The following is a 57671-nucleotide window of genomic DNA, read 5'->3' as shown; positions in this document are numbered from 1 at the left end:
GAGCAGCGCCCAGGAAATCACCTGCCAGCCACCGAGCCGGCGCGACAAGGTCGCGCCCTCAGCATAGCCGAGCCCACAGAGCAGGACGGCCGCGACCATCAGCAGGTCACCCGCCAGCGAGCCGCTTTCGCCATTGACGAGCGCGAAGCCCGCGACGGTCGCGCTGCCGATCCCCGAGAACAGCCAGAACATCGGCTTCGGCCGTTCGCCGCCGCGCAGTACGCCGAACAGCGCCGTCGCGAGCGGCAACAAGCCGATGAAGACGATCGAGCGTGCCGAGGGAATATGCTGCAGGGCGAGCGCCGTGAGCAGCGGAAAGCCGAGCACCACCCCGAGCGCGACGATCGCGAGCGGGCGGATATCGGCCTTCCCGGGCCATTGCTGGCGTAGCAGTACGAGGCAGGCCGCGCCCAGGAGAGCCGCGATGGCAGCGCGGGCGCCGGTCAGGAACAGCGGCGAGAATCCGGCCACCGCCACGCGTGTCGCCGGCAGCGAGCCGCTGAAGATCAGCACGCCGACGAGCCCGCTGCCCCAGCCCTTGCCACCCAGGTTGCCGAACATGCGATTCATCCTGCTGCTTCGCCGGAAGCCGTGCTCTAGGTGCGGGAAAGCGACGAAGCCAGCGACAGACCGATACATTCATGGCAAACTGTGTGGCTATGGATCGCCATACAATCGTCAAAAGCAAATCCGCCGCGACCCGAACGGAGGCGGTGATGGCAGCGATTCGTGGTCGCCTGGCGGCGCGGACGCTGGCCCCGGGCGACCGCTTGCCCTCGATCCGCGGCTTTGCCGCGACGATGAAGGTTTCGCCCTCCACCGTGGTCGAAGCCTATGACCGTCTGGCAGCCGAAGGCCTGATCCGCGCGCGGCAAGGCTCCGGCTTCTATGTGACCGGCGGGGGCCTGCCGCCCCTGGCGCTGACGCAAGCTGCATCGCCGCAGGAGCTTGTGGTCGATCCGTTCTGGGTCTCGCGCCAGTCGCTCGATGCCGGGCCCGGCACGCTGAAACCGGGCTGCGGCTGGCTCCCACCCGGCTGGATGCCGGACGAAGCCTTGCGCCGCGGCTTCCGGGCGCTGGCCCGCGCCGATGGGGCCATCCTTACCGATTATGGCGGCACGCGCGGTGCCTCTGTCCTGCGCCGTCTCCTGCTCGGGCGCTTGGCCGAGGCCGGGCTTGCGGTTACGCCGGAACAGCTCATGCTAACGGGCTCGGGCACGCAGGCGCTCGACCTGATCTGTCGGTTCCTGCTGCGGCCGGGCGATGCCGTGCTCGTCGACGACCCCTGTTATTTCAATTTTCAGGCGCTTTTGCGGGCGCATCAGGTGCGCGTCCTGAGTGTGCCCTATACGCCGTCCGGTCCGGATACGGCGTTGTTCGAGACGGTCGTCGCGGCCGAGCGCCCGCGCCTCTACCTGACCAATTCGGGGCTGCATAATCCGACCGGTGCTGGCCTGTCGCCACAGGCTGCCTATCGTGTGCTCAGCGCTGCTGCCGCCAATGACGTAATCATCGTCGAGGATGACATCTTCGCCGATTTCGAGCCCGAGCCATCCTCGCGGCTGGCGGCGCTCGATGGACTGGAGCGTGTCATCCGGATCGGCAGCTTCTCCAAGACGCTGTCGGCCGCCGTCCGCTGCGGCTATATCGCGGCGCGGGCGGACTGGGTCGAGGGGCTCGTCGACCTGCAGGTCGCGACCAGCTTCGGCGGACCCGGTCCGGTCTCGACGGAACTGCTGGCCGGGGTTCTCGCCGGCGGCGGCTACCGCAAGCACATGGAAGACCTGCGCCGTCGCCTGGCCCAAGCGCGGCGGGAGGTCGCCGACCGGCTGGAAGCGCTGGAAATTCGTCCCTGGCTGATGCCGCGCGGCGGCTTCTACCTCTGGTGCCACCTTCCGGCGGGCGTCGATTCCGCCGAGCTTGCCCGCCTGGCCGTGATGCAGGGCGTGGTGCTGGCACCGGGGAATGTCTTCAGCGTGGCCCAGACTGCCGGCAGTTTCATGCGCTTCAATGTCGCCCAGTCGCGCGATCCGCGGGTCATCGAAGTGCTCAGGCAGGCGATGCCGGCCATCCAGCAGGTGGCGCCGAGCGCCGGCGGCGTTTGAAAAGGGGGTGCCTTCCCTGCCGGCGCGAAATTGCGCCGCACTCGTCAGCCCGGTGCGCCCCTGTTATAGACCGCCGCAAGGACCGGCCCGGCCGGACAGGACCGAGAGCTTTGAAATCATGCATCTGAGGATCGGCACACGCCGCAGCCCGCTGGCGATGGCCCAGACCAACCACGTCATGGGCATGATCCGGGAGAAGTTCCCGGAGGTGGAGTTCACTCTCTGCCAGATCGCCACCATCGCCGATCGCGATCGCGTCTCCGAGTTCCACCAGTTTGGCATGGTCGGCGTCTTCGCCGTCGAGCATGAGCAGCAACTGGTGAAGCGAGAGGTCGATTTCGTCGTCCATTCGCTGAAGGATCTGCCGACCACCTTGCATGAGGGCCTCGTCCTCGCTTCGGTGCCGCCGCGCGAGGACCCGCGCGATGCGCTCTGCGGCGCGACCATGGCCTCGCTGCGCCAGGGCGCGCGCGTCGGTACGGGCTCGCTCCGGCGCCGCGCCCAGATTCTGAACCTGCGGCCGGATGTGACCGTTGTTCCGATCCGAGGCAATGTCGGCCCGCGCCTCGCCAAGATCGACGGTGAGGATGCGCTCGATGCGGTCATCCTCGCTCAGGCCGGCCTGCGCCGGTTGGGGCTTCACGAAGCCTCGTCGGAGGCGCTCGCCCCGTCCCTGTTCCCCTATGCCGTCGGGCAGGGTGCGCTTGGACTGGAGGCCCGTGCCGAGGATACGGCGGTGCTCGAGGTGCTGAAGGCGATCGAATGCCCGCAGGCCCGTGCCGAGGCCGAGGCCGAACGCGAGATGATGCATGCGCTGGGGGCAGGGTGCAGCCTGCCCGTTGGCGCCTGTGCGCTTTGGCAGGACGGCCGCCTGACGCTGCATGCGCAGGTCACTTCGATCGAGGGCACCGAACGCGTCATAGCCGATCAGAGCGCACCGCCGGAACAGGCGCGCGAGCTGGGCCTCTCGGTGGCGCAGATCCTGAAGGACCGGGGTGGCGTCGCAATCCTCGAGAAGAGCTATCGCGGCCACTATCCGAGCTTCAAGTCGCTGTAGACCTCGGCTTGGTAGCGGCACGATAACGATCCGGCCGGCTGCCGCATGCAGGCGCATGGCGCGACCTGACGGTGCCTGGGGCCGGAGGCGACGCTGTCGTGCCGAAAGACACGAGGCGCCATCTTCAAGGCTTCGATAGTCGACAGGTCGACGGAGTGCCTCGGATGGCGCCGGTCACCGCGCGTCCTCCCGGTGACCTTTCCGCCTCCTGACAGGAAGGAGCGGATGCGGTGAATCGTGAGTTCGTCAGACGAAATTCACCACAGTCGCGTCGCGGCGGAAGCGCGTTTGGCGTGCGGGGAAGCCGGCGTTGCGTGGCTCGCGGAGACTTGTTGTGGAAGGGGCATCGCCCAGTTGCTTCCACTTAGTCGAGCATATTCACCACATTTCGACAAGCGTGCAGGTTTCTGTGGAGGCATGCGCGAAAATCAGTGGTCAGGGCGCGGGTTCTTCAATCACATTGTCAAAAAAATTAAACGATATCGAGGGAGATGACGGTGCCGCGCGTTTTGATCGCCGAGTTCATGCACGAGACGAACACCTTCAGTGTTCAGCTCACGGACGAGGCCACCTTCCAGGCCCGTCGCGTCTACCGCGACAACGAAATTCCAGGCGCCTTCCGCGGCACGCGCACCTCGATGGGGGCGGCCTTCGAGGCGGCCGACAAGTTCGGCTGGAGCCTTGCCCATCCGTTGGTGGCCGGTGCCAACCCGTCCGGTCGCGTCACCGATGCCGCCTTCGACCTCTTTGCCGGCCAGATCGTTGATGCCGCCTCCGGGGCCGATGGCGTGCTGTTGCACCTCCATGGTGCCATGGCGACGGAAAGCTCGGACGACGGCGAGGGCGAATTGCTCGCTCGATTGCGCAAGCGCATTGGGCCGGATGTGCCCGTGGTCGTCGTGCTCGACCTGCATGCGACCGTGACGCAGCTCATGGCGGACAATGCCAATGCGCTGATCTCGTACCGCACCTATCCGCATATCGATCAGTACGAGCGGACCTGGCAGGCGGCCGAACTGCTGCAGCGCGCGATGAAAAGCGAGATCAGACCCAAGGTTGCGCTCGCCCGACGTCCGATCCTCTACGCGCTCGACGGCGGCCGCACCACCTCGCCTCCCTTCCTCGAACTGCTGCGCCGTGGCGACGCACTCGAAGCCTCCGGCGACGCGCTCGTCGTCAGCGTTCAGGCCGGCTTCTCTTCGGCCGACGTGCACGATATCGGCCCCTCGATCGCGGTCACGGCCGATGATCGCAACAAGGCTCAAGGCATCGCCGAGGAACTGATGGACTATGCCTGGGCGCAGCGCCGCTTTTCCTCGATCCATTTCACGCCGCTGGCCGAGGCCATGGCCCGTGCCAAGGCCGGCGAAGCCGACACGGGCAAGCCCGGCTACAAGCCGGTCGTTATCTCTGATTATTCCGACAATCCCGGTTCCGGCGCCTATGGCGACGCCACCAACCTGTTGCGCGCCGTGCTCGATGCCGGGCTGAAGAATGTCGGCTTCCATGCGATCTGCGACCCCGAAGCGGTGCTCGTCGCGCAGGCGATCGGCGTCGGCAAGCGCGGCCGCATCAGGCTCGGCGGCAAGGTCGATCCGACGATGGGCGGCGGGCCACTTGATCTCGACGCGCATGTTGTCGCCGTCACCGACGGACATTTCCTCTGCCATGGCCCGATGGCCGGCGGCGTCTGGCGCAATTACGGGCTCTCGGCCCTGCTACGGGTGGACGATGTCGAGATCATTGTCATCACCCATAACGGCCAGGCGACCGACCTCGCGCAATTCACCTCGCTCGGCATCGATCCGACCCGGAAGTCGACGGTGATCGTCAAGTCGATGCAGCATTTCCGGGCCGCCTTCCAGCCGATCGCGCGCGAGGTGCTCGAGGTCGATACCGGCGCGCTTTCGACCCGCAATTTCAAGGAGCGGCCCTACAAGAAGGTCCGCCGTCCGATCTTCCCGCTGGACGATATCTGACCGCGGCTCGCAGGAGCCGGCGATGACAAGCGCATAGGAGAATACCATGGCGATTCAGGCCGATATCGTATTGCGCAACGGGCCGATCTGGTGCGGGCGCGAGGAAGGCGTCGTCGAGGCACTGGCGATCTTCCGTGACAAGGTATTGGCGGCCGGCAGCGATGCCGAGATCAAGCCGCTGATCGGGCCGAAGACCCGCGTCATCGATCTGAAGGGCCGGCTCGCCACGCCGGGCCTCAACGACTCGCATCTGCATCTCGTCTCGCTCGGCATGACCATGGGCTGGGTCGACTCCAAGCCCGAGGCCGCGCCGACGCTGGAAGCTCTGCTCGGTGCGATCTCGGCGCGCGCCGCACAATCGAAGCCGGGCGAATGGATCCTCTCGCGCGGCTACGATCAGACCAAGCTCGATACCGGCCGCCATCCCTATCGCGAGGAACTCGACCGCGCGGCCCCGAACAACCCGGTGATGCTGGTGCGCGCCTGCGGTCATATCGCGATCTGCAACTCCGAGGCTCTGCGCCTCGGCGGTATCGACGAACAATCGCCGACGCCGCAAGGCGGTCTGATCGAGCAGCAGAACGGCCGCCTGACCGGCCTGCTGGCCGAGAACGCCCGCGCCCCGGTCCAGGCGGCGATTCCGGCCGCGACCGAGGAGGACATTATCGCCGGCATCGAGCGCGGCGGCCGCTACCTGCTCTCGCTCGGCATCACCAGTTGCATGGATGCCGCTGTCGGCCAGAAGGGCGGCTTCCGCGAGATCGCCGCCTATCATCGCGCCAAGCGCGACGGCCGTCTGCCGGTTCGCACCTGGCTGACGCTGCTCGGCGACGATGGCCGCTCGATCGTACCGGAGTGCTACGCAGCCGGCCTGATCTCCGGCACCGGCGACGAGATGCTGATGGTCGGCGCGGTCAAGCTCTTCCTCGACGGCTCGGCCGGCGGCCGCACCGCCTGGATGACCGAGCCCTATCTCGGCGAGGACAAGACCACCGGCGTCTGGATGTGGGAGGATGCCGAGCTTGAGCGCATGGTGCTCGACGCTCACAAGAAGGGCTATCAACTCGCCTGTCACGCCATCGGCGATGCCGCGATCGAGCAGCTCATCACCGCCTATGAGAAGGCGCTCGCCGCCTATCCCGATGCGGACCGGCGCCATCGCATTGAGCATTGCGGTTTCTCGACCCCGGTCCAGCACGAGCGCATGGTCAAGGCCGGCATCTATCCCTGCCCGCAGCAGGTCTTCATCCATGATTTCGGCGATGCCTATGTAAAGGTTCTGGGACCCGAGCGGGCGCTGCCGAGCTATCCGCTCCGCACCTGGTTCGATCTTGGCCTGAAGCCGGCGACGGGCAGCGACGCGCCGGTCTGCGATCCCAACCCCTTCCCGAACTTCCACACCATGCTGACGCGTGAAACCTGGAAGGGCACGGTGATGGACGCCGCCCAGTGCGTCACCATCGAGGAGGCGTTGCAGGCCTATACCGAATTCGGCGCCTTCTCGCAGAAGCAGGAGAAGGTGAAGGGCCGGCTCGCGCCGGGCTTTCTGGCGGACGTCGCGGTGTTCTCGCGCGACCTGCTGAGCGCCGCGCCGGCCGATATCCTCAAGGACACACGCTGCGATCTGACCATCCTCGGCGGCAATGTCGTTTACGAACGAGGTGCCTGAGGTGGAGCATTTTTGCGCGAAAAATGCGGTCTCGTCTGAATAAAATGCGAAAAATAGCGCATAAAAGGCTCGTAACAGCGTGAATTGCCGAGCGGTTCGGCGAATTTGACCACGCAGGGGAAGACAAGCGCGGCAAAGCCGTTATGGTTCGACTGGAAAGCAAAAAACTCCGGATCAGCCGGATTAGATGGGAAACGGGAGGATTGATCGTGTTGTTGAAGAAACTTGCCTTCGCTACCGCGCTGACGCTGGCCGCCTTCACGGTATCTGCACAGGCTCAGGAACCGCGCCGCGGCGGGACGATCCGCTTCACGGCGCCCTATGGCGCCTCCTTCGTCAGCAATGACAGCCATGTCTCGAACCAGATCCAGGACGAGATCTACGGCTATGCGCTGCACAGCATGCTGTTCCGCTGGGATTCGAAGGCCGGCAAGCCCGAGCCCGAACTCGTCAAGACCATGACCAGCTCGGCGGACGGACTGACGCACACGCTGAAGCTGCGTGATGACGCGCTCTTCCACAATGGCCGCAAGATGACGGCGGACGATGTGATCTGGTCGTTCCATCGTCTGGTCGACGGTTCCAAGAACTATCCGGGTGCGAGCCGCGTCGTGCGCATCAAGGGCGCTGAGGCCGTTCGCAAAGGCGAGGCAAAGGAGATCTCCGGTCTCAAGAAGATCGATGATTTCACCATCGAGATGACGATGACCGATCCGGCCGATCCCAGCTTCCTGTTCTTCGGCGCCACCACGGCGATCATGCCGGCCAAGGAAGCGCAGCAGCCTGACTTCTTCAACAAGCCGATCGGCCTCGGTCCGTTCAAGTTCGTCGAGCATGTTCCCGGCTCGCGCATGGTCTTCGAGCGCTGGGAGAAATACTACAAGCCCGGCAAGCCCTATGCCGACAAGCTGGTGATCTCGCCGATGGGCGAGGCGGCCGCGCGTGACGTCGCCTTCCGCAACAAGGAAATCGACGTCTCGATCCTGGGGTCGACCCAATATGTCGCCTATCAGGCCGATCCGAACCTGAAAAAGGGCATCCTGGAGGTTGCGGAGGTCTTCACCCGCAACATGGGCATGAACCCGGCCTACAAGCCCTTCTCCGACAAGCGCGTGCGCCAGGCGATCAACTATGCGATCGACAGCGACCTGATCATCAAGCGCCTTGTTCGCGACAAGGCCTATCGCGCGGTGAGCTGGCTGCCGAGCTCGGTCCCGGCTTTCGACAAGAGTGCCAAGCCTTATGCCTTTGACCCGGAGAAGGCCAAGAAGCTCCTGGCCGAAGCCGGCTATCCGGATGGCTTCGAGTTCGAATGGACGGCGACGCCGAACGAGAGCTGGGGTATTCCGATCGTCGAAGCGACGATCCCGATGCTCGCCAAGGTCGGCATCAAGGTGAAGGTCAAGCCGGTCGAGACTTCGGCGCTCGGCGGTATCATCGCGAAGGGCGACTTCCAGGCCTATATCTGGTCGAACACGTCGGGACCCGATCCGTTGACGGCGTTGAAGTGCTTCCACTCGGCAACGCCGCGCTCGTCTTGCAACTACACCACCTTCAAGAGCGCCGCTTTTGACAAGTTGTTCGAAGAGGCTGCGGCGGAGAGGGATACCGGCAAGAAGATCGAGCTCATGAAGAAGGCCAACGCTCTGCTGCAGGAAGAGGCCCCCGTCTGGTTCTTCAACTACAACAAGGCGGTGATGGCTTATCAGCCCTGGTTGCACGGCCTCCAGGCGAACGCGACGGAGCTCGCGCTCCAGCGCTATGAGGATCTCTGGGTCGACGCCTCTTCGCCCGCGGCGAAGTAAGCGCGCTTCCGCAGAAGCTCCCGCCAGCTCGACGATATCCGTCATCCCGGACCGGTGCGGCCATGCCGCCTGTCCGGGGTGACGAAGATTTTCGAGCCTCGACCTGAGTCCGCCCCGCGGCGGCGATCAGGAGTTGACCATGCTGCCCTATGTCGTCCGCCGCCTGCTGCAGGCCATCCCGATCCTGCTTGCGGTAGCCGGACTCATCTTCGTGATGTTCAGCGTCATTCCCGGCGATTTCGCCTCGACCCAGATGGCCGACGGCCGCTCGGTCGTCGATGCCGAGCAGGTCGCGCGCATGAACAAGCAGTTCGGCCTTGACGATCCCGTCCATGTGCGCTTCGCGAATTACGCGATGAAGCTCGCGACGTTTGATCTGGGCACCTCGTTCCGTACCCGCCAGCCGGTGATCAATTCGCTGCTCGAACGGATCTGGCCCAGTCTGCAATTGGCCATTGCCGCGATGGCCTTCGCCATCGCCCTCGGTATCCCGCTCGGCTTCCTGGCGGCGTTGAAGCCGGGCGGCTGGCTCGACATGCAGTCGATGTTCGTTGCCGTGTCCGGCCTGTCGCTGCCGCAGTTCTGGCTCGGCTTGATGCTGATGTATGCCTTCGCGCTGGTGCTTGGATGGTTCCCGAGCTTCGGCTATGGCGACGGCAATCCGCGCTATATTGTGCTGCCGGCTGTCGCGCTCGGCGTGGCGCCGCTCGCATTGCTCGCCCGCACGACGCGTGCCGCCGTGCTCGAGGTCATGAATGCCGACTTCGTTCGAACCGCGCGCGCCAAGGGCAATAGCGAGACCCGGGTGATGCGCTGGCACGTGGCGCGCAACGCCATGGTCATCGTGCTGACGACGCTCGGGCTGCAGTTCGGCTCGATCATGGGCGGCGCGGTCGTGATCGAGAAGCTCTTCGCCTGGCCGGGCATCGGCTCGCTCCTGGTCGACAGCGTGTCGCTGCGCGACATTCCCGTCGTTCAGGCCTGCATCCTGCTGCTCGTTCTTTTCTTCCTCGTCGTGAACATCATCGTGGACGTGCTCTGCGCTCTGATCGATCCGCGCATCAAATACACCTAGGGGCGGGGCATGAAATTCCGGGCTAATCTGTGGATCGGCGGCGCGCTCTTTGCCGCCGTCGTGATCGGCGGGACGCTGGCGCCCTGGCTGGCGCATACCGACCCCGTCATGGATGCCAACCTGATGAACGCCGAGGTTCCGCCCGGCAGCGAATTCTGGTTCGGCACGGATGCGCAGGGCCGCGACATCTACAGCCGCGTGCTCTACGGCGCGCGCATCTCGCTGACGGTCGGCATCGTTTCGCAGATGATCAACACGGTGATCGGCGTGGCGCTGGGCATGTCGGCGGGCTATTTCGGCGGTTGGTGGGACGATTTCGTCAACGGCCTGACCAATCTCATGCTGTCGATCCCCTCGCTGATCTTTGCGCTCGCCATCATGGCCATCCTCCAGCCGGGTCTCACCAGCCTGCTGATCGCGCTCGGCCTGACCAACTGGTCCTATACCTGCCGGCTGTCGCGTGCTGCGACGCTGTCGATCAAGCAGCAGGGCTATGTCGAGGCGGCGCGCTCCTTCGGTTCGAGCAACCTGCGCATCATGCTGCTGCAGATTCTGCCGAACATCGCTGGCCCCATCATCGTCATCGGCACGCTCGGCATGGGCGGCGCCGTGCTGGCAGAGGCGGCGCTCTCCTTCCTGGGGCTGGGCATCCGTCCGCCCTTCCCGAGCTGGGGCTCGATGCTCTCCGATGCGCGCGACCAGATCACCACCGCGCCCTGGATCTCGGTCTTTCCAGGCTTGGCCATCTTCATGACGGTGCTCGGCCTCAATCTCCTGGGCGATGGCCTGCGCGACATCCTCGACCCGCATTCGCAGCTTCGTAAAGCCTGACAGTAGAGCCTATGACCACGCCAGACCCGATCGATCCACCGCTCGAGACCATCCGCTTCCACGGACTGAAGGCGGGGCCGAAGCTCCTCGTTTTCGGGGCCGTCCACGGCAACGAGACCTGCGGGCCGAATGCGATCGCCCGTGTGATCGAGGACTGCCGCGCCGGCCGTGTCTCGATCCAGCGAGGCGAGGTCACCTTCCTGCCTGTCGCCAATCCCAAGGCCTACCGGCAGAACACCCGCGAGGGCGACCGCAACCTCAACCGCGACCTGCGCGAGCGGCCGCAGCCTGTCGACAACGAGGACCGGATCGGTAATCGCCTCTCCGCCATCCTGCGTCAGCACGACATGCTGCTCGACGTCCATTCCTTCTTCACCGGGGAGGGCGTGCCCTTCGTCTTCTTCGGTCCGGACGACAACCGCGGCTCGCTCGAACCGTTCCGCCATGGCGCGGCGGAAGCGGCCTTCGCCGCCTGCCTTGGCGTCGACCTGATGATCCATGGCTGGCTCGACATCTATGTCCGGCTGATTGCGGCACGCGAGCGGCTGAACCTGCCGCGGCTCGCCGTCACCGAAGGGTTCGGCACGACGGAATTCATGCGCTTCGCCGGTGGCTATGGCGTGACGCTCGAATGCGGTCGCCACGAGGACCCGGCTTCCGTCGATGTCGGCTACAGGGCGATCCGCAACGCGCTTGCGCATATCGGCCTGACCGAGGAGGCGGCGCCGGCACCGGTCGCCCGGACCGTCGTCCATATGGACGATCTCGTCATCTGCGAGGCCGAGGGTGACCACGTCGAAGGGAGCTGGAAAACCGGTGACCGCGTCGCCAGGGGCACGCCGATCGCCCGCCGCGCCGACGGCACCGTCGTGACGATGCCGCGCGACGGTTTCATCATCTTCCCAAACCCCAAGGCTAAGCCCGGCGAGGGAATCTGCTATCTCGGGACGGAGAGCTCTCGCCGGATCTGAGAGCGTTGGCGAGCGAAGTGGATACCGGCTCGCCTGAAGAAAATGCGATTGCGAGGCCCTGAAGCCGGCTACTGCACGATGCCGCGCTTGCTCCCGAAGCCGGGAATGTTGCAGCCGCAGTTCGAACCATAGGGTAGCGGCGGCGTCGGGCAATCGCCCCGCCCGGTGACGCAGATATCGCCGTAGCGCGGCTGCCGGTAATACGGGCGCTCATAGCCGTAGTCGCGGCGGTAATGCCGCCTCGGTGGCGGGCGATCGTCGTCATCGTCGTCGTCATAAGCCTGCGGATTGTTGTAAGGTCCGCCGTAATATTGAGCATGGACCGGAAGGGCGCCGAGCAGGACGGTGCAGGCCAGAACAGAGATCGTGAGCTGGCGACGCAGCATGTTCGTTCCTTTCAATATCCGCGCGGGCGGGCGGGCCGGCACGGCGTTCGTTCTCTCTAGCCGGCCCATCATGAACGGCTGCTGAGGCAACCTCGGGGCGCGGGAAAGGAACTCCGGCGGGCGTTGGATCGGCGAAGGGCGGTATCGCCGATGGCAGCAAATGGCGTGGCACGGCAAACGCCGATCCGACCGTTAAAATGCCGGGCATCGGGCTGACGGGTTCTTAGAGCCTCCTGCTTAGAGCCATGTGCCATGCATCTGCTGATGAGGCCCCGCAAACGCGCCGCGCAGTTGCCCGCGGACATCGAGATCGAGATCATCTCGCGTCTCTTCGCGGCCCTGCCTCAAATCCTCTGCATCGCAGCAGGACTGATCGTCGGTTCCGCCATCATGGCGGTCCAGACGGGGCAGGCAATCTTCTGGTGGCTGACGGGAGCAGGCGTCGTGACGACACTGCTGCGTGTCGCCAATATCGTCGGCTTCAACCGCCGCGACCCCGCGCGCGGGCTGACCTTGGCGGAGGCGCGGCGCTGGGAGGCCGGCTACGCCTACACGGCCTTCGCCTTCACGCTTGTCATCGCTGCGCTGACGCTGGCCGCGGCTGCCACCGATTATGCGGGCGGCTTCGTGCTCAGCCTCGGGCTCACCATGGCGCTGACGGCGGGGTCCTATCTGCGCACCCTGCGCTTCTGGATCTGTGCGGCGCTCTCGACCATCGCGATCGGAACGCTGGTCGTCGCCTTCCTGGTCTCGGGCGATCCGCTCTATCAGGCGCTCAGCGTGCTGCTCCTCGTCTATCTCTATTCGATCTATGAAAGCTCTGATCACATCATCGGCCAGTTCGAGGAACTGCTGATGGTGCGGCGCGAGCTCGATTTCGCCGCGAGCCATGATCCGTTGACCGGGCTCGCGAATCGCCGCGGGCTCGACAGCGTGCTGCGCGAAGCTGGCGAGAGCGGTGAGGCGCTCGGCCTCCTGTTGCTCGATCTCGACGGTTTCAAGCTGATCAACGATCGCCATGGCCACCTGGCCGGTGACGAACTGCTCAAGCAGGTCGCGATGCGCTTGAAGAGCGTTGTCCGGCCCGGCGATAGCGTAGCGCGGCTGGGGGGAGACGAATTTGCACTGGTCGTGCGCGGCATCGAGGATGCGGCTGCGCTCTCCGAAGTCGCCAACCGGGCGGTGTCCGTGGTCAAGGCTCCGTTCCTGCTGATGGGACAGCTCGTTTCCGTCGGTGCCAGCGTCGGGATTTCCGTCAAGTCGGAGCGGGAAAACGCGCATTGGACGGCGGAGGTCCTGACGCGAGCCGCAGACGAGGCGCTTTATGGGGCCAAGCGCGCCGGCAAGGGCCGCAGCATGGTTGCCCACTGGGATGATGTCGCCTGACATTGCTTCGCGGGGACGATAGCTTGATCTCGGTCGGCCATTCACCTACCGTCCGGAAGGTAGATGAATGTCGGTGATGCGGTCAGAACGGGAGAAGACGATGTCGGCCGTCGAAAAACCTGGAGCGGACGGCGTCCGCCGCTCGCCTTACTTCAGCGAGGAGCATGAGGCGCTGCGCGACCAGATCCGCCGCTTTGTCGAGACCGAGATCAAGCCGCATGCCCTGCAATGGGAGGAGGACGGCTTCGTCCCGCGCGCGGTGCTGCGCAGGATGGGCGAACTCGGCTTCTTCGGCATCCGCTACCCGGCCGAGTATGGCGGCTCCGAGATGGACACGATGGCGACGGTCGTTCTGGCCGAGGAACTGGGCCGCTCCACCTTCTCGGGCGTCGCAATAACGGCCTTGGTCCATACCGATATGGCTTCCGTCCATATCGCCAATGCCGGCAGCCAGGCGCAGAAGGATAAATATCTGCCCGCGATCATCGCCGGCGAGAAGATCGTCGCGGTCGCCGTCACCGAGCCCGATGCCGGCTCGGACGTGAAGGGCATCCGCACCACGGCGCGGCGCGAGGGCGACCATTACATCCTCAACGGCGCCAAGATGTTCATCACCAACGGCGTCCATGCCGATCTCTACTGCGTCGCGGCCAAGACGGACCCGCAAGCGCGGCCCTCCCAATCGGTCTCGATCTTCGTTGTCGAGAAGGGCACACCGGGCTTCTCGGTCTCGCGTGCCCTCGACAAGCACGGCTGGCGCTCCTCGGATACCGCTGAGCTTTCCTTCGTCGATTGCAGGGTGCCGGCCGAAAACCTGCTTGGGCAGGAGGGCCGCGGCTTCTACGCGATCATGAGCAATTTCCAGAACGAGCGTACCGTGATCGGCGCCATGGCGATGGGTGAGGCACAGGCCGCGATCGACTTGACGCTGGACTATGTCCGGACGCGCAAGGCCTTCGGCGCGCCGCTCTGGGAGAAGCAGGCCATCCGCCAGCGCCTTGCCGAGCTCGCGGGCAAGGTCGAGGCCGGCCGCCAGCTCGTCTACCACGCCGCCTGGCTCGATGCGCAGGGCTTCGACGCCACCCGCGAGGTCTCGATGGCCAAGGCCTATTGCGGCGAGCTGGTCAACGAAGTCATGTACGACTGCCTGCAGTTCCATGGCGGCATGGGTTACATGCGCGAAAGCGCGATCGAGCGCATGACCCGCGACGCCCGTGTTCAGTCGATCGGCGGCGGTGCGACCGAAGTCATGCTCGAGGAAGTGGCGAAGCGGCTGTGAGAGACAGGCGCCTGTCATCCCGTGCGCGCTGTTGTGCAGACACGGAACCGTCCTCCGGAAAAGGCGCCCTCTCGTCGCGCGGTCCCGTTTCTGCGCAGCGGCACTACGCGCTGCAGCGCGCAAGGGAAGGCACCTTGTGAGTCAAGCCTCAACCACCCGGCCAGCAACCGAAGGCGGCTCGCGCCGCCTGATCCTCGACCATGCCGCACGGCTGCTGCGCGGCGGCGGCTATCACCAGACCACCTTGCGCGAAATCGCCGAGGCCGTCGGCATTCGCAAGGCGAGCCTCTATTACCATTTCGGCTCGAAGGAAGAGATCGTCGAGGCTGTCGTCAATGATGGCGTGCGCTTCGTCCATGAGGCAGTCGTCGCGGCGCTCGCCGCGGAGGAGGGCGCCTCGCCACGCGACCGGCTGGAAGCAGCGATCCGCGCGCATCTCTCCGCCTTGCACGGCCATGGCGACTACACATCCGCCAGCATCAAGGTTTTCACCTTCGGCGCGGCACCCGTGCCGGAAAGCGTACGCGCGGCGCGCCGGGCCTATGAGGATGTCTGGCGCGGGCTAATCGCCGAGTGGCAGGGGACGGGCGGCATCCCCGCCGGCAACTCACCGGACGTGCTGCGCCTCTTCCTGCTCGGAGCGCTCAACGGCTCGACTGACTGGTATCGGCCGGAACGCTATGCGATCGATGCTCTGGCGCGCGAATTCGTGGCGCTGCTCTCGCCACCTTGAGCCTTTTGCCCCGCCTTCCACGCAGAGGCAGGCGGCATCGCCATGGCTGACCGGCGCGTTGGCGGTTGCTAGCATCCCCCATGCGGGGCCGCGGGTCGCCTCGCGATCTGACGAGGATCCTTCACCTGATGCGCGCCTTCTATCACCCCGATCAAGCCCTTCACGATCCCCAGCAATATATGCGCTTCGGCAAGGTCGTTGCCCCTAAGGACCTGCCGGAACGGACCGAACGTCTGCTTGGCGCGCTGAAGAAGCACGGCATCGCGCCAGAGGAGCCGGCGGCGCATGGCACCGATCCGATCCTCGCGATCCATGATGCCGGCTTCGTCAAATTTCTCGAGACCGCCTGGGCGCGCTGGCAGGACCTGCCGGCCGAGCGCGGGCCGGAAGTCTGGCCGAGCACCTTTCCCTATTGGAGCGGCCGCCCGGACGAGGATGTCCGCTCGCCCTGCCGCCCGACCGGCTTCATCGGCCAGCTCGGCTGGTATCTCGGCGATCTCTCGGTGCCGATCGGTGAGCATTGCTGGCATTCGACGCTGCGCTCGTCCGAGACGGCCGTCTCCGCCGCCGACGCCGTGCTGGCCGGCGAGCGCGCCGTCTATTCGCTCTGCCGCCCGTCCGGCCACCACGCCCGTGCCGACCGCGCGACTGGCTTCTGCTATCTCAACAACACGGCGATCGCCGCGCAGCGCCTGCGCTCTAAATTCGGCAAGGTCGCGATCCTCGACGTCGACGCGCATCACGGCGACGGCACGCAGCAGATCTTCTATCGCCGCAACGACGTGCTGACGATCTCGGTCCATGCCGACCCGTCGAATTACTACCCGTTCTTCACTGGCTATGCCGACGAGCGCGGCAACGGTCCGGGCGAGGGCTTCAACCTCAACCTGCCGCTGGCGCATGGTGCGGGCGGTGCCGCGATGGAGTCCGCGGTCGCCGAGGCCGGCAAGGCGATCCGCGATTTCGGCGCCGAGGTTGTGGTGATCGCGCTCGGCTACGACGCCCACAAGGACGACCCGATTGGCGTGCTGAAGCTGGAGGCCAGCGATTTCGGTACGATCGGCCGGCTGGTGAAGGGTTTCGGCCTGCCGACCTTGGTGGTGCAGGAGGGCGGCTACGCCGTCGAGGCGATAGGGGACTGCCTTGACGCGTTCCTCGGAGAGTTCAAGTAGCGTCCGTCTTTGTGATCGCAGGTCTCCCCCGCGCCGCAGCACCGGCGTGCCGCGGCGCGGGGGAGATGACGCCCTTCAGCGCCGCTTGATGCCGCTCAGATCGCAGCCTCGATCAGGAAGGGACCCTTCCTGGCCAGGGCAGCCTTGAACAGGCTCGTGAACTCCTCGGCCGTGGTGGCGCGCGCGGCTTCGACGCCCATGCCCTTGGCCATCATCACCCAGTCCAGCGCCGGCTCGTCGATATTGAGCATCAGCGTGGCGTTGCGGCCGAAATCGTTGACGCCGACGGCGCGCATCTCGCCATGCAGGATCTGATAGGTCCGGTTGGCGAAGACGACCGTGACGATGTCGAGATTTTCGCGCGCCTGCGTCCACAGGCCCTGGACCGTGTACATGCCCGAGCCGTCTGCCTGCATGCCGATGACCTTGCGGTCGGGGCAGGCGACGGCCGCGCCGATGGTGAGCGGGATGCCCTCGCCGATTGCGCCGCCCGTGAGCTGGATATAATCGTGCTGCGGCGCGCTGTGGCAATCATAGTAGAAGTTGCGGCCGGAAGAGACCGACTCGTCACAGATGATGCAGTTCTCGGGCAGCAGGGCCGAGACGATGGCGCAGGCCTTGTCGGCATCGAGCTTGCCCGTCGGCAGGCCGGCCTGCTCCTTGCGCGGCGGGGCGATGTAGAGCGGGGCGGTCTTGGTGGCGCCCATCTCCTCGGCGAGCGCGTTGATCGCAGCCGGCAGGTCATCGCCGGGGATCGCAAGCTTGGCGACCTCGCAGCCGTCATGGATCAGGCGTCCAGGCTTGCCGGGATAGGCGAAGAAGCCGACCGGGACCTGCGCGCCGACGAGCACGAGATAGTCGATATCCTTGAGCTGCTCGAGCGCCTTGTCGATCGGATAGAACACTTTCGGAATGGCGACGCGGCCGGCGCCGCGCTGAATGCGCCCGTTCGACATCTGGCTGAAGATCTGGGCGCCGGTCACCGCGCAGATGCGGGCGGCCATCTCCATCGGCTTCTCGCGCAGCGCGAGCCCGGTCAGCAAGATCGCGCCGCGCTTGCCATGCTTGCGCAGGCCGGCCGCGACTTCGCGGATCGTCGCCGCATCGACATTCTTCAGCGCCGGCAGTTCGGTCGGCTTCAGCGTGGCGGGCTCGACGCTGCCCCAGGCGCAATCGGCCGGCAGGATCACGGTGGTGACGCCGGGCAGGGTGAGCGAGGCGACATAGGCTTCCCCGATCGCCGGCCCGACATCCTCCGCCGTCGCGATGCGGCGGACGAAATGCGACATCGGCTCGGCCAGACTCTCGATATCGCTGGTCAGGGGCGCGTCATGCTGGAGGTGGTAGGTCGCGTGGTCGCCGACGACATTGATCATCGGCGTGCGGGCGCGCCTAGCATTGTGCATGTTGGCGAGCGCGTTCGCCATGCCCGGCCCGCAATGCAGCAGCGTCGCCGCCGGCTTGTCGGCCATGCGGGCATAGCCGTCGGCTGCACCGGTCACCACGCCCTCGAACAGGCCGAGCACGCAGCGCATCTCCGGCTTGCGGTCGAGCGCCGCAACGAAATGCATCTCGGAGGTTCCGGGATTGGCGAAGCAGGTATCGACGCCGTTGATCAGAAGCGTGTCGCAAAGGCGGTCGGCGCCGTTCATCCTAAAAACCTCGACTCATGAAACAAGGCGCTTCCCGCGCCGGCGGGCGGAAGAGGAGGAAATTCCCTCTGCCCTGTCAAACGAGAGAATGTCATGACTTCCTCAAGCGACGCTGATCGGCCGCTTGACGTGTTTGCATATGCAATTACGCTGATCTGGAACGAAGGTTGCATCGCGCCATCGATGACGTTTAGGCGTCTGAGTGAGGCGTCAGCCAAAAAACAGGGGAAGGGTTCAACCATGGCAGTTTTCAAGCGCGTCGGCGTTGCGGCCGGTTTTGGCCTTGCGGCGCTTCTCGCAGCGGGCGGTGCCCAGGCGCAGACCAAGGTCAATATCGGCATTTCCGGCTGGACCGGCTTCGCGCCGCTGGTGCTCGCCAAGGAGGCCGGCATCTTCGCGAAGAACGGCCTCGACGTAACCATCAAGAAGATCCCGCAGAAGGATCGCCACCTCGCCATCGCCTCGGGCGACATCCAGTGCGCCGCGACCACGGTCGAGACCTGGATCGTCTGGGATGCAGCCGGCATCAAGACCAAGCAGATCTTTCAGCTCGACAAGAGCTACGGCGCGGACGGCATGGCCGTGCGCAAGGATGTCGCCGCGATCAAGGACCTGAAGGGCAAGACGGTCGCAGCCTCGGCGCCAGGCACCTCGCCCTATTTCGCGCTGGCCTGGATGCTCAAGGAGAACGGCCTCTCGGTGAAGGACGTCAAGGTCGTCAACATGGAGCCTGGCCCGGCAGCCCAGGCCTTCATCGCGGGCCAGAACGATGCCGCGATGACCTATGAGCCCTATCTTTCGACCGTCCGCGAGAAGCCGGATGCCGGCAAGATCATCGCCACCACCCTCGATTACCCGATGGTGATGGACACCTTCGGCTGTACCCCGGCCTTCCTCGTCAACGACAAGGCCGCGGCGGCGCTGACCCAGAGCTATTTCGAGGCGCTGGAGATGATCGGGAAGGATCAGGCCAAGGCCTATGGAATCATGGGCGCCGATGTGAAGCAGACCGGCGAGCAGTTCGGAAAATCGGCCGGTTTCCTGCGTTGGTCGGACGCCGAGGGTAACAAGAAGTTCTTCTCGGGCGACTGGCAGGCCTTTTCTGCCAAGGCAGCCGATCTGCTGCTCGATATCGGCCTGATCAAGACCAAGCCCGATCTCGCCTCGCTGATCGATACGCGGTTCGTCGCCGGCAAGTGAACTCGCGCAAGTAACAGCCCCTGCGTGATCGACGACATCCTCCCGGATGTTCTGGAGCCCGGCCTGCGTGTCGTCTTCTGCGGCACGCAGGCCGGTGCAGTCTCGGCCAGACGCGGCGCCTACTACGCCGGGCCGGGCAACAAGTTCTGGCCGGTGCTTCACCAGATCGGACTCGTCCCGAAGAGGCTCCGGCCGGACGAATTCCGGACCTTGCCGCGCTACGGCATCGGCCTGACCGATCTCGCCAAGCGCACTTCGGGGCCGGATTCCGCGCTGCGCGGCGGCCATTTCGACGTCGCGGGCCTCACCGCGCGGATCGCTGAGAACCGGCCCCGCATCCTCGCCTTCAACGGCAAGCGCGCGGCGCAGGCCGCCCTCGGGATCAGTGGCGGGCGGCTCGCCTATGGGCTGCAGGCGCACGGACTGGCCGATGCCGACATCTACGTCCTCCCCTCGACCTCCGGCGCCGCTGCCGGCTTCTGGTCGATCGAACCCTGGAAGCAATTGGCCATGGCCGTGACCGGAATTCCCACGCGATGAGACCACTGCAACCCGTCTCGGCCTCGGCCCGTATCGGATATGGGCTGGCCTTCTTCGCGCTGTTCGTCGCGCTTTGGTCGGTCGCGACCTTCGGCGGCTATGTCCAGCGCCTCTTCCTCGCCGACCCGCTGACCATGGTCGGCGAGGGCTGGAGCCTGATGACGCGCTACGGCTTCGGCTTCGACATCATGATGACGATCTGGCGCGTCCTCGGCGGCTTCGTCCTCGCCGTCATCGTCGCCTTGCCGATCGGCATCCTGATGGGCGCCTACAAGCCGATCGAGGCGTTCCTGGAGCCCTTCGTCTCCTTCGCGCGCTACCTGCCGGCCTCGGCCTTCATCCCGCTCTTGATCCTCTGGGCCGGCATCGGCGAGACGCAGAAACTGCTCGTCATCTTCATCGGCTCGGTCTTCCAGCTCATCCTGATGATCGCGGTCTCGGTCGGCTCGATCCGGCGCGACCTCGTCGACGCCGCCTATACGCTGGGCGCGACCGACCGCTCGGTCGTGCGCCGCGTCATGCTGCCCAATGCCGCGCCGGAGATCGCCGAGATATTCCGCCTCGTGCTCGGCTGGGCCTGGACCTATGTCATCGTCGCCGAGCTGATCGGTTCGTCGTCCGGCATCGGCCACATGATCACCGACAGCCAGGCTTTGCTGAACACCGGGCAGATCATCTTCGGCATCATCGTGATCGGCCTGATTGGCCTGATCTCGGACTTCCTCTTCAAGGCGGTCAACCAGCGCCTGTTTCCATGGGCGCGCACATGAGCAAGCTTGTCATCGAGAATGTGGGCAAGGTCTTTCCGGGGCAGCGTGGCGGGGAACCCACGCGGGCGCTGATGCCGACCTCGCTCAATGTCGCCGACAACGATTTCATCACCATCCTCGGCCCTTCCGGCTGCGGCAAGTCGACCTTGCTGCGCATCATCGGCGGGCTGGAGACGGCGAGCGAGGGGCGCATCCTGCTCGACGGTGCGCCGGTCGCGGGGCCGGGCGCGGATCGCGGCTTCGTCTTCCAGAGCTATACGCTCTTCCCGTGGTTGACGGTGCAGCAGAACATCGCCTTCGGCCTGCGCGAAAAGGGCGTGTCCGATGCCGAGCGCCTGAAGATCGCCCGCGACTGGGCGGCGCGCGTGGGGCTGGGCAGCTTCGTCGACCACTTCCCCAAGCAGCTCTCGGGCGGCATGCAGCAGCGCACGGCGATCGCACGCGCGCTCGCCAACGATCCCAAGATCCTGCTGCTCGACGAGCCCTTCGGCGCGCTCGACAATCAGACCCGCGCGCTGATGCAGGAAATGCTGCTCGGCATCTGGGAGCGCGAGCAGAAGACCGTGCTCTTCGTCACTCACGATATCGAGGAGGCGATCTTCGTCGGCTCCCGCGTCGTGGTGATGAGCGCACGCCCGGGGCGGATCAAGGCCGATATCCGCGTGGATCTGCCTCATCCGCGGCCTTACACCATCAAGACGACGCCCGAATTTGTCGCGTTGAAGGAGCGGCTCGTCGAGGAAATCCGCGCCGAGGTGATCGCAGCGGGACATTAGTCCCGCCAGTCATGCCTTCATGGCGGAACAGCGTTACGTCGCCTGCGTTGTCATGTCGCAGGCGTGGGCCTGCCTTGCGCTGAGGGGGCGTTACGACGACGCGTCGAATTGCCATGTTTAGCGAAAGGGGCGCTGCCGAAGGTGGGGCCAATGCATTCGCTGATAGCCAGGATGTTGTCTCGGCTCGCGATCGAGCCACGTATCGATGTCGTATTTCCCGATGGCACATTGCAGTCGGTCGGGCAGGGCGCCGTGCCGCGCTTGCGGATGCGCATCGTGGATTCGCCGACTGAACTGAAGCTTGCGCTCAATCCCGAGCTTGCCCTCGGCGAGGCGGTGATGGATGGCCGGGTCGTGGTAGAGCAGGGCTCGCTCTATGATCTGCTCGATGCGCTGGTCGCCGCCGTCCACCGCGCCCGCCCCCAGGGCTGGGGCAAGGTGCTGGAGGGCTTGCGCACATCGGTGCGGCGCTTCCATCAGCACAACACACCGGCTTTGGCGAAGCGAAATGTCGCGCATCACTACGACCTGAAAAGCGATTTCTTCCAGCTCTTCCTCGATCCGGACATGCAGTATTCCTGCGCCTATTTCGCTGAGCCCGGCATGACGCTCGCGCAGGCGCAACTCGCCAAGAAGCGCCACATCATGGGCAAGCTCGATCTCCGACGAGGTCAGCGCGTGCTCGATATCGGTTGCGGCTGGGGTGGCATGGCGCTCTCGATCGCCGGCGAAACCGGGGCCTCGGTCACCGGCATCACGCTCTCCGAGGAACAGCTCGCCATCGCGCAGCGGCGCGGTGCCGAATCCGGCCTGCCGGTCGAGTTCCGGCTGCAGGACTACCGTCATCTGAGCGAGCCTTTCGACCGTATCGTCTCTGTCGGCATGTTCGAGCATGTCGGCGTCGGCTACTATCGTGACTATTTCCGCAAGATTCGGAGCTTGCTGAGCGATGACGGCGTGGCGCTGGTCCATACCATCGGTCGCTCGACACCGCCGGGCGCGACCAATCCCTTCATCGCCAAATACATCTTTCCCGGCGGCTACATCCCCGCCATGTCGGAGGTGGCGGCGGCGGTCGAGCAGGAAGGGCTCGTCATCACCGATGTCGAGGTGCTGCGCCTGCACTATGCCGAGACGCTGAAGATCTGGCGCGAGAACTTCCTCGCTCGCCGCGACGAGGCGGTGGCGATGTATGACGAGCGCTTTGCCCGGATGTGGGAGTTCTATCTCGCCGCTTGCGAGGCGAGCTTCCGGCATGACGACCTCGTCGTCTTCCAGTTCCAGCTCGCCAAGAAGCTCGACGGTCTGCCGATCACGCGTGGCTATATCGCGGAGCGCGAGAGCGAGCTTGGGCGGAAGCCGGTGCCGACGAAGGTTGCCGAGCCGGTTTAGGCCGGCTCCGGCCCGACATAGCGGGCGCGAGGCCGAATCAACCGTCCGGTCTCGCCCTGTTCCAATGCATGGGCGATCCAGCCGGCGCAGCGCGCTGCGGCGAAAATCTGGAACGAGACATCCGGTGCAAGCCCGAGCTCGCTGGCGATCGCCGTCAGCACGAAATCGATATTCGGCTCCTCGCCGGTCAGCGCGGTGACGGCCCGGCGCGTCTCCGCATAGGCCGGTGGCAAAGCGAACACGGTGAGCAGCGCGCGGGCCCGCGGGTCGCCGTCAGGATAGAGCGGATGGCCGAAGCCGGGCAGGGGCATGCCCGTTGCGAGCCGGGCGGAGACCGCCATCTCCACGCCTTCGCTGGCGATCTCGCGCATCAGCCCGAGCACGCGCGGCGTCATTCCGCCATGCAGCGGCCCTGACAACGTCGCGAGTCCGGCCAGTATGCAGGCGGCGAGCGAGGCGCGTGTAGAAGCCGCGACCCGGACCGCGAAGGTCGAGGCATTGAGCTCATGGTCGGCGAGCAATACCAGCGCCCGGCGGATCAGGTCGGCACCGTGCTCGTCGCAGCCCCAGGCCTGCGCCAACCGATGATGGATCGGCCCCTGGCCCGGCCGCCCGGCGATGGCATCGACGAGCGAGTCGATGACGGAGGCGGCCTCCAGATAGAGCGCCTTCTTCGTACGACCGGCCATGGCGGGATCGCTGGCGGCGCGGGCGGCGATCACCGCGAACATCCGCTGCCGGGCCGGCGCCTCGGGCACGATCGTGAACAGCGGCGGAAAGCGCTGCGAACCGCAATCCCAGAGCAGCCTTGCTACATCCTCCAGCTTCGCCGTCTCAGCGAGCGCCTCCGCATCCTGCCCGCGATACCAGAGCTTGCCGCGCTGGATCGTGGCAATCCCTGAGGCCAGGATCGGCTCGCCGAAGGCGATCGCATCCTCGGCGATAGCGGCCGGTTTCCGCCCGCGCGCTTTGCGATGCTCCAGCCGTGCCACGTCCTCGGCGCGGTAAAGGCGCCGCCGTGAATCGGCCGCGTCGCCGCGCGCCTCGATCAGCCCGCGGCTGACATAGGCGTAGAGCGTCTGGGGCTTCAGCCCGAGCCGCTGCATCACCTGTTGCGCCGTCAGCCAATCGGTCATCGAAAAATAGATTGATTATATTGTTCAAGATTGATTCTATCGGTGAAGCTATCAATCTTCAAGGCCTCAGATGTTGAGGAGAGCCGCCATGTCCGATGGCCTTGAAGATGTCGTTGCCGCCCATACCGTGCTCTCGGAAGTCGATGGAGCGGCGGGCCGGCTGGTGATGCGCGGCCACAGCCTGGATGAGCTTGCGGGGCACACCTCCTTCGAGGAGATGGCCGCACTGATGCTCGATGGCTTCGTGCCGGACCTGCCCGCCATGAAGGACTTAGCCGTGGCGCTCGGCGTGGCCCGGCAGGAGCTGTTCGAGACGGTGGTGCAGAAAGCTGTTGTCCCGGCGACGCTCGGTCCGGTCGAGATGATCAGGGCGATGACGGCGTTGATTCCCGATGGCGAGGATGTCGGCACGGTGCTGCGGCTTCTGGCTGCGCCGGCCGTGTTCACGGCCGCTTCGCTGCGCCTGCGACAGGGCTTTGCGCCGGTCGCGCCCGATCCGTCCTTGTCGCAGGCGGCCGACACGCTGCGCATGTTGACCGGCAAAGCCCCGACCAAGCAGCAGGCGGCGGCGCTCGATACCTATCTCGTGACGGTTGCCGATCACGGCCTCAACGCCTCGACCTTCGCCTCCCGCGTCGTCGCATCGACCCGCGCCGGATTGGTCTCGGCTGTTCTGGCCGGCATCGGAGCGTTGAAGGGACCACTGCATGGCGGTGCGCCTGGTCCGGTGATCGAGATGCTCGATGCGATCGGCGCGCCCGCGAACGCCCGTGTCTGGCTGGAAACCGCGCTGGATCGTGGCGACCGGCTAATGGGTTTCGGCCATCGAATCTATCGCGTCCGCGATCCGCGTGCCGATGCGCTGAAGGGTGCGATCCGCCGCCTCGGCGCCGATAGCGGACGCCTCGCGCTGGCGGAGGCGGTCGAGCAGGCGGCGCTCGCCATCCTGCGTGAGCGCAAGCCGAACCGGACTCTGGAAACCAATGTCGAGTTCTACACGGCGCTGCTGCTGGAGGCGCTCGGCTTCACGCCGGATTCCTTCACTTGCGTCTTTGCGCTGGGGCGGACGATGGGCTGGCTCGCCCATGCCAAGGAGCAGATTGCCGGAGGCCGGCTGATCCGCCCGCAATCGGTCTATGTCGGCCCGCAGCCGCGGCAGGCGGCGTAGGTTCAGGTAGAGCGCGGGGAACCCTTCTCCCGTGCGGGAGAAGGGCAGGGATGAGGGCCTGCTCTTGCCGGATGAAGCCGCAGCGGTGCCGTTGCCTTCCAATAATTCGCGGCGGTCCCTCACCCCCACCCCTCTCCCATCCGGGAGAGGGGATCCCGCGCTTATCTATGACGCCGTCAGCCACACGGCGTAGAGTTCTGCCTCACTGCCGCTTACCCCAAGTTCGACATGCCCCGGCGCGTCGAGGATCGCGCTGTCGCCGGTTGCTAAGCTCACGCCGTTCACCAGCCAGTCGCCCTTGCGGGCGACCAGCACCAGCGGGCCTTCGCTCGCGGCGAGCGAGCCTTCACCCGACAAGCGCTCGACCCGGTGCCGCCAGCGGCCACGCTGGCTCATGACGTTGAGATCGTCGATCGCGCCGTCGACCAGAACGCCATCCACCGCCCGGTCGGCGGCGAAGAAGAACGGCGCGGTCGCGCGGTCGAGTGCAACCGTCTCGCCGTCGCCGAAAGCCAGCCGGATGCCGTTGCCGGTCAGCACCGACAGCGTCCGGTCGATACCGGGGAAGGACGAGAACGGTCCGTCTGCGCCCACATGGGCCATCGAGATGCGCCAGTCGAAATCGCCGAGCGAGGCGCCTTCCGGCGCCACCGCGATTTCGGTCGTGGTGCCGCCGCCGTTCTTCCACGGCATGACCTTGCAATCGGCGGCGCGGATGATGCGCATGTGCTCTGTCCTTCGAATGCAAAAGACGCGGGTCATCCCGGACAAGCAGCGAAGCTGCGCCGATCCGGGATCCATTCCTGGACCCTTCCGGAATGGATCCCGGGTCTCCCTTCGGTCGCCCGGGATGACACCGTAGAGCGTAAGCCTAGCTCAGCCCAGGATACCCGGCAGGTTGAGCTGCTTCTCGCGGGCGCAGTCCAGCGCGATCTCGTAGCCGGCATCGGCATGGCGCATCACGCCGGTCGCCGGGTCGTTCCAGAGCACGCGCGAGAGGCGGGCGGCCGCGTCATCCGTGCCGTCGGCGCAGATCACGACGCCCGAATGCTGCGAGAAGCCCATGCCGACGCCGCCGCCATGATGCAGCGAGACCCAGGTCGCGCCGGACGCCGTGTTGAGCAGCGCATTGAGCAGCGGCCAGTCGGAGACCGCGTCCGAGCCGTCCTTCATCGCTTCGGTCTCGCGGTTCGGCGAGGCGACCGAACCGGAGTCGAGGTGGTCGCGGCCGATCACGACCGGCGCCTTGAGTTCGCCGTTCTTGACCATCTCGTTGAAGGCGAGGCCGAGGCGGTGGCGGTCGCCGAGGCCGACCCAACAGATGCGCGCCGGCACGCCCTGGAACGCGATGCGCTCGCGCGCCATGTCGAGCCAGTTATGCAGGTGCTTGTTGTCGGGCAGCAGCTCCTTCACCTTGGCGTCGGTCTTGTAGATGTCCTCCGGGTCGCCCGAGAGGGCAGCCCAGCGGAACGGGCCGATGCCGCGGCAGAACAGCGGGCGGATATAGGCCGGCACGAAGCCCGGGAAGGCGAAGGCGTTCTCGAGGCCCTCTTCCTTGGCGACCTGGCGGATGTTGTTGCCGTAGTCGAAAGTCGGGATGCCCATGTCCTGGAAGGCGATCATCGCCTCGACATGCTCGCGCATCGAGGCGCGCGCCGCCTTTTCGACGGACTTGGGGTTGGCCTCGCGCGCCTGCTTCCACTGGCCCATGGTCCAGCCCTTCGGCAGGTAGCCGTTGATCGGGTCATGCGCCGAGGTCTGGTCGGTGACCATGTCCGGGCGGATGCCGCGGCGGACCATCTCGGGCAGGATTTCGGCGCAGTTGCCGAGCAGGCCGACCGACTTAGCCTCGCCGTTCTTGGTCCAGCGGGCGATCATCTCCAAGGCCTCGTCGAGCGTCTCGGCCTTCTCGTCAAGATAGCGGGTGCGCAGGCGGAAATCGATCGAGTCCGGATTGCACTCGACCGCGAGGCAGGAGGCACCGGCCATTACTGCTGCCAGCGGCTGGGCGCCGCCCATGCCGCCGAGGCCGCCGGTCAGTACCCACTTGCCCTTGAGATTGCCGCCATAATGCTGGCGTCCGGCCTCGACGAAGGTCTCGTAGGTTCCCTGCACGATGCCTTGCGTGCCGATATAGATCCAGGAGCCGGCCGTCATCTGGCCGTACATCGCGAGCCCCTTCTTATCGAGCTCGTTGAAATGGTCCCAGTTCGCCCAATGCGGCACGAGGTTCGAGTTGGCGATCAGGACGCGTGGCGCATCCTTGTGCGTGCGGAACACGCCGACCGGCTTGCCGGACTGGACGAGCAGGGTCTCGTCGGCCTCGAGCTGGCGCAGCGCGGCGACGATGCGGTCGAAATCCTCCCAGGAGCGGGCGGCGCGGCCGATGCCGCCATAGACCACGAGCTCCTGCGGGTTCTCGGCAACATCCGGATGCAGGTTGTTCATCAGCATGCGCAGCGGCGCTTCCGTCAGCCAGCTCTTGGCGCTGAGCTCGGTGCCGGTGGCGGGGCGGATGACGCGGGTGTTGTCCAGGCGGGTCATGAGCGGCTCCGTTCGAGTTGCCTAGCCGCGTCGAGGACGGCGGCGATGATGGCGGACAAGGCGGTTTGCAAGGCGGCGGCCTTCGGCGCGTTGAAGGTCCAGGGCGCGGTCTCGTCGGTCAGATAGGCCGAAAGCGCGATCTCCATCTGGAGGGCGTGCACGCGCTCGGAGGGGCGCCCGTAATGGCGCGTGATCCAGCCGCCCTTGAAACGGCCATTGACGATCTGGACGACCGGTTGGCCCGCCATGGCGGTGACGGCCGCAGCCTCGACGCTGGCAGCACAGCTCTGCCCGGAATTGGTGCCGAGGTTCAGCGTCGGCAGCGTGCCCTCGAACAGTCGCGGGATCACCGACTTGATCGAGTGGCAGTCCCACAGCACGCAATAGCCGTGCTCGGCCTTCACCCGCGCGATCTCGGCAGCCAGCGCCGTATGATAGGGCTGGAAATAGGCTGCCTTGCGCCGCTCGATCTCGTTCGCGTCCGGCGTGGTCTGCCAGATCGGCGCGCCGTCGAAGGTCGTCGTCGGCACGAGTTCGGTCGTCGCCTGGCCCGGATAGAGCGAGACGCCGGCCGGGTCGCGGTTAAGGTCGATGACGAAGCGCGAAAGCTGCGCCTCGACGATGGTCGGCGCGAACGGCGCGGCGAAGCCGTAGAGCTGGCGCATATGCCAGTCGGTATCCTCGACTAGCCGGCCGCGCTCGTTGAGCTGCGCCGCGACCTCCGGCGGAACGCCGGTGCCGGGATGCGGCATCGAGAGGATCAGCGGGGACGAACCCCGCGTGACCGTGACGACCTCGGCGCTCATGCGCTGCACTCGGCGAAGCTGTCGAGGCCGGCCGCCTTGCCGACGGCACCGGAGAGCACGAACTCGGTCGCGGCGGCGAGATCGGGGGCGAGATAGCGATCCTCGGTCAGTGGCGCGATCTTGCTGCGCAGCAGGGCGAGCACCGGTTCCAGCCGCGCGCTGGTCTTGAGCGGGCGGTGATGTTCGATCGCTTCCGCCGCCGCCATCAATTCGACGCCGATGACGCTGGCGGCATTCTTCGCCATGTCGATCAGGCGGAAGGCGCCATGCGTCGCCATCGAGACATGGTCTTCCTGGTTGGCCGAGGTCGGGATGGTGTCGACGGAAGCCGGATAGGCCTTCTGCTTGTTCTCGGAGGCGAGCGCGGCAGCGGTGACCTGCGCGATCATGAAGCCCGAGTTCAGGCCGGCATCGCGGGCGAGGAACGGCGGCAGGCCGCTCATCACGGGATCGACCAGAAGCGCCATGCGGCGCTCGGAGAGGTTGCCGATCTCGCAGACGGCCATCGCCAGGATGTCGGCCGCGAAGGCGACCGGCTCGGCGTGGAAATTGCCGCCGGAGACGATCTCGCCGGGGCCCAGCACCAGCGGGTTGTCGGTGACGGCATTGGCCTCGATCGAGAGCGTCGCGGCGGCGTTGCCGATCAGGTCGCGCACGGCGCCCATCACCTGCGGCTGGCAGCGCAGCGAATAGGGGTCCTGTACCTTCGTATCGCCATGGCGATGGCTCTCGCGGATGGCGCTGCCGGCAATGAGGTCGAGCAGGATCTTGGCGACCTTGATCTGGCCGGGCTGGCCGCGCAGCGTCTGGATGCGCGGATCGAACGGGGTATCGGAGCCCTTGAGCGCATCGACCGAGAGCGCACCGGCGACGAGCGCGGCGTCGAAGACGCGGGCGATGGCGGCAAGCCCGGTCAGTGCCAGCGTGGTCGAGACCTGCGTGCCGTTGATCAGCGCGAGGCCTTCCTTGGCACCGAGCGCAAGGGTATTGAGGCCGGCGCGCTTCAGGGCCTCGGCCGCCGGCAGTGTCTCGCCCTTCAGGCGGATCTCGCCGTAGCCCATCAGGGCCGCGGTCATATGGGCGAGCGGCGCGAGGTCACCGGAGGCGCCGACCGACCCCTTGGCCGGGATCACCGGCAGAGCATCAGCCGTGAGCGCATTGGTCAGCGCTTCGATCACGACGGGGCGCACGCCGGAGGCACCGCGCGCGAGGCTCGCGGCCTTCATTGCCAGCAGCAGGCGGACGACGCCATCGGGCAGGGCCGGGCCGGTGCCGACCGCATGCGAGACGATCAGGTTGCTCTGCAGCTTCGCGAGATCGGCATCGGCGATGCGGACGCTGGCGAGCTTTCCGAAGCCGGTATTGACGCCATAGGTCACGGTGCCGGCGGCGACGATCTCTTCGACGATCTTCTGGCCGGAGGCGATGTTCTTCGCGCTCTCGCCACCAAGCGAGGCGACGGCGCCGTCGAGGATCGCGCGCCAGTCGGTGAGATGGGCTGCGCCCGGGTTCAGCGAAACCGTGGTCATTGTCCGTTCCAGATGCGGGTGTGAAGGGGATTGAAACCGATGCGGTAGGCGAGTTCGGCGGGGCGCTCGATCTCCCAGATCGCGAGATCGCAGCGCTTGCCGGATTCGAGCGTGCCGACCTCGTCCTGGAGGCCGAGCGCGGTCGCGGCATGGCGGGTGAGGCCGGCGAGCGCCTCTTCCGGCGTCATCCGGAAGAGCGTGCAGGCCATGTTGAGCACGAGCAGAGGCGAGGTCAGCGGCGAGGAGCCGGGATTGGCGTCGGTCGCGAGCGCGATCGCGGCGCCGTGCTTGCGCAGCAATTCGATCGGCGGCTTCTGCGTCTCGCGCAGGAAATAGAAAGCGCCGGGCAGCACGACCGCGACCGTGCCGGCCTTGGCCATGGCGATGACGCCGTCCTCGTCGAGATATTCGAGATGGTCGGCGGACAGCGCGCCCATTTCGGCCGCGAGCTTGGCGCCATGCAGGTTGGAGAGCTGCTCGGCATGGATCTTGATCGCGAGGCCCTTGGCCTTGGTGGCCTCGAACACGGCTTTCGTCTCATCCCGCGAGAAGGCGATGCCCTCGCAGAAGACGTCGACGGCGTCTGCCAGCCCCTCGGCCGCGACGGCATCGAGCAATGGTCCGGCGACGAGGGCTGTGTAATCGCCCGAACGGCCCTTGTACTCCGGCGGCACGGCATGGGCTCCGAGGAAGGTGGTGCGCACGGTGACCGGCCGTTCGCGGCCGATCCGCCGCGCGACACGAAGCTGTTTCAGCTCCGCCTGCTGCTCCAGCCCGTAGCCGGACTTGATCTCGACGGTGGTGACGCCCTCGGCGATCAGCGCGGCGAGGCGTTTATCGGCGGAGGCGAAGAGCGTGTCCTCGCTCGCCTCGCGCGTTGCCCTGACGGTGGAGAGGATGCCGCCATCGGCCCGCGCGATCTCCTCATAGGTCGCGCCCTGCAGGCGGAGCTCGAACTCATGCGCCCGGTCGCCGCCATAGACGAGATGGGTGTGGCAATCGATCAGGCCCGGCGTGATCCAGCGCCCCGCGCAATCGATGGTCTCGGCAGCCTGGAAAGCGGGCGCCGTGCTGCGCGGCCCGACATGGACGATGCGTCCTTCGCGGGCGGCGATCACGCCATCAAGGACCGCGCCGTAGGGTGCATCGACCACAGCCGACATCGTCGCCAGCCGCGCATTCGTCCAGAGCTTGTCGCAGACAACCGTTTCACCAGGCGCTTTCGCCACCGTGCGTCCTCCCGCTACTCTTTGATGTGAAGCCATGCTAGTCAATTGCATATGCAATTGGCAAGTGCTATTTGCATATGCAATTGAGCGCTAGCGAGTGACGGAGCGAAGCGGTGACCGAGACCCTGCATCTGGCCGAGGCCCTTCTGCCCGAAGGTTTTGCCAGCGATGTGAAGCTGACCGTTGCCGACGGCACGATCACATCCGTCGAGACAGGGGTGAAGCCAGCCGGGGATCAGAGCTGCTTCTCAGGTATCGCGCTGCCGGGCATGCCGAACCTGCACAGCCATGCCTTCCAGCGCGGCATGGCGGGCCTCTCCGAGCGTCGCGGCGCGCCGGAGGATTCCTTCTGGACCTGGCGCGAGGTGATGTACCGCTTCCTCGACAGGCTCGATCCCGATGACGTGCAGGCCATCGCCGCGCAGGCTTTCGTCGAGATGCTGGAGGGCGGCTTCACCGCGCTCGCCGAATTCCACTATCTCCATCACGACAAGGACGGCCGCGCCTACGCCAACATCGCGACGATGGGGCAGGCGATCGCATCGGCCGCGCAGGAAGCGGGTCTTGGCCTCACGCTTCTCCCGGTGCTCTATCGCTTCGGCAATTTCGGCCAGGCACCTTCGGTCCATGGTCAGCGCCGCTTCGTCAACGAGCGCGAGGCCTATCAACGCCTGCTCGAAGGCAGCCTCGCAGCGATCCGCGATTTGCCGGATGCGCGGCTCGGCGTGGCCCCGCATTCATTGCGCGCGGTCGCGCTCGATGATCTCGGGTGGGTCTCGGCGCTGCGCCCGAACGATCCGGTCCATATCCATGTCGCCGAGCAGGTGCCGGAGGTCGAGGCCAGCCTGAAGATCACCGGCAAGCGTCCGGTCGAACTGCTGATGGACACGATCCCGCTCGACCGGCGCTGGTGCCTGATCCACGCGACGCATCTGAGCGATGCCGAGCGCGACGGTATCGCCCGCAGCGGCGCGGTCGCGGGCCTGTGCCCGATCACCGAATCCAGCCTCGGCGACGGCATCTTCGCCGGCATCCGCTACGCGCAGGCCGGCGGCGCCTATGGCGTCGGCAGCGATTCCAACATCCAGATCGATGCCGGTTCGGAGCTGCGCCAGCTCGAATATTCGCAGCGCCTGCGCGACCGCCGCCGCGCGCTCTTCGCGGAGGAGAAGGCCTCGACCGGCCTCGCGCTCTGGCAGGCGGCCTGTGCCGGTGGTGCGCGCGCCTGCGGCCGTGCCATCGGCGCCATCGCGCCCGGCCATCGCGCCGATTTCATCACGCTCGACACCGACCATCCGGCTCTTGTCGGTCGCTCCGGCGCCGAGGCTGTCGACAGCGCGATCTTCGCCGCCAACGCCATGCCTTTGCGCGATGTCGTCGTCGGTGGCAGGAGGGTGGTGGCCGAGGGGCGGCATGTCGCCCGCGATTCGGTGCGCGCGCGTTTCGCCGGCGTGATGCGACGCCTGCTCGCAACGGAATAACCAGGAACGACGATGACGGAAACCCGGCTCGACGCGGTGAAACTGGACGGCGCCGGGCCGGTCTATGACCAGATCCGGCGGGCGATCCGCGATCTCGTCGTCAGCGGAGAGTGGCAGCCGGGCACGAGCGTGCCGCCTGAGCACGCACTGATGGAGCAGCTTGGCGCGTCCCGCATGACCGTGCATCGCGCGCTCGTCCAGCTTGCGCGCGAGGGCCTGATCATCCGCCGCCGCCGTTCGGGCACCGTGGTCGCGACGCCACCGGCGAGCCACGCCATGCTCGACATCCTGTCGATCCCGGAAGAAGTGCGCCAGCTCGGTCAGGCTTATGCCTATGAGGTGCTGGCGCGTACCGATGGCCGGCCTTCGCCGGAGGTCGCCGAGCTGTTTGGCCTGAAGCGTTCCGACAGGATCGCTCATCTCCTTGTCCTGCACCGCGCCGATGGCAGGCCGCATGTTCTGGAAGAGCGGGTCATCCACGCGGCCGGCGCAACCGGTCTGGCGGGTGAGGATTTTGCCGAGACCCCGCCGGGCGACTGGCTGCTGCAGCACAGCCTCTGGTCGCAGGCCGAGCATGCGATCAGCGCGATCGGGGCGGGAGAGGAGCAGGCGGCCTTGCTCGACATCGCGGTCGGCGAGCCCTGCCTGCTCGTTGAGCGCCGGACCTGGAACCACTCGCAGCCGGTGACGGCCGTACGTCTGCTCTATCCCGGTTTCCGGCATCGTTTTGTGGGGCGCTTCGGTCCCTATGGGGCGGCCTGAGACCGGGACGTCCCTCGTTCCGTACAAAAAAAGGCCCGCCGGTCGGGCGGGCCTTCCTTGAAATAATGCTGCCTCAGCAGTCGTAGACCACGCGGCGTCCCCATTCGTCGCGCCCGTAGCAGCGCTGGGGCGTCGCCGCGCCGCCGATGATCGCGCCGCTCGCGCCGCCGATGGCCGCACCCGCCAGCGCGCCGCCCGCGCGTCCCGTGGCCGCCCCGCCGATGATGGCGCCGGCGCCCGCGCCGATCAGCGCGCCCGTGCCGGCATTTTGCTCGCGGGCCGTACAGGCGCCCAGGGTGGCGCCCAGCGCCGCGACGAGCAGCAGCTTCTTGATTATCATGATCTCTCTCCTCCGTGAGATGATGGGTCGCTCGAAGCACCAAACAGTGTCGGGCGACGAAGGTTCCGCCGGGCAGCAAACGGCCATTGGCCTCGCCCATGGGTCTTGAGCTTTGGAGACGAGTTTTGTGTTCGCACGAAGGCCGCAAAATTTAGCGACCGCGCCGGAACCTATGGCAGCAGCGCCGGTTGGTGAGGCAAGCCCCGCCGGAGGGCGCAGTCTCCGGCATCCCATCGCGACACAAGGGGGAAGACGATGACCGACGTTCACACGACTACCGTCACGACCGCCAATCCGCTGATCGCAGGGGCCCGTGTTGCCGGGACGGATGTCTACAATACCGCGGGCGACCATCTCGGCGAGATCTACGACGTGATGCTCGACAAGCTGACGGGGAAGGTCGCCTACGCGATCATGTCTTTCGGCGGTTTCCTCGGATTGGGCGAGAAATACCACCCGATCCCGTGGAGCGTGCTCGACTACGATACGCAGCGCGGCGGCTATGTCGTGCCGCTGACCAAGGAGCAGCTCGAGGCGGCGCCGATGTACGACAGCGAAGGCGAGCCGGACTGGGACGACAAGGCTTATGGCAAGCGTGTCCATGATTACTACGGCACGATGCCCTACTGGATGATGTAGTGGCGAGGCGCTTCCAAGCGAAGCGGATGCCGGTTCGCGCGAAGAAAGCGCAATAAGTCCAGGATTAGAATCGTTTCCACGTTTCGGGGAATGCGGAAACGATCAGGGCGCAGGTCGCGGCGGTTGCTATCCCCCCAGCCGAACCGTCGTGGCGGCGGGATGCGGGCCGAAAGGCCCGCATCTTCTTTTTTGGGATTTGCGCAAAATGCCCAGGTTTCGTGGCTGATCGAGCATTTTTCGTCGATCCTCGGAACAGCGAAGCCTCTTCGCGCGTCTAATTGGTAGAGAATTTAGACGCAGGATGATCCGCAGCAATAAGCTCGCATGGCCGCGGCGGTCTCTGCCCTCACATCAGGAGAAGACGAGATGCGCATCCGCTACGGCTATCGGATCGAGCTGGTCTGTGCCCATGACATGCCCCTGATCACGCTGCTTGACGTGCATCCGTCGCGCCGGCACGATCTGACGACGCCGGACGAGATGAAGCTGACCGCGCTGGCCGATCCCGCCCTGCGGATCGCCGTGACGCAGGACCTCGACTCCTTCGGCAATATCCGCCGCCGCATGATCGCGCCGCCTGGCGGCATCCGTCTGGAATCGGAAGGCGTCGTCCATGATTCCGGCGAGCCCGATATCATCAATACAGCCGCACGCGAGATTGCTCCGGCGCGCCTGCCGGAGACAGCGCTCGTCTATCTCCTGGGCAGCCGTTATTGCGAGACCGACAAGCTCTATGATCAGGCTTGGAGCCTGTTCGGGCAGGTCCAGCCCGGCTGGTCGCGGGTGCAGGCAATCGTCGATTTCGTCCATAATCACCTGACGTTCGGCTATCATTTCGCCCGCAATACCCGTACCGCCGCCGAAGCCTTCGAGGAGCGGGTCGGCGTCTGCCGCGACTTCGCGCATCTCGCGGTCGCGCTCTGCCGCTGCATGAATATTCCGGCGCGCTATTGCAACGGCTATCTCGGCGATATCGGTGTACCGGCCAATCCCGCGCCGATGGATTTCAACGCCTGGTTCGAGGTTTTCCTCGGCGGACGCTGGTACACGTTCGATGCCCGGCACAACGAGCCGCGCATCGGCCGCGTCGTGATCGCGCGCGGCCGCGACGCGACCGACGTCGCGATGATCAGTTCTTTCGGGGCACATACGCTGCAGCGCTTCGAGGTCGTCACCGAGGAGGTCGAGGACGTGTCGATGCCGCTGATGGCACGGATGCCGGAACAGTTCGACGCCCGCCCGGCCGCTGCGTAAGCGCTCTTGCGCATGGTCGAGCGCCACCCATCTACCCCAGCACCATGCGCTACACGATCGTCGTCAACGCCCGAGCCGGAACGGTCCTCGAAGCAGGCGCGGATGCTTTCGCTGCGCGGCTGGAAGCCGCCTTCGCCACCCATGGTTGCGGCGCGGACGTGCATCTCGTGCCGCCGCGGGAGATCGACGACGCCCTGTCGCTTGCGATCGAGGACCGCCATGCGGTGCCGGTTCTCGCCGGCGGCGACGGAACAATCAACGGCGCCCTGCCGGTTCTGATTCAGGCCGATCGACCGATCGGTATCCTGCCGATGGGTACGGTGAACGTCCTCGGGCGCGATCTGGGACTGTTCGGCGCGCTGGAGCAGCAGGTTGCTGCGCTGTGCGGGGGCGAGCCGATCGAGATGGATGTCGGCCGGGTCAACGACCGGCTGTTTCATTCCCTGTCCGGCATGGGCTTCTTCAGTCTGATGGCGCGCGAGCGCGAACACGCGCGCCGCCGTTTTCCCTTCAGTCGCGCCGCCGCCTTCGGCATCGCCGCGATGCGCTCGATCCTGTTCACTCGCCCCGTCATGCTCGACGTCACGGTCGGCGACGACCATCGCATCGTGGAAGCCGATGCCGTCCTCGTTACGGTGAACTGCTTCGAGGGGGCTGACTGGCGCCGTCCCCGGCTCGATGAAGGTGTCTTCGAGGTCCATGTGCTGAACGCTGGCGGACTCTATTCGCGCTGCAAGGCGGCTTTGTCTGTCGTCTCGGGCCACTGGCGCAACTCGCATAACCTGACCTCCTTCACCGGCGATGCCGTCACGCTGATCCGGCGTGACAAGCGGCGCGGACACATCACCTTCGATGGCGAGGTCGAGCGTAAGGCCGGGCCGCTGAGCTACGGCCTGTTGCCCAAGGCGCTGCGGGTCATCGCCGCCCGCCCGGTCAATGCCTGACGAGGTCATGAGGCACGGCGGCAGAACGCCGCCTGTTCGATACAGGCCATCGCCGGGTAATCTCTCCCGTCCGAGCCCTCCCGGAGACCTCTCTTCTTGCCCCAGCTTCGTATCCTGGTCCCCGTTGCTGCCGCCCTGATCTTCCTCGGGCTCGCATTGCTGATCGTCTCCGGGCGCAGCTTTTCCCTTGATACCACGCTGATCATGCTGTTCCGCGACGCGGGGAATCCCGCAGTTCCGCTCGGGCCGGCCTGGTTTCAGGAAGCCGTGCGCGACATGACGGCGCTCGGCAGCTTCGTGGGCCTGTTCTTCATGGCGCTGACAGCGACGCTGGCACTCTGGCTCTGCGGCTACCGCTACCTTGCGGTCGGGCTGGTCGTCAGCCTCGTCGCCGCTTTCCTGGCCAGCACCGGTCTGAAGATCGTGATCGCGCGGAATCGGCCGGATATCGTCGAGCATGCGGCACTGACCTTCACCGCGAGCTTCCCGAGCGGCCATGCTTTCCTTTCGGCGGTGACGCTGCTGACCATCGCCGGCTTCGTCGGTCTCGCCTCGCGGCGGGCGGATATCGCCCGCTTCTGCATGGTGATGGCCGTGATCGTGGTCGGGCTGGTCGGGCTGAGCCGGATCTATCTCGGCGTGCACTGGCCCTCCGACGTCCTCGGCGGCTGGTGTCTGGGTATCGTCTGGTCCAGCGTCGCGACGGCTTGGCTAGGCCGCAGGATGGCGGAATCCGACCCGGCCTGATCCGGCCCAGCCTCAGCGCATGTCGATGGTGGCGTTGACGCCGAGATCGGGCGTGCGACCGAGAATCTTGGCGGTTGCCAGCTTGAAGGCCACCAGCATGCTGCTCGATGGCCCGTCCCAGATTTCGGCCGAGGTCGGCGTCAGTGCCAGCAGGGTCGCATCCGGATCGTCAGGACCGTTCGGGAACCAGGCGCTCGCCATCGGCGTCCACACCTGTCGCAGCACCTCGCGACTCGGGACTTCCGAAGCCGAGCAGGAGATGGCGGCGTAGAAGTTGCGATCTTCATGGCTGATCGCCACGCTGGCGGAGGGCGAGCGCAGGGCGGCGCCGACGATGCCGGTGTGCCGGTGCGTGATGAAGAGCAGGCGATGATGGTCGCGATCGAGATGGCCGGACATCGGCCGTGTCCTGATATCGCCTTCGACGACAAGCGAAACCATGTAGACAGGATGGGCCGCCAGCGCGGTCCAGATGCGATCCTGCAGTTCGGTGTCTGGCATGGCAACCTCCTGCCGGTACGATCATCTCATGCTCCGGCTCGCTGGGGAATGCCGGCGCGCCATGCCAACGCTGCGTAGGAAGCAACGTTCCCGAAGCCATGAAGGAACATCGCCGCTCGTCCTGCGTTTGGATCGGGCTTGCGGTTCGGCCGCCTTCTAGCTGGGGTTTTCATGCTTGCTTCGCGTCATCTTCTGCTTGCCCTCGTCGTCGTGCTCGTCGCTGCCCTCGCGGTGACCAGCTATTCGCTTTACCAGGAGAAGAAACAGCCTGACGGCGTCGAAATCTCGGTCGGCAAGAACGGGCTGTCGATCAAGGAAAAATAAATCCGCAGCCGCGGCTCGCGCTATGATTGGATGAGAGCCGGCTGGTCGAAGGCATTGGCCTTGCGGGCTCAAAGGCGCTAACACGCCAACCATGAGCCTATGTCGTCGGAGAACAAGATGAACGCGCCCTTCAAGAATCTGATCGCTGGCGAATGGGCCGGCGGGGCCAACGCCTCGCGCAACATCAATCCCTCGAATACGAACGACGTGGTCGGGGAGTACACGCAAGGCTCGGTCGAGGACCTGAACAACGCGGTCGCCGCCGCCAAGGCCGCTTTCCCGGCCTGGAGCCGCTCCACCCCGCAGGAGCGCTACGACATCCTGAAGAAAGCCTCCGACGAGATCCTCGCCCGCAAGGACGAGCTCGGCCGCCTGCTCTCGCGCGAGGAGGGCAAGACGCTGGCCGAGGGCATCGGCGAAGCGACCCGCGCCGGCCAGGTCTTCGCCTTCTTCGCCGGTGAGTGTCTGCGCCTTGGTGGCGAGATGGTGCCGTCGGTCCGTCCCGGCGTCGGCGTCGAGATCACCCGCGAGGCGGTCGGCATCGTCGGCATGATCACGCCCTGGAATTTTCCGATCGCGATCCCCGCCTGGAAGATCGCGCCTGCGCTCGCCTGGGGGAATTGCGTCGTCCTGAAGCCCGCCGATCTCGTACCGGGCTCGGCCTGGGCTCTGGTCGACATTCTGCAGCGCGCGGGCCTGCCGAAGGGCGCGCTCAACCTCGTCATGGGCCGCGGCTCGGTCGTCGGCCAGGCGCTGCTGGAGCACAAGGACGTCGCCGCCATCTCCTTCACCGGCTCGGTCGGCACCGGCCGCAAGGTCGCCGCCGCCTGCATCGCCGGAAACCCGATGAAGAAGGTTCAGCTCGAGATGGGCGGCAAGAATCCGCTCGTCGTGCTCGACGACGCCGATCTGAAGGTCGCCGTCGAAGTTGCCGTCAATGGCGCCTTCTTCTCGACCGGCCAGCGCTGCACGGCCTCTTCGCGCCTGATCGTCCAAACCGGCATCCATGACAGATTCGTCGAAGCCTGCATCGAGCGCCTGAAGACCGTCGTCGTCGACGATGCGCTGAAGGCCGGCACCCATATCGGCCCGGTCGTCGACCAGAGCCAGCTCGACCAGAACCTGAAATATATCCAGATCGCCAAGGACGAGGGCGGCAAGCTGGTCTTCGGTGGCGAGCTCCTGAAGCGCGACACCCCTGGCTTCTATCTGGCTCCGGCGCTGTTCACCGAGACGACCAACGCCATGCGCATCTCGCGCGAGGAGGTCTTCGGCCCGGTCGCCAACATCGTTCGCGTCAAGGACTACGACGAGGCGCTCGCCATCGCCAACGACACTGAGTTCGGTTTGTCCTCGGGCATCTGCACGACCTCGCTGAAGCATGCGACGCATTTCAAGCGCAACAGCGAGGCGGGCATGGTGATGGTCAACTTGCCGACGGCGGGCGTCGACTATCACGTGCCGTTCGGCGGCCGGAAGGGCTCCAGCTACGGCCCGCGCGAGCAGGGCGCCTATGCCAAGGAGTTCTACTCCACGGTCAAGACGGCCTACACGCTGGCCTGATCCGCGGAACAGGGCGCCTGTCGCGGCGGTTGATCGGGATATCCCTCCCGAACGGAGCCGCGACATGCACCATCTCGATCCGAAGACGCGCAACGCAGCCGATCTCGCGCTCGACTGCTACAAGCACTGTCACGGCATGGCGATGACCCATTGTTTGAAGGTGGGCGGCGCTCATGCCGAGCCGGACCATCTGCGCCTGATGGCGGCTTGCGCCGAAATCTGCCGGACGACGGCGCATCTGCTTTTGATGGATTCGGTCCACGGCCGTCACATGGCCAGGGAATGCGCCGAGGTCTGCGAGGCCTGCGCGACCGATTGCGCGCGGATCGGAGACATGGAGTCCTGCGTCGCCGCCTGTCGCGCCTGTGCGAAGGCTTGCGTGGTGCTCGTGGCCTGAGGAAATCTAGCCGACCGGAACCACGTCCACGGCGACGCCGACCTTCTGCGTGCCCGGCCCGATCACCACGCCGTCGAGCGGGGCGACATCGGCGTAGTCGCGGCCGAAGGCGGTAACGATATGGTCGTCCGCAACGATCAGGTCGTTGGTCGGGTCGAGCCCGACCCAGCCGATCCCCGGTCCACACCACAGCATTGCCCAGGCATGGCTGGCATCGGCGCCTTCGAGCCGCTTCTGGCCGGGCGGCGGAATCGTGCGGATATAGCCGGAGACATAGGCGGCGGGCAGGCCGAGCCCGCGCAAGCCTGCGATCATGATATGCGCGAAATCCTGACAGACGCCATGGCGCTGGTCGAAGGCTTCCGCCAGCGGCGTCGTCACCTCCGTCGCCTCGGGATCGTAGGTGAAGTCGCGCCTGATCCGGGCCATCAGGTCGCAGGCCGCCTCCAGCACCGGGAGACCGGCCGCGAAGCTCGACCGGGCGTAGTCGATGACGACCGGAACATGCGGCACGAGCCGGCTCGGATAGAGGTGATGGGCCGGCGAATCCTGCGCCAGGCTCCGGGAATCGAGCGCCAGTGCCGCGACATCCTCCCAGTTTCGCGTCAGCCCCCCATGGGGCGGCTGCGGCCGGTCGACCTCGATCCGCGCCCGCATTTCGAGCTTCAGCTCGCGATGCGGCTTCGCAATGGTGATTGTGGTCATGTGGTTGCCGAAGAAGCAGAGCCCGTCATTGCGCTCGGCCGGGCGGGGGGTGACCAGCAATTCGCTCTTCAGAACGCGCTGGCCCGCCCCGTCGCGCGGCAGCAATCGCAGGATACAGCGGGAAAAGGGCACCGGCCGGCTATAGCCGTAGGTGGTGACGTGGCGCAGCTCGTAGATCACGCGATGCTCGTCATCCGCGAGCCTTCGGGGCCGCTGTTCTGGAGAAAATAGCGATCGGCGATCGCGCCCGAGAGCCCCATCAGCAACTGCTCGAACAGGAGGATGCTGGTCCGGTCGAGCCGGCTTGCTTCCATGGTCCGGCAATCGGCCGCCAGTCGCACCACCAGGCGGCGCGGTGCCTCCAGCATGCCGTCATCCGTGAGCGTCGGCAGATCGGCGATCTCGGTGTCGAGCCGCTCGACCTGAAAGGCGACGGAACGCGGGTTGTAGGGATCGAGCATCACGAGATCGAGGACCGGCTGCAGGCTGGCGCCGAGCAGGTAGCGCGAGCGGTAGGTGATCTGCGAATCCGTCAGGTCGAGCAGTGCATCGAGGCTGTCGCTGGAGGCGTTGCTGTCGGCGAATTGCCGGGCGAACCGACAGGTCGCGATGCCGCGCTCCAGCCGCCGGCCGATATCGAGGAAGCGCCAGCCATTGCCGCGCACCATGTTCTCCTGGCCGAGGCCGGAGAAGGCCGCGAGCGATTTCAGCGCCCGGTCGGCGATCTCATAGGCCTCGCCCTCGCTCGGCTTGCGGCCCTCCTCGGGTGCGAGCTGGTTCTGAAGGTCGCCGAACAGGCGCCAGGCATCGATGGAGAGGCGCTCCCGGATGACCGAGGCGGTGCGCCGCGCTTCGCGCAACGAGGCTGCGGCCGAACCGTAATCGTCGAGGCTGTAGAGCGCCGCATAGGCCTGCGCGGCCGGCATCCGCTTCTCCTGCCCGCCCGGCGCCGCGCCCCAGGCGGCGAGCATGCCGGCGAGCTGGCGTACGGTGTCGTTGCGCCCCGGTGCCGGGTCCGGGTCGATCAGCCGGCCGAGCAGGGCGCGCACGAGCCGCAGGATCGCCTCGCCGCGCTCCAGATAGCGCCCGAGCCAGAACAGGTTGTCGGCTGCGCGGCTCGGCAATGTGCCGGTGACACGGCGGATGCTGACCCGGTCCGGTGCCGGGAGCAGGCTGACCTGCGCGACCGGTTCTTCCGCAGTGACCCAGACATCGCTGGAGCGCACGCCATTGCGCATGCTGACCGCGCGCGCATCGGGCTCGTCGGAGATGCGGCAGAAGCCACCGGGCATCACCTTCCAGCCGTCAGGCGTCGCGGCGGCGAAGACGCGCAACGTCATCGGATGCGGTTCGAGCCGGCCGTTCTGGAAGACCGGCATGGTCGAAAGACGCACGACCTCCTGTCCGACATAGTCCATGCCGCGCGCCTCGATGCGCTCCCGCAGCGCCGCGCGCTCCGCTTCGGGCAATTCCCCGGCGACGACCTGCGTCGTGTCGAGCCCGTTTCCGGCGCTACGAAAGGCCGGCGCGATGCTCATCTCGCCGAGACGGTCGAGCACGGTCCGGCGTTCCTGCGGCTGGCCGCACCACCACGTGGCGATATTCGGCAGGATCAGATCCTGGTCTAGCAGTTGTCGGGCGAGCGCCGGCAGGAAGCCCATCAGCGCGCGCGCCTCGACGACGCCGGAGCCGAGCCCGTTGGCCACATGGACCTGACCTTGCCGGGCGGCCTCGACCAGGCCGGCGACGCCGAGCGCCGAGCCGGAATTGAGTTCAAGCGGATCGGCGAAATCGCCGTCGATGCGCCGCCAGATCACGTCGGCACGTTTCAGGCCGGCGATGGTGCGCACATGTACCCGGCCTTCGCGCATCAGGAGGTCGCCGCCCTCGACGAGCAGAAAGCCGAGATAGCGCGCGAGATAGGCCTGCTCGAAATAGCTTTCGTTAAGGGGGCCAGGTGTCAGCAGGGCGATGCGCGGCTCGACACGCTTGGAGCGCGTGATGAGCCCCGCACGGAAGCTCTGGAAGAAGGCCGCCAGTCGCTCGATATTCATGCTGCGGAACATGTCGGGGAAGGCGCGCGCCAGCGCCAGCCGGTTTTCCAGCGCATAGCCGGTTCCCGACGGCGCCTGTGTCCGGTCCTGCAGTACCCACCAGCGCCCGTCGGGACCACGGCCGAGATCGGCGGCATAGAGTTGCAATGCGCCGCCGCCGGCAATGCCGTGCAGGGGGCGCAGATAATCGGGGCTGCCGGTGACGGCGGCGGCGGGCAGGTGCCCATCCGCGATCAATTCGCCCGGCCCGTAGATGTCGTCCAGCACAGTCGAAAGCAGTTCGGCGCGCTGCGTCACGCCGGCCGCGATGATCTGCCATTCCGCCTCGGGGATGACGAGGGGCACATGCGACAAGGGCCAGGCCCGTTCGCCAACGCCAGGGTCGCGTTGATCGATATCGCCATGGACGCGATAGGAGACGCCGGTATCGCGGACATGCCGGTCCGCGAGCCCGAAGCGCTGGGTCAATTCCGAAGGCGACAGTGCGCACCAGGCAGAGAGGAACGGCTCCCAATGCGGTCGCACTTGGCCGTGCTCGTCGATGAACTCGTCGAAGACGCCGGGCAGGGGGCGATAGCCGGCAAGCAACGATGCACGCCGCTCGGCCCTGCTGCGTCCTGATCGGATGCGGCCCTGCACCGGCATTCTTCGCTCTAGATCCCTGTCGGGCGCCTCAGGTCCAGCGTGAGCGGGAATTCGGCGCTGCGTTCCTCCGGCGGAATCGCCAGAGGGCCGGGACTATGACCGATCACCTCGAAACGCGCGAGCCGTCTTGCCTCGGCCTCGTAGGAATTGACCGGAGGTGTCTCGTAATTGCGTCCACCGGGATGGGTGACATGGTAGACGCATCCCCCGAGCGAGCGGCCGGACCAGAGATCGACGATATCGAAGGTCAAGGGCGCATGTACCGGAATGGTCGGATGCAGGCCGGAGGCCGGCTTCCACGCCTTGAAGCGCACCGCCGCGACGGTTTCGCCCGAGATGCCGGTTTTCGTCATCGGCAGGCGCCTTCCGTTGCAGGTGACGAGATGGCGGCCCTGCACCAGCCCGGTCGCCTTGACCTGCAGGCGCTCGATGGAGCTGTCGACATAGCGCACCGTTCCGCCGATCGCGCCTTCCTCGCCCATGACATGCCAGGGCTCGAGTGCCTGCCGGATCTCGATCTCGACGCCGCCATGCGTGACCTTGCCGAAGAAGGGGAAGCGAAACTCGGCCTGCGCCTCGAACCAGACGGGATCGAAGGGATAGCCGGCGCGCCCGAGATCGCCGAGCACATCCTTGAAGTCCTGCCAGACCATCTCCGGCAGCATGAAGCGGTCATGCAGGGCGGTGCCCCAGCGCACCAGCTTGCCCTCCAGCGGCTCGCGCCAGAACCAGGCGATCAGTGCGCGCAGCAGCAACTGCTGGGCGAGCGACATCCGCGCGTCCGGCGGCATTTCGAAGCCTCGGAACTCGACGAGCCCGAGCCGGTCGGTCGGCCCGTCCGGCGAATAGAGCTTGTCGATGCAGATTTCGGTGCGATGCGTGTTGCCGGAGACGTCGACCAGCAGGTTGCGGAACAGCCGGTCGGCCAGCCAGGGCGATATCGACGCCTCGCCGGGCTTCGGCACCTGCGCCAGCGCGATCTCCAGCTCGTAGAGCTGGTCTTGCCGGGCCTCGTCGATGCGCGGTGCCTGGCTGGTCGGGCCGATGAACAGCCCGGAGAACAGGTAGGACAGGGCAGGGTGCCGGTTCCAGTAGAGGATGATGCTCTTCAGAAGGTCCGGTCGGCGCAGGAAGGGCGAGTCCGCCGGCGTCACGCCGCCGAGCACGACATGGTTGCCGCCGCCCGTGCCGGTATGGCGGCCGTCGACCATGAACTTCTCGGCGCAGAGCCGCGCCAGCCGCGCCTCCTCGTAGACGCCCTGCGTGATCGCGGTCGCCTCGCGCCAGTCCGTCGCCGGATGGATATTGACCTCGATCACGCCGGGGTCGGGCGTGACCTTGATGACGTCGAGCCGCGGATCGAAGGGCGGCGCATAGCCCTCGATATGCACGGGCTGGCCGAGCTCCTCCGCCACCGCCTCGACCGAGGCGACGAGGTCGAGATAATCCTCCAGGCGCTCGACCGGCGGCAGGAAGACGCAGAGCACGTTGTCGCGGATTTCGAGGCTGAGTGCGGTACGGACGTGATCGCCGCCGATCTCCTGCTCGCGCCGGTCCTGGACCGGACCGGCGGCAGACCGCGCGCCGATGCTCATCTGCGGCGGGCCCGGGCGCTCTTCCGTGGGGGGCGGCTGCGTCGGTCGCGCTTCGGGATGATCGGTCCAGCTTGCTCCGGCGGGCCCGCCCGCTGCCAGCGGCGGGCGTGGCTCCATAGGGTCCTGCGGGTGGATATGCGGATACTCGGCTTTGGGTACGACCGGCAGCGAACCCAGCGGCAAGCGGTAGCCGACCGGCGAGTCACCCGGGACGAGGAAGAGCTTGCCGCGGCGCAGCTTCCATTTTTCCGAGCGCCAGCGGCGGTCGCTCGCGCCCGCCTGCCAGCGCTGCACCGGAATGACATAGCCGCGCGGGTTGCCGAGCCCGAGCTCGAAGACGCGCGCCATCCGCGAGCGCTCCTCGGGGTCGGAGAGGCGCGGGTCGAGTGGGTCGACATTCTCGGGAAGCTGCGCCTCCTTCAGCAGCCAGACGCCGGTATCCTCATAGGCTGGAACCACGAAATCGGCGCCGAAGCCGAGCCTCTCGGACAGTCCCTGCGCTAGCGCCTCGGCATCGCGAATGGTCGCTGCGATCTCCAGCTCCCGGTCTCCGCCGGTTTGGGCCTCCGGCTCGCGGGCGATCAGGTCGGCATTGCGCCAGATCGGCTGGCCGTCCCGGCGCCAGTAGAGCGCGAAAGCCCAGCGCGGCAGGCTCTCGCCCGGATACCATTTGCCCTGGCCGTAATGCAGCATTCCGCCCGGTGCGAAGCGCTGGCGCAGTCGCCGGATCAGTGTGTCGGCGCGCTGCCGCTTGGTCGGCCCGACGGCGGCGATGTTCCATTCCTCGCCGGTCTGGTCGTCGATCGAGACGAAGGTCGGTTCGCCCCCCATGGTCAGGCGGACATCCTGCGCCTGCAGGTCGGCCTCAACCTTGCTGCCCAACGCATCGAGCTCACCCCAGGACGCATCGGAGAAGGGCAGGGTGATGCGCGGCACTTCGTGCACGCGCGTCACGCTCATCTGGAAGTCGAAACTGGTCTCGGCATAGCTCGCCGCGCCCGAGACCGGCGCGGCCGAGCGGTAATGTGCCGTCGCCGCCAGCGGCAGATGGCCCTCGCCGGTTAGCAGCCCCGATGTCGGGTCGAGCCCGACCCAGCCGGCGCCGGGGATATAGACCTCGGCCCAGGCATGCAGGTCGGTGAAGTCCTTGTCAGTCCCGCGCGGGCCTTCAAGCGGATCGATATCCGCTTTCATCTGGATGAGGTAGCCGGAGACGAAGCGCGCCGCGAGGCCGAGATGGCGCAGGGCCTGGACCAGCAGCCAACTTGTGTCGCGGCAGGAACCCGAGCCGATCGAGAGCGTATGCTCCGGCTCCTGCACGCCGGGCTCCATGCGGATGCCATAGGCGATTCGCTGCTGCAGGCGGGCATTGAGATCGACGATGAAATTGACCGTGTTCACGGGCTCGCGCGGCAGCTCCGCCAGGAAGCGCGAAAGCCGTGGACCAGCCGGCTCCCTCACCAGATAGGGGGCGAGCTCCTCAGCCTGTTCGGGCGTATAGGCGAAGGGGAAGCTCTCGGCCTGCGTCTCCACAAAGAAGTCGAAGGGATTGATGATCGACAACTCGGTGACGACGTCGACCTCGATCCGGAATTCCGCCACGGGTTCGGGGAAGACATAGCGTGCCAGCCAGTTGCCGGCCGGGTCCTGCTGCCAGTTCACGAAATGTTGTTCCGGCGTCACCTTGAGCGAATAACTTTGGATCGCGGCCCGGCAATGCGGTGCCGGCCGCAGGCGCACGATCTGCGGCCCGAGTGTGACCGGCCGATCGTAGCGGTAATGCGTGACATGGTTCAGCGCGGCGATAATGGCCAAGTTTCGCCCTCTAGTTGGAGGCGCCAGCCGCCTGCGACGTCAGGTTAGACGTGCGATCGGCATGCGCAAGGCGTCGCGAGTGCCCGGATGGCGCATGGTCCGGGCTTGCAGCTCAAGAGATGTGCAAAATGACCCGATCCGCGCTTTCCATGGCCATTGGTCGACTGGACAGCCGCACTGGACTGGTTGCAGATAACGCCCCAACGGGCTGACAGCGCCCGCGCAACACAAACGATGGGGAACTCGATGCGTCATGTAGCGAAATTGATGGCGGTTTCGGCTTTTGCCGCCCTGATGTCGACGACGGCCTTCGCGCAGACGCCGAAGGATACGATCGTGATGGCCAAGCAGATCGACGACATCATTACGCTGGATCCGGCCGAGGCTTTCGAGTTCTCGGGCGTCGAGGTTGGCGCGAATGTCTACGACAAGCTCATCAATATCGACATCACCAAGAACAACGAGCTGATCCCGGACGTCGCCGAGAGCTGGACCGTCAGCCCCGACAACCTGACCTACACCTTCAAGCTGCGCAAAGGCGTCAAGTTCCACTCCGGCAATCCGCTGACCGCGGCCGACGTGGTCTATTCCTTCCAGCGCGCCGTCACGCTCAACAAGTCGCCGGGCTTCATCCTGCGCCAGTTCGGCTTCGTCGCCGAGAACGTGCTCGACAAGGTCAAGGCCGTCGACGAGAACACCGTCCAGATCACGGTGTCGAAGCCCTTCGCCCCGACCTTCTTCTACAACTGCCTGACCTCCGGCGTCGCCGCGATCGTCGACTCGAAGCTGGTCAAGGCCAACGAGAAGGACGGCGACTGGGGCAATGGCTGGCTCAAGCTGAACTCGGCCGGCTCCGGCGCCTACAAGGTCCGCAGCTATCGTCCGAACGAGCAATATACGCTCGATGCCAACGAGACCTGGTGGAAGGGCGCGCCGAAGAGCAAGCGCATCGTCGTGCGCCATGTCGCCGAGCCGGCCTCGCAGCGCCTGCTCGTCGAGAAGGGCGACGTCGACATTGCCCGCAACCTTTCCAAGGATCAGCTTGAGGCCGTCAGGAAAAACGATGCCATCAAGATCGTTCAGGGCGACAAGGGCTACATCCTCTATCTCGGCCTGAACCAGAAGAACCCGAACCTTGCCAAGCCGGAAGTCCGCGAGGCGCTGAAGCTCCTGGTCGATTACGCTTCGATCGAGAAGAACATTCTGGAAGGCACCTACAAGGGCCACGAATCCTTCCTGCCGCAGGGCTTCCTCGGCGCGATCTCGGACAAGCCCTACTCGCTCAACGTCGCCAAGGCGAAGGAGCTGCTCGCCAAGGCCGGTCTCAGCAACGGCTTCACCGTGACCATGGACACCCGCTCGGTTTCCCCGATCACGGATATCGCCCAGGCGATCCAGGCCACCTGGGCCCAGGCCAACGTCAAGCTCGAGATCGTTCCCGGCGACGGCAAGCAGACGCTGACCAAGTACCGCGCCCGCACCCACGACATCTATATCGGCCAGTGGGGCCCGGACTATCTCGACCCGCACACCAATGCCGAGACTTTCGCCATCAACGAGGACAATGGCGAAGAGGCGAAGTCGAAGACGCTGGCCTGGCGCAATGCCTGGAATATTCCGGAGATGACCAAGGTCACGCAGGGCGCCGTGCTCGAATCCGATGCCGCCAAGCGCAAGGCGACCTACGAGACGCTGCAGCGCGAGCATCAGAAGGTCTCGCCCTTCGTCATCATGTTCCAGCAGATCGAGGTCTCGGCCGAGCGCAAGAATGTGAACGGCTGGGTCATCGGGCCGAGCTCGGATACCAATCGCTACGCCACGATCACCAAGAACTGAGCCTGCTGGCTCAGGAGCCCGCCGCGACCCCGAAAGGTCGCGGCGGGCTTCCTTTCATGCCTCATCCCGGACATGGCCTGGAAAAAGGCGCGGCGTGAAACGCTTGCGGTCAATTCCGCCTCTCCGACGCAAAACACGAGAAACGGAGGCGGGTCATGACTGCCGTGACGCAAGCTCCCCCAGGCAAGGCGGCTTCGCCGGGAAGGCTCGGCCGCTGGGGTCGCGCGCTTTCGCGCGAACTGACGACCGTGGTCATCACCATGTTCGGTCTGCTGCTGGTCACCTTCTTCATCGCCCGCGTCATCCCGATCGACCCGGTACTCGCGGTCGTCGGCGACAACGCCAAGCCCGAGACCTATGAGGCGGCGCGCATCGAACTCGGCCTCGACAAGCCGCTCTGGCAGCAATTCGCGATCTATATCGGCAAGGTCTTCACCGGGAATCTCGGTACCTCCGTGCTGACCTCGAACCCGGTCGTCGAGGATATCAAGCGCGTCTTCCCGGCGACGCTGGAGCTGGCCACGCTCGGCACCATGATCGGCGTGCTCATCGGTGTGCCGCTCGGCATTCTCGCGGCCGTCAACCAGGGCCGCTGGCAGGATCAGGTCGCCCGCGTCGTCGGCCTCGTCGGCTATTCCGTCCCGGTCTTCTGGATCGGCCTGATGGCGCTGCTACTGTTCTACGCCAAGCTCGGCTGGGTCTCCGGGCCGGGGCGCATCTCGGTCGTCTGGCAGGACATCGTCACCACCCGCACCGGCATCATCATGATCGACGCCGCGCTGGAGGGCGAATGGGAGGCGTTCTGGGACGCTTTCTCGCACCTGATCCTGCCGGCGCTGGTGCTCGGCCTGCTCTCGGTCGCCTATATCAGCCGCATGACGCGCAGCTTCATGATCACCGAGCTGCAGCAGCAATATGTCATCGCCGCGCGCGTGAAGGGCGTCTCCGAGACCGCCGTGATCTGGCGCCATGCCCTGCGCAATGCCGCCGTCCCGCTCTTCACCGTGATCGCGCTCTCCTACATGCATCTGCTGGAGGGCTCGGTGCTGACCGAGACGATCTTCGCCTGGCCGGGCCTCGGCCGCTACCTCACCAACGCGCTGCTCAACGCCGACATGAACGCGGTTCTCGGTGGCACGCTGGTCGTCGGCGTCGTCTTCATCGCGGTCAATCTCCTGACCGATATCATCGGCCGCCTGGCCGACCCGCGCGTGCGCTGAGGAGGCACATATGAGCGACACCTCCTCCGCCGGCCTCCACGCCTGGCTGATCAGCGACTCGCCGGAGTCGCGCCGCCAGGCCCGTCTCGGCCAGCTCTACCGGCAATGGCTCGCCTTCAAGCGCAATCCGATGGCGGTGGCGGGCCTCGTCATCATCGTCCTGCTGTTGCTGATCGCTGCCTTCGCGCCCGTGATCGCGCCCTTCGATCCGATCGCGCAGGCACTCGACAAGCGGCTCATGCCGCCTTCGGCGACCAACTGGTTCGGCACCGACGCACTCGGCCGCGACATCTTCAGCCGCATCGTCTACGGCACGCGGATCACGCTGGTCATCGTGCTGCTTGTCGTCGTCACCGTCGGCCCCTTCGGCCTGCTGATCGGCGCGATCTCCGGCTATTACGGCGGCTGGGTCGACCGTCTGCTGATGCGCATCACCGACGTGTTCCTGGCCTTCCCGCGCCTCGTTCTGGCGCTGGCCTTCGTCGCGGCACTCGGCCCCGGCATCGTCAACGCCATCATCGCCATCGCGATCACGACCTGGCCTCCTTACGCCCGCGTCGCCCGCGCGGAGACGATGGTGATCCGCAACCAGGATTACATCGCCGCGATGCGCCTGCAGGGCGCCTCGCAGGCTCGCATCATCTGGAAACATGTCGTGCCGATGTGCATGTCCTCGCTGATCGTGCGCACCACCTTCGATATGGCCGGCATCATCCTGACCGCCGCCGGCCTCGGCTTCCTCGGCCTCGGCGCCCAGCCGCCCATGCCCGAATGGGGCGCGATGATCTCGGCCGGCCGCGAGCAGATCTTCGACCAGTGGTGGGTCGCGACCTTCCCCGGCGTCGCCATCTGCATCGTCGCGCTCGGCTTCAACCTGCTCGGCGACGGGCTCCGCGACGTCATGGATGCGAGGTAAGTCGATGACGAGCGAGCAGCCTCTTCTCGAAGTCGACAATCTCAAGGTCGATTTCCATACGGCGACCGGAATCGTCCGGGCCGTACGCGGCCTCTCCTTCACGCTCGGCCGCGAGCGGCTCGGCATTGTCGGCGAATCCGGCTCGGGCAAGTCGATGACCGGCCGCGCCATCCTCGACCTGATCCCGCATCCGGGCGTCGTCAGCGCCGACCGCATGCGCTTCCGTGGCCAGGACCTGACGGCCATGGACAAGGGCGCCCGGCGCAAGCTGCGCGGCCGCCATATCTCCATGGTCATGCAGGACCCGAAATTCTCGCTGAATCCGGTCGAGACCGTAGGCAGCCAGATCGCCGAGGCCTATCGCATCCACCGCAAGGCCGACCCCCGCGAGGCGCGCGAGCGTAGCCTCGCCATGCTGGAACAGGTCCAGATCCGCGAGCCCGCCCGCGTCTACGACCTCTACCCGCACGAGGTCTCGGGCGGCATGGGCCAGCGCGTCATGATCGCGATGATGCTGATCGCCGAGCCGGAGGTGCTGATCGCCGACGAGCCGACTTCGGCGCTCGACGTCACTGTCCAGCTCCAGATCCTCAAGATCCTCGACGACCTCGTCACCGAACGCGGCATGGGGCTTATCTTCATCAGCCACGACCTGCATCTGGTGCAGTCCTTCTGCGACCGCGTCATCGTCATGTATGGCGGCAAGGTCATGGAGACGCTGCCGGCGGCCGAGCTCGCCGACCCGGCCGCGCGTAGCCGCCGCCATCCCTATACGCTCGGCCTGCTCGAATGCCTGCCGGACCTCGACCATCCCAGGGCGAAGCTCGCTACCCTCAACCGTGACCCGGCATGGCTGGCATGACGAACGCAGCGATCTCCGTCGACAAGCTCAACGTCTCCTTCGGCGATTCCCATGTCGTGAAGGACCTCTCCTTCGAGGTCCGCAAGGGCGAGAGCTACGGCCTCGTCGGGGAGTCCGGCTCGGGCAAGTCGACCGTCTTGCGCGTGCTCTCCGGCCTCAACCGGGAATGGAGCGGCAATGTCACGATCGAGGGCGCCGTGCAGCCCAAGGTCCGCGACAAGGCCTTCTATCGCAACGTCCAGATGGTCTTCCAGGACCCCTATGGCTCGCTGCACCCCAAGAAGACGGTCGACGACACGCTGGCCGAGCCGCTCGCCATCCATGGCCTCGACAATGCCGAGGCCCGCATCGGCAAGGCGCTCGCCGATGTCGGCTTGCCGGCCTCGTTCCGCTTCCGCTATCCGCACCAGCTCTCGGGCGGTCAGCGGCAGCGCGTCGCGATCGCGCGCGCACTCGTGCTCGAACCCTCGATCCTGCTGCTCGACGAGCCGACATCCGCGCTCGACGTCTCGATCCAGGCCGAGGTGCTGAACCTCCTCGCGGCGCTCCGGCAGGAGCGCAAGCTGACCTATATCCTCGTCAGCCACGACCTCTCGGTCGTCGGCCATATGTGCGAGCGCCTGCTGGTCATGCAATTCGGCCGCGCCGTCGAGGAAATGACGGTCGAGACGCTGGCCGCGCGCCAGCCGCAGACGGCCTATGCCCAGCAATTGCTGACCGCGAGCGCGGGCTTCCGGCGCGCGGGCTGAGCGGCGAGGGGATCGGCCCTGCGCCGCGCCCTCTTTGCAGCGCGGCTAATCCGTCTCACTCTGGTCGCAGCCTTGCGCTAGCTGCTTTGGGTCCGGATCGAAGCTGAGTGGACGGCAACGGCCTTGCGCTGGTCCAGAGAACCGGCACCGCCTGACGGAGTTAGAGGACTTATGGACGCCATCGTGGACAACGTGCTTCGGCCCGAGACCATTCCCGAGCGGACGCCGGTCCCGCCCTTCGATCTCGTGATCTTCGGTGCGGGCGGCGATCTCGCCCTGCGCAAGCTCTTCCCGGCGCTGGCCCAGCGCAATCGCGAAGGCGTTCTGCCCGGGGAGAGCCGCGTCCTCGCCGTCGTCCGCAAGGAGGAGGATGTCGAGGGTCTGCCGAAGCAGATCGCCAAGCGCCTCGACGAGGAGGGCATCCCGAAGGATCAGGTCGAGCCCTTCCTGCGCCGCCTGACCATGGTGATGCTCGATGCGGTGAAGCCGGAGACCTATGGCGCGCTGAAACAGGCTTTGGGCGAGAGCGACCGTGTCCGCTCCTTCTACCTCTCGACACCGCCGGACCTCTTCATTCCGATCTGCGAGAATCTTGCCAAGGCCGAGATCCTGACGCCGACCTCGCGCGTCATCCTGGAGAAGCCGCTCGGCCGCGATCTCGCCTCGGCGCGGGCGATCAACGACGCCGTCGCGCGCATCCTGCCGGAAAGCCGCACCTACCGGATCGACCATTATCTCGGCAAGGAGACGGTGCAGAACCTGCTCGTCCTGCGCTTCGCCAACACGCTGTTCGAGCGCTCCTGGTCGAGCCGCGACATCGACCATGTCCAGATCACGGTGGCCGAGACGGTCGGACTCGAGCAGCGCGCCGGCTATTACGACAAGTCCGGGCATATGCGCGACATGGTCCAGAACCATCTCATGCAGTTGCTGACCCTCTTCGCCATCGAGCCGCCGAACATGCTGGAGGCCGGCGCCGTCCGCGAGGAGAAGATCAAGGTACTGAAGGCGCTGCGCCCCATCGTCGGGCCGGATGTCCAGCGCTTCACCGTGCGTGGCCAGTATGGCGCCGGCCAGATCGACGGCCAGCGCGTCCGCGGCTATTCGGAGGAGCTCGGTCACGGCTCGAACACCGAGACCTTTGTCGCCATCCGCTGCGAGGTCGACAACTGGCGCTGGGCCGGCGTGCCGATCTACCTGCGCACCGGCAAGCGCATGGCGCAGCGCTATTCCGAGATTGCCGTGACCTTCAAGCCGGTGCCGCACTCGATCTTCGGCGGCGGCTCCTGCGACCGTCTCGACGCCAATCGCCTCTTCATCCGCCTGCAGCCGAATGACGGCGTGCAGCTCCAGTTGATGATGAAGGTACCGGGTTCCGGCCGGCTCAAGATCGTGCCGCGCCAGCTTGACCTGCGTTATTCCACCGCTTTCGACGAGCGCACGCCGGACGCCTATGAGCGCCTGCTGACCGACGTGATCCGCGGTGACCAGACGCTGTTCATGCATCGCGACGAGGTCGAGCAGGCTTGGACCTGGGTCGATCCGATCATCGCCGGCTGGCAGGATTACTACCCGCATCCGCATCGCTACGCCGCAGGCTCCTGGGGGCCGTCGCAGGCGATCGGCCTGATCGAGCGCGACGGCCGCTCCTGGGCCGATCCGGATCTGGTCTGATGACTGGCCCGCTCGCCTGGCACCGCTTCGCCACGCTCACCGACGCTTCCGAAGCATTGGCGGAGGCGGTGGCGGTGCGATTGAAGGAACTGCTTGCAGGACAGGGCAGGGCGCTGCTTGCAGTGCCCGGCGGTTCGACTCCGGCTGGTTTCCTCGCTGCGCTTGGCCGGCATGATCTGGCCTGGGAACAGGTCACGCTGCTGCCCACCGACGAGCGCTTCGTCGTGGCTGATGACGCGGCCTCGAACGAGCGCATGATCCGGGCGCAGTTCGCGCCGCTGGCTGCAGGGCGCGCCTCGTTCCTGTCCTTCCACGAGCATGGCAGCGATATCGAGGCCGCTGCCGCTCTGCTCTGTGCGAAGCTGGCTGAGTTGCCCGAGATCGACCTGCTGGTCAGCGGCATGGGCACGGACGGGCATATCGCTTCGCTCTTTCCGGGCGCAGAGGCGACCTTCGAAGCGGTGCCCGACAGCGGTATCGTCGTCGCCCGCCCGCCGGGCTTGCCGCCACGACTCTCGCTCTCGCCCGCTCGCCTGCTGGGGGCTGGCTGGGCGAGCCTGCTCGTCTCCGGCGCCGCGAAGGAAACGGTGCTGAAGGCTGCCCCGGAGCGCATGCAGAAGCCGCTGCCGGTCGATCTCCTGCTTGGCAGCGCGCGAGGGCTCGACGTCTACTGGGCGAAGGAGTAGAGCCGGCATTACCGCGCTCAAATCGATTGAAAGACGAGACCATGGACGAGACTGCCGCGATTGCCCGGTTGAAGAGCTGCGGCGTCATCCCCGTCGTGGTGATCGAGGACGCCTCGCGCGCCGTCGATCTCGCTCATGCGCTGGTCGCCGGCGGCATCGATGTCGTCGAGGTCACGCTGCGCCGCCCGGCTGCGATGGAAGCGCTCGCCGCCATCGCGAAATCGGTACCGAAGGCACTGGCCGTGGCGGGCACGGTTGTCACGCCGGCGCAGGCCGCGCAGGTGAAGGATGCGGGCGCGCAGGCCGTTGTCAGTCCCGGTTTCAGCGAGAGCGTCGACGAGGCCCTCCGCAAGGCGGGCCTGCCCTGGTTGCCGGGTGTCGCGACAGCTTCCGACTGCATGCGCGCCGTCGCGGCCGGCCGCACCACCGCGAAATTCTTCCCGGCCGAGCAGGCCGGCGGCCCACCGGCCCTCAAGGCGCTCTCCGGCCCGTTCCCGCAGATGACCTTCTGCCCGACCGGTGGCGTCGGCTTGAAGAATCTCGGCGACTATCTCGCCCTGCCGCAGGTCATCTGCGTCGGCGGTTCCTGGCTGGTCCCGGCCGAGGCGATCGCCGCGGGTGATTGGAACCGCATCACCACGCTCGCCCGTGAAGCGAAGGAAGCGTTCCAGAAGGCGCGGGGGTAACCGCGCACGGGACTGTTCTCAGAAAAAGGCGCCTTCACCTCGCGCGGTCCCGCATCTGCGCATCAGTACTGCGTGCCGCGGCGCGTGCGGAAAGACGTCTTTCACGCCGCGAGCTTCTCGCGCACCATCTCCGCAATCGCGAGCGAGCTCGTCAGCCCCGGGCTCTCGATGCCGAGCAGATTAACCAGCTCCGGCACTCCATGTAGCCCCGGCCCGTCGATGCGGAAATCCGGCATCGGCTCAGTCGGCCCGTGCAGCTTCGGCCGGATGCCGGCATAATCCGCGACCAGCGCACCATCGGCCAGCCCCGGCCAATAGGTCCGGATTGCCGCGTAGAACTTCTCGGCCCGCGCCGGATCGACCACCAGGTCCTGATCGCTCTCGACCCATTCGACATCGGGCCCGAACTTCACCCGCCCGCCCATGTCGATCGTGGCATGGATGCCCAAGCCGGCAGCCTCCGGCACCGGGTAGACCAGATGGCTGAACGGCTGTTTGCCCGTCAGCGCGAAATAATTGCCCTTGGCATAGTGCTGCACCGGCACATGTTCAGCCGGGAAGCCGTCCAGCAGGCCGAGCAGCCTCGGTGCGCCATGGCCGGCCGAATTGACCACGGTCCGCACGCTATAGGTCGCAGGATCGTCCCCGCCGAAATCGACGCTGAAGCCATCTGCCTCGCGTCGCCAGCCGGTGATGGGCGTGTTGAGTGCAAGCGAGCCGCCGGCCGCTTCGCATTCGCCGAGCAGCGAGAGCATCAGCGCATGGCTGTCGACCACGCCGGTCTCGGGGGAGAGGAGGGCGATCTCGCAACGCACCTCAGGCTCCATCGCCTTCGCTTCGGCGTCGGAGAGCCAGCGCAGCGTGTCGACGCCTGAGGCCTTGGCGCGGGCCATGATCGTCTCCAGCGCCGGCTTCTGGGCCTCGGAGGTGGCGACGATCAGCTTGCCGCAGGCTTTGTGCGGCAGGCCGCGTTCCTGCAGGTATCGGTAGAGCTTGCTGCGGCCCGTGACGCAGACGCGGGCCTTCAGCGAGCCGGGCGGATAGTAGATCCCGGCATGGATGACCTCGGAGTTGCGCGCCGAGGTCTGGGTGCCGATACCTTCGGCGGCTTCGGCGATGACGACCTCGCGTCCGGCCAGCGCCAGTTCACGGGCAACCGCGAGGCCGACGACGCCGGCCCCGATCACCAGACAATCGATGTCGCTCATCGCCCCGGCCGTCAGGCCCGCTGCGGCATGGCGATCTCGATAAGGCTCGCCCAGTAGTTCACGCCGACCGGGATCGCCGCATCGTTGAACTCATAGGCCGGGTTGTGCAGGCCGGCCGAGTCGCCGTTGCCGATATTGATGAACGCGCCGGGGCGTTCCTCCAGCATGTAGGAGAAATCCTCCGAGCCCATGGTCGGCGGCACTTCGGTGTTGATGGCGTCCGAACCGAAGGCTTCCTTCGTCACGCTGGTGGCGAAATCGGTCTGGCCGGCATGGTTGAAGGTCACCGGATAGCCGCGGCGGTAGTTGAGCTGGTATTTCATGCCGAAGGCCTTCATCACGCCCTCGACGATCTCGGCGATGCGCTTCTCGGCGAGGTCGCGGGTCTCGGGCGTCAGCGTGCGGACCGAGCCCTTGATCTCCGCGGTCTGCGGAATGACGTTGAAGGCCTCGCCGGCATTGAGCGCAGTCACCGACACGACGATCGAATCGAGTGGATCGGCATTGCGGGAGGCGACCGTCTGCAGCGCCGTCACGAGCGCACAGGAGGCGACGATCGGGTCGTTGACGCGGTGTGGCGCGGCTGCATGGCCGCCGAGCCCCTCGATCTTGATGTGCAACTGGTCGGCGGCGGCCATCGCGGGGCCCTTGCGGATCTCGAACTTGCCGACGGGCACACCCGGCTTGTTGTGCATGCCGTAGACTTCCTGGATGCCGAAGCGCGAGATCAGCCCGTCGTCGATCATCGCCTTGGCGCCGGCGCCGCCCTCCTCGGCGGGCTGGAAGATCAGCACGGCGGTGCCGTCGAAGTCGCGGGTCTGCGTCAGGTATCGGGCGGCGCCGAGCAGCATGGCGGTGTGGCCGTCATGGCCGCAGGC

Annotated in this window: 51 protein-coding genes (1 of these 51 running past the window's edge); 35 read left to right on the top strand and 16 right to left on the bottom strand. The window is 66.2% G+C overall.

The window, feature by feature from the left end:
• On the bottom strand, positions 1-561 hold the 5' portion of the coding sequence (locus J0I42_RS21125; protein WP_291657762.1) for a DMT family transporter. Its footprint begins 306 nt before the window's first position; the window shows 561 of its 867 coding nt (coding positions 1-561); the start codon lies at positions 559-561; its stop codon lies beyond the left edge, outside the window.
• A 155-nt stretch (positions 562-716) separates the two neighbouring features.
• On the opposite strand from J0I42_RS21125, the gene J0I42_RS21120 reads away from it, so the two are divergent.
• From J0I42_RS21120 to J0I42_RS21085, 8 genes are all read left to right on the top strand, one after another.
• The gene (locus tag J0I42_RS21120; protein WP_291657760.1) at positions 717-2105 is read left to right on the top strand and encodes an aminotransferase-like domain-containing protein; all 1389 of its coding nucleotides are present in this window, start codon (positions 717-719) and stop codon (positions 2103-2105) included.
• 118 nt (positions 2106-2223) lie between these two features.
• Positions 2224-3162, top strand: a complete 939-nt coding sequence (gene hemC / locus J0I42_RS21115) for a hydroxymethylbilane synthase (protein WP_291657758.1) — start codon at positions 2224-2226, stop codon at positions 3160-3162.
• Between the two features lie 497 nt (positions 3163-3659).
• Positions 3660-5141: a M81 family metallopeptidase gene (locus tag J0I42_RS21110; protein ID WP_291657756.1), complete on the top strand. Its 1482-nt coding sequence runs from the start codon at positions 3660-3662 to the stop codon at positions 5139-5141.
• A gap of 46 nt (positions 5142-5187) precedes the next feature.
• Entirely contained in the window at positions 5188-6810 is a 1623-nt protein-coding gene (locus tag J0I42_RS21105) for an amidohydrolase (protein ID WP_291657754.1), read from the top strand.
• Between the two features lie 215 nt (positions 6811-7025).
• Positions 7026-8615, top strand: a complete 1590-nt coding sequence (locus J0I42_RS21100; protein ID WP_291657774.1) for an ABC transporter substrate-binding protein — start codon at positions 7026-7028, stop codon at positions 8613-8615.
• A 139-nt stretch (positions 8616-8754) separates the two neighbouring features.
• The gene (locus J0I42_RS21095) at positions 8755-9690 is read left to right on the top strand and encodes an ABC transporter permease (RefSeq protein WP_291657752.1); all 936 of its coding nucleotides are present in this window, start codon (positions 8755-8757) and stop codon (positions 9688-9690) included.
• Between the two features lie 9 nt (positions 9691-9699).
• Positions 9700-10521, top strand: a complete 822-nt coding sequence (locus J0I42_RS21090) for an ABC transporter permease (RefSeq protein ID WP_291657750.1) — start codon at positions 9700-9702, stop codon at positions 10519-10521.
• A gap of 11 nt (positions 10522-10532) precedes the next feature.
• The gene (locus tag J0I42_RS21085; RefSeq protein ID WP_291657748.1) at positions 10533-11492 is read left to right on the top strand and encodes a succinylglutamate desuccinylase/aspartoacylase family protein; all 960 of its coding nucleotides are present in this window, start codon (positions 10533-10535) and stop codon (positions 11490-11492) included.
• A 68-nt stretch (positions 11493-11560) separates the two neighbouring features.
• Here J0I42_RS21085 and J0I42_RS21080 read toward each other — a convergent pair whose 3' ends face one another.
• Positions 11561-11878, bottom strand: a complete 318-nt coding sequence (locus J0I42_RS21080; RefSeq protein WP_291657746.1) for a hypothetical protein — start codon at positions 11876-11878, stop codon at positions 11561-11563.
• Positions 11879-12142: 264 nt separating this feature from the next.
• On the opposite strand from J0I42_RS21080, the gene J0I42_RS21075 reads away from it, so the two are divergent.
• The 4 genes from J0I42_RS21075 (at position 12143) to J0I42_RS21060 (ending at position 16448) form a co-directional block, all read left to right on the top strand.
• Positions 12143-13264 carry a GGDEF domain-containing protein gene (locus J0I42_RS21075; RefSeq protein ID WP_291657744.1) on the top strand — a complete coding sequence of 374 codons (1122 nt, stop codon included), beginning with the start codon at positions 12143-12145 and terminating at the stop codon, positions 13262-13264.
• A 100-nt stretch (positions 13265-13364) separates the two neighbouring features.
• Complete coding sequence (locus tag J0I42_RS21070) at positions 13365-14543, top strand: acyl-CoA dehydrogenase family protein (RefSeq protein WP_291657742.1); 1179 nt, start codon at positions 13365-13367, stop codon at positions 14541-14543.
• Between the two features lie 136 nt (positions 14544-14679).
• Positions 14680-15276: a TetR/AcrR family transcriptional regulator gene (locus tag J0I42_RS21065; protein WP_291657741.1), complete on the top strand. Its 597-nt coding sequence runs from the start codon at positions 14680-14682 to the stop codon at positions 15274-15276.
• Between the two features lie 128 nt (positions 15277-15404).
• Positions 15405-16448, top strand: coding sequence for a histone deacetylase family protein (locus J0I42_RS21060; protein WP_291657739.1), 1044 nt, complete (start codon positions 15405-15407; stop codon positions 16446-16448).
• A 95-nt stretch (positions 16449-16543) separates the two neighbouring features.
• Here the strand turns inward: J0I42_RS21060 and J0I42_RS21055 are convergent, their stop codons facing one another.
• Positions 16544-18100 carry an acetolactate synthase large subunit gene (locus J0I42_RS21055; RefSeq protein WP_291657737.1) on the bottom strand — a complete coding sequence of 519 codons (1557 nt, stop codon included), beginning with the start codon at positions 18098-18100 and terminating at the stop codon, positions 16544-16546.
• Positions 18101-18340: 240 nt separating this feature from the next.
• On the opposite strand from J0I42_RS21055, the gene J0I42_RS21050 reads away from it, so the two are divergent.
• The 5 genes from J0I42_RS21050 (at position 18341) to J0I42_RS21030 (ending at position 22778) form a co-directional block, all read left to right on the top strand.
• Positions 18341-19300, top strand: coding sequence for an ABC transporter substrate-binding protein (locus J0I42_RS21050; protein WP_291657734.1), 960 nt, complete (start codon positions 18341-18343; stop codon positions 19298-19300).
• Between the two features lie 24 nt (positions 19301-19324).
• Positions 19325-19840: a mismatch-specific DNA-glycosylase gene (locus tag J0I42_RS21045; protein WP_291657732.1), complete on the top strand. Its 516-nt coding sequence runs from the start codon at positions 19325-19327 to the stop codon at positions 19838-19840.
• Complete coding sequence (locus tag J0I42_RS21040) at positions 19837-20610, top strand: ABC transporter permease (RefSeq protein WP_291657731.1); 774 nt, start codon at positions 19837-19839, stop codon at positions 20608-20610. The genes J0I42_RS21045 and J0I42_RS21040 overlap by 4 nt, the downstream gene beginning before the upstream one ends.
• A complete protein-coding gene (locus J0I42_RS21035) occupies positions 20607-21386 on the top strand; it encodes an ABC transporter ATP-binding protein (protein WP_291657729.1) in 780 nt (259 codons plus the stop codon). Before J0I42_RS21040 ends, J0I42_RS21035 begins: the two co-directional genes overlap by 4 nt.
• Before the next feature lie 171 nt (positions 21387-21557).
• A complete protein-coding gene (locus J0I42_RS21030) occupies positions 21558-22778 on the top strand; it encodes an SAM-dependent methyltransferase (RefSeq protein WP_291657727.1) in 1221 nt (406 codons plus the stop codon).
• Here the strand turns inward: J0I42_RS21030 and J0I42_RS21025 are convergent.
• Positions 22775-23914 carry a citrate/2-methylcitrate synthase gene (locus J0I42_RS21025; protein ID WP_291657724.1) on the bottom strand — a complete coding sequence of 380 codons (1140 nt, stop codon included), beginning with the start codon at positions 23912-23914 and terminating at the stop codon, positions 22775-22777. The two genes, J0I42_RS21030 and J0I42_RS21025, sit on opposite strands and share 4 nt — an antisense overlap.
• An 88-nt stretch (positions 23915-24002) precedes the next feature.
• Here J0I42_RS21025 and J0I42_RS21020 point away from each other — a divergent pair, with 88 nt between their 5' ends.
• Positions 24003-25082 carry a citrate synthase/methylcitrate synthase gene (locus tag J0I42_RS21020; RefSeq protein WP_291657722.1) on the top strand — a complete coding sequence of 360 codons (1080 nt, stop codon included), beginning with the start codon at positions 24003-24005 and terminating at the stop codon, positions 25080-25082.
• A 165-nt stretch (positions 25083-25247) separates the two neighbouring features.
• Here J0I42_RS21020 and J0I42_RS21015 read toward each other — a convergent pair whose 3' ends face one another.
• From J0I42_RS21015 to hutI, 5 genes are all read right to left on the bottom strand, one after another.
• Positions 25248-25808 (bottom strand): HutD/Ves family protein, encoded by a 561-nt coding sequence (locus J0I42_RS21015; protein ID WP_291657720.1) that lies wholly within the window; start codon positions 25806-25808, stop codon positions 25248-25250.
• A 150-nt stretch (positions 25809-25958) separates the two neighbouring features.
• Positions 25959-27626, bottom strand: a complete 1668-nt coding sequence (hutU, locus tag J0I42_RS21010) for a urocanate hydratase (RefSeq protein ID WP_291657718.1) — start codon at positions 27624-27626, stop codon at positions 25959-25961.
• On the bottom strand, positions 27623-28432 hold the full coding sequence (hutG, locus tag J0I42_RS21005; protein ID WP_291657716.1) for an N-formylglutamate deformylase: 810 nt from the start codon (positions 28430-28432) through the stop codon (positions 27623-27625). Before hutG ends, hutU begins: the two co-directional genes overlap by 4 nt.
• The gene (hutH, locus tag J0I42_RS21000; RefSeq protein ID WP_291657715.1) at positions 28429-29961 is read right to left on the bottom strand and encodes a histidine ammonia-lyase; all 1533 of its coding nucleotides are present in this window, start codon (positions 29959-29961) and stop codon (positions 28429-28431) included. Before hutH ends, hutG begins: the two co-directional genes overlap by 4 nt.
• Positions 29958-31124, bottom strand: coding sequence for an imidazolonepropionase (gene hutI / locus J0I42_RS20995; protein ID WP_291657772.1), 1167 nt, complete (start codon positions 31122-31124; stop codon positions 29958-29960). The genes hutH and hutI overlap by 4 nt, the downstream gene beginning before the upstream one ends.
• A 179-nt stretch (positions 31125-31303) precedes the next feature.
• Between hutI and J0I42_RS20990 the strand changes: the two genes are divergently transcribed.
• Positions 31304-32671: a formimidoylglutamate deiminase gene (locus J0I42_RS20990; RefSeq protein ID WP_291657713.1), complete on the top strand. Its 1368-nt coding sequence runs from the start codon at positions 31304-31306 to the stop codon at positions 32669-32671.
• A gap of 12 nt (positions 32672-32683) precedes the next feature.
• Positions 32684-33433, top strand: coding sequence for a UTRA domain-containing protein (locus J0I42_RS20985; protein ID WP_291657711.1), 750 nt, complete (start codon positions 32684-32686; stop codon positions 33431-33433).
• 73 nt (positions 33434-33506) lie between these two features.
• Here J0I42_RS20985 and J0I42_RS20980 read toward each other — a convergent pair whose 3' ends face one another.
• Complete coding sequence (locus tag J0I42_RS20980; protein ID WP_465247706.1) at positions 33507-33773, bottom strand: glycine zipper domain-containing protein; 267 nt, start codon at positions 33771-33773, stop codon at positions 33507-33509.
• 255 nt (positions 33774-34028) lie between these two features.
• On the opposite strand from J0I42_RS20980, the gene J0I42_RS20975 reads away from it, so the two are divergent.
• The 4 genes from J0I42_RS20975 to J0I42_RS20960 all read left to right on the top strand — a co-directional run bounded on the left by J0I42_RS20975 (position 34029) and on the right by J0I42_RS20960 (position 37357).
• Positions 34029-34412 carry a PRC-barrel domain-containing protein gene (locus J0I42_RS20975; protein ID WP_291657708.1) on the top strand — a complete coding sequence of 128 codons (384 nt, stop codon included), beginning with the start codon at positions 34029-34031 and terminating at the stop codon, positions 34410-34412.
• A 366-nt stretch (positions 34413-34778) separates the two neighbouring features.
• Positions 34779-35666 (top strand): transglutaminase-like domain-containing protein, encoded by an 888-nt coding sequence (locus tag J0I42_RS20970; protein WP_291657706.1) that lies wholly within the window; start codon positions 34779-34781, stop codon positions 35664-35666.
• Positions 35667-35710: 44 nt separating this feature from the next.
• Positions 35711-36610 (top strand): diacylglycerol/lipid kinase family protein, encoded by a 900-nt coding sequence (locus tag J0I42_RS20965; RefSeq protein WP_291657704.1) that lies wholly within the window; start codon positions 35711-35713, stop codon positions 36608-36610.
• A 96-nt stretch (positions 36611-36706) separates the two neighbouring features.
• Positions 36707-37357: a phosphatase PAP2 family protein gene (locus J0I42_RS20960; RefSeq protein WP_291657702.1), complete on the top strand. Its 651-nt coding sequence runs from the start codon at positions 36707-36709 to the stop codon at positions 37355-37357.
• 12 nt (positions 37358-37369) lie between these two features.
• On the opposite strand, the gene J0I42_RS20955 is transcribed toward J0I42_RS20960, so the two are convergent.
• On the bottom strand, positions 37370-37858 hold the full coding sequence (locus tag J0I42_RS20955; RefSeq protein ID WP_291657700.1) for a pyridoxamine 5'-phosphate oxidase family protein: 489 nt from the start codon (positions 37856-37858) through the stop codon (positions 37370-37372).
• 171 nt (positions 37859-38029) lie between these two features.
• Here J0I42_RS20955 and J0I42_RS20950 point away from each other — a divergent pair, with 171 nt between their 5' ends.
• The 3 genes from J0I42_RS20950 (at position 38030) to J0I42_RS20940 (ending at position 40142) form a co-directional block, all read left to right on the top strand.
• Positions 38030-38182: a hypothetical protein gene (locus J0I42_RS20950; RefSeq protein ID WP_291657698.1), complete on the top strand. Its 153-nt coding sequence runs from the start codon at positions 38030-38032 to the stop codon at positions 38180-38182.
• A 117-nt stretch (positions 38183-38299) separates the two neighbouring features.
• On the top strand, positions 38300-39745 hold the full coding sequence (locus J0I42_RS20945) for an aldehyde dehydrogenase family protein (protein ID WP_291657697.1): 1446 nt from the start codon (positions 38300-38302) through the stop codon (positions 39743-39745).
• Positions 39746-39809: 64 nt separating this feature from the next.
• Complete coding sequence (locus J0I42_RS20940; protein WP_291657695.1) at positions 39810-40142, top strand: four-helix bundle copper-binding protein; 333 nt, start codon at positions 39810-39812, stop codon at positions 40140-40142.
• Positions 40143-40148: 6 nt separating this feature from the next.
• Here J0I42_RS20940 and J0I42_RS20935 read toward each other — a convergent pair whose 3' ends face one another.
• From J0I42_RS20935 to J0I42_RS20925, 3 genes are read right to left on the bottom strand one after another with little or no spacing between them, the layout of a single operon-like run.
• Positions 40149-41027 (bottom strand): transglutaminase family protein, encoded by an 879-nt coding sequence (locus J0I42_RS20935; protein WP_291657693.1) that lies wholly within the window; start codon positions 41025-41027, stop codon positions 40149-40151.
• Positions 41024-43546, bottom strand: a complete 2523-nt coding sequence (locus tag J0I42_RS20930; protein ID WP_291657691.1) for a circularly permuted type 2 ATP-grasp protein — start codon at positions 43544-43546, stop codon at positions 41024-41026. The genes J0I42_RS20935 and J0I42_RS20930 overlap by 4 nt, the downstream gene beginning before the upstream one ends.
• An 8-nt stretch (positions 43547-43554) precedes the next feature.
• Entirely contained in the window at positions 43555-46956 is a 3402-nt protein-coding gene (locus J0I42_RS20925; protein ID WP_291657689.1) for a transglutaminase family protein, read from the bottom strand.
• 234 nt (positions 46957-47190) lie between these two features.
• Between J0I42_RS20925 and J0I42_RS20920 the strand changes: the two genes are divergently transcribed.
• From J0I42_RS20920 to eda, 8 genes are all read left to right on the top strand, one after another.
• The gene (locus J0I42_RS20920) at positions 47191-48792 is read left to right on the top strand and encodes an ABC transporter substrate-binding protein (RefSeq protein ID WP_465247705.1); all 1602 of its coding nucleotides are present in this window, start codon (positions 47191-47193) and stop codon (positions 48790-48792) included.
• A gap of 155 nt (positions 48793-48947) precedes the next feature.
• Positions 48948-50012 carry an ABC transporter permease gene (locus tag J0I42_RS20915; RefSeq protein WP_291657686.1) on the top strand — a complete coding sequence of 355 codons (1065 nt, stop codon included), beginning with the start codon at positions 48948-48950 and terminating at the stop codon, positions 50010-50012.
• Between the two features lie 10 nt (positions 50013-50022).
• Positions 50023-50928 (top strand): nickel transporter permease, encoded by a 906-nt coding sequence (nikC, locus tag J0I42_RS20910; RefSeq protein WP_291657685.1) that lies wholly within the window; start codon positions 50023-50025, stop codon positions 50926-50928.
• A gap of 4 nt (positions 50929-50932) precedes the next feature.
• On the top strand, positions 50933-51790 hold the full coding sequence (locus J0I42_RS20905) for an ABC transporter ATP-binding protein (protein ID WP_291657683.1): 858 nt from the start codon (positions 50933-50935) through the stop codon (positions 51788-51790).
• Positions 51787-52539 (top strand): ABC transporter ATP-binding protein, encoded by a 753-nt coding sequence (locus tag J0I42_RS20900; RefSeq protein WP_291657681.1) that lies wholly within the window; start codon positions 51787-51789, stop codon positions 52537-52539. Before J0I42_RS20905 ends, J0I42_RS20900 begins: the two co-directional genes overlap by 4 nt.
• A 171-nt stretch (positions 52540-52710) precedes the next feature.
• Complete coding sequence (gene zwf, locus J0I42_RS20895) at positions 52711-54213, top strand: glucose-6-phosphate dehydrogenase (protein ID WP_291657679.1); 1503 nt, start codon at positions 52711-52713, stop codon at positions 54211-54213.
• Positions 54213-54899: a 6-phosphogluconolactonase gene (locus tag J0I42_RS20890; RefSeq protein WP_291657677.1), complete on the top strand. Its 687-nt coding sequence runs from the start codon at positions 54213-54215 to the stop codon at positions 54897-54899. The genes zwf and J0I42_RS20890 overlap by 1 nt, the downstream gene beginning before the upstream one ends.
• 41 nt (positions 54900-54940) lie before the next feature.
• Positions 54941-55585, top strand: coding sequence for a bifunctional 4-hydroxy-2-oxoglutarate aldolase/2-dehydro-3-deoxy-phosphogluconate aldolase (eda, locus tag J0I42_RS20885; RefSeq protein ID WP_291657675.1), 645 nt, complete (start codon positions 54941-54943; stop codon positions 55583-55585).
• 101 nt (positions 55586-55686) lie between these two features.
• On the opposite strand, the gene J0I42_RS20880 is transcribed toward eda, so the two are convergent.
• A complete protein-coding gene (locus J0I42_RS20880) occupies positions 55687-56793 on the bottom strand; it encodes an NAD(P)/FAD-dependent oxidoreductase (RefSeq protein ID WP_291657673.1) in 1107 nt (368 codons plus the stop codon).
• Positions 56794-56804: 11 nt separating this feature from the next.
• The coding region (locus J0I42_RS20875) for an amidohydrolase (RefSeq protein WP_291657671.1) at positions 56805-57671 on the bottom strand (867 nt) is incomplete at its 5' end.

It is taken from the genome of Allobosea sp. (assembly GCF_017308015.1).
Lineage (GTDB): Bacteria > Pseudomonadota > Alphaproteobacteria > Rhizobiales > Beijerinckiaceae > Allobosea.
The sequence above is the reverse complement of the archived record's forward strand: the minus strand, read 5'-3'. Positions and strand labels throughout refer to the sequence as shown.

Bases quoted from the DNA above. Each gene is read 5' to 3' on its own strand.
- J0I42_RS20930 (WP_291657691.1), bottom strand. From the start codon at position 43,546: ATGCCGGTGCAGGGCCGCATCCGATCAGGACGCAGCAGGGCCGAGCGG.
- J0I42_RS20915 (WP_291657686.1), top strand. From the start codon at position 48,948: ATGACTGCCGTGACGCAAGCTCCCCCAGGCAAGGCGGCTTCGCCGGGA.
- J0I42_RS21060 (WP_291657739.1), top strand. From the start codon at position 15,405: ATGCGCGCCTTCTATCACCCCGATCAAGCCCTTCACGATCCCCAGCAA.
- J0I42_RS20965 (WP_291657704.1), top strand. From the start codon at position 35,711: ATGCGCTACACGATCGTCGTCAACGCCCGAGCCGGAACGGTCCTCGAA.
- J0I42_RS20975 (WP_291657708.1), top strand. From the start codon at position 34,029: ATGACCGACGTTCACACGACTACCGTCACGACCGCCAATCCGCTGATC.
- J0I42_RS20980 (WP_465247706.1), bottom strand. From the start codon at position 33,773: ATGATAATCAAGAAGCTGCTGCTCGTCGCGGCGCTGGGCGCCACCCTG.
- J0I42_RS21085 (WP_291657748.1), top strand. From the start codon at position 10,533: ATGACCACGCCAGACCCGATCGATCCACCGCTCGAGACCATCCGCTTC.
- J0I42_RS21030 (WP_291657727.1), top strand. From the start codon at position 21,558: ATGTTGTCTCGGCTCGCGATCGAGCCACGTATCGATGTCGTATTTCCC.
- eda (WP_291657675.1), top strand. From the start codon at position 54,941: ATGGACGAGACTGCCGCGATTGCCCGGTTGAAGAGCTGCGGCGTCATC.
- J0I42_RS20985 (WP_291657711.1), top strand. From the start codon at position 32,684: ATGACGGAAACCCGGCTCGACGCGGTGAAACTGGACGGCGCCGGGCCG.
- J0I42_RS21020 (WP_291657722.1), top strand. From the start codon at position 24,003: ATGTCCGATGGCCTTGAAGATGTCGTTGCCGCCCATACCGTGCTCTCG.
- J0I42_RS20940 (WP_291657695.1), top strand. From the start codon at position 39,810: ATGCACCATCTCGATCCGAAGACGCGCAACGCAGCCGATCTCGCGCTC.
- hutG (WP_291657716.1), bottom strand. From the start codon at position 28,432: ATGAGCGCCGAGGTCGTCACGGTCACGCGGGGTTCGTCCCCGCTGATC.
- hutH (WP_291657715.1), bottom strand. From the start codon at position 29,961: ATGACCACGGTTTCGCTGAACCCGGGCGCAGCCCATCTCACCGACTGG.
- J0I42_RS20955 (WP_291657700.1), bottom strand. From the start codon at position 37,858: ATGCCAGACACCGAACTGCAGGATCGCATCTGGACCGCGCTGGCGGCC.
- J0I42_RS21055 (WP_291657737.1), bottom strand. From the start codon at position 18,100: ATGAACGGCGCCGACCGCCTTTGCGACACGCTTCTGATCAACGGCGTC.
- J0I42_RS21105 (WP_291657754.1), top strand. From the start codon at position 5,188: ATGGCGATTCAGGCCGATATCGTATTGCGCAACGGGCCGATCTGGTGC.
- J0I42_RS21075 (WP_291657744.1), top strand. From the start codon at position 12,143: ATGAGGCCCCGCAAACGCGCCGCGCAGTTGCCCGCGGACATCGAGATC.
- nikC (WP_291657685.1), top strand. From the start codon at position 50,023: ATGAGCGACACCTCCTCCGCCGGCCTCCACGCCTGGCTGATCAGCGAC.
- hutU (WP_291657718.1), bottom strand. From the start codon at position 27,626: ATGACCCGCCTGGACAACACCCGCGTCATCCGCCCCGCCACCGGCACC.
- J0I42_RS21040 (WP_291657731.1), top strand. From the start codon at position 19,837: ATGAGACCACTGCAACCCGTCTCGGCCTCGGCCCGTATCGGATATGGG.
- J0I42_RS21095 (WP_291657752.1), top strand. From the start codon at position 8,755: ATGCTGCCCTATGTCGTCCGCCGCCTGCTGCAGGCCATCCCGATCCTG.
- hemC (WP_291657758.1), top strand. From the start codon at position 2,224: ATGCATCTGAGGATCGGCACACGCCGCAGCCCGCTGGCGATGGCCCAG.
- J0I42_RS20970 (WP_291657706.1), top strand. From the start codon at position 34,779: ATGCGCATCCGCTACGGCTATCGGATCGAGCTGGTCTGTGCCCATGAC.
- J0I42_RS20950 (WP_291657698.1), top strand. From the start codon at position 38,030: ATGCTTGCTTCGCGTCATCTTCTGCTTGCCCTCGTCGTCGTGCTCGTC.
- J0I42_RS20945 (WP_291657697.1), top strand. From the start codon at position 38,300: ATGAACGCGCCCTTCAAGAATCTGATCGCTGGCGAATGGGCCGGCGGG.
- J0I42_RS21025 (WP_291657724.1), bottom strand. From the start codon at position 23,914: ATGACCGATTGGCTGACGGCGCAACAGGTGATGCAGCGGCTCGGGCTG.
- zwf (WP_291657679.1), top strand. From the start codon at position 52,711: ATGGACGCCATCGTGGACAACGTGCTTCGGCCCGAGACCATTCCCGAG.
- J0I42_RS20890 (WP_291657677.1), top strand. From the start codon at position 54,213: ATGACTGGCCCGCTCGCCTGGCACCGCTTCGCCACGCTCACCGACGCT.
- J0I42_RS21070 (WP_291657742.1), top strand. From the start codon at position 13,365: ATGTCGGCCGTCGAAAAACCTGGAGCGGACGGCGTCCGCCGCTCGCCT.
- J0I42_RS20920 (WP_465247705.1), top strand. From the start codon at position 47,191: ATGGGGAACTCGATGCGTCATGTAGCGAAATTGATGGCGGTTTCGGCT.
- hutI (WP_291657772.1), bottom strand. From the start codon at position 31,124: ATGTCGGCTGTGGTCGATGCACCCTACGGCGCGGTCCTTGATGGCGTG.
- J0I42_RS21120 (WP_291657760.1), top strand. From the start codon at position 717: ATGGCAGCGATTCGTGGTCGCCTGGCGGCGCGGACGCTGGCCCCGGGC.
- J0I42_RS21090 (WP_291657750.1), top strand. From the start codon at position 9,700: ATGAAATTCCGGGCTAATCTGTGGATCGGCGGCGCGCTCTTTGCCGCC.
- J0I42_RS21050 (WP_291657734.1), top strand. From the start codon at position 18,341: ATGGCAGTTTTCAAGCGCGTCGGCGTTGCGGCCGGTTTTGGCCTTGCG.
- J0I42_RS21035 (WP_291657729.1), top strand. From the start codon at position 20,607: ATGAGCAAGCTTGTCATCGAGAATGTGGGCAAGGTCTTTCCGGGGCAG.
- J0I42_RS20880 (WP_291657673.1), bottom strand. From the start codon at position 56,793: ATGAGCGACATCGATTGTCTGGTGATCGGGGCCGGCGTCGTCGGCCTC.
- J0I42_RS20900 (WP_291657681.1), top strand. From the start codon at position 51,787: ATGACGAACGCAGCGATCTCCGTCGACAAGCTCAACGTCTCCTTCGGC.
- J0I42_RS21080 (WP_291657746.1), bottom strand. From the start codon at position 11,878: ATGCTGCGTCGCCAGCTCACGATCTCTGTTCTGGCCTGCACCGTCCTG.
- J0I42_RS20905 (WP_291657683.1), top strand. From the start codon at position 50,933: ATGACGAGCGAGCAGCCTCTTCTCGAAGTCGACAATCTCAAGGTCGAT.
- J0I42_RS21015 (WP_291657720.1), bottom strand. From the start codon at position 25,808: ATGCGCATCATCCGCGCCGCCGATTGCAAGGTCATGCCGTGGAAGAAC.